The organism is Microbacterium sp. TPU 3598, from assembly GCF_002356155.1.
Classification (GTDB): domain Bacteria; phylum Actinomycetota; class Actinomycetes; order Actinomycetales; family Microbacteriaceae; genus Microbacterium; species Microbacterium maritypicum_A.
Map to the genome: position 1 here is coordinate 3,510,197 of NZ_AP017975.1, position 55,608 is coordinate 3,565,804.

Annotated in this window: 58 protein-coding genes and 1 pseudogene (2 of these 59 only partly in view); 15 read left to right on the forward strand and 44 right to left on the reverse strand. The window is 68.3% G+C overall.

All coding sequences use genetic code 11. The annotated features are described in order from the left end of the window. On the forward strand, positions 1–589 hold the 3' portion of the coding sequence (locus MST3598_RS16735) for a LacI family DNA-binding transcriptional regulator (protein WP_029259386.1). It extends 416 nt beyond the left edge of the window; only the last 589 of its 1,005 coding nucleotides appear in the window; its start codon lies beyond the left edge, outside the window; its stop codon occupies positions 587–589. A gap of 21 nt (positions 590–610) precedes the next feature. Here the strand turns inward: MST3598_RS16735 and MST3598_RS16740 are convergent, their stop codons facing one another. From MST3598_RS16740 to MST3598_RS16780, 9 genes are all read right to left on the reverse strand, one after another. After that, positions 611–814 (reverse strand): hypothetical protein, encoded by a 204-nt coding sequence (locus MST3598_RS16740; protein ID WP_029259387.1) that lies wholly within the window; start codon positions 812–814, stop codon positions 611–613. Between the two features lie 56 nt (positions 815–870). After that, a complete protein-coding gene (locus MST3598_RS16745) occupies positions 871–1,485 on the reverse strand; it encodes a hypothetical protein (protein WP_029259388.1) in 615 nt (204 codons plus the stop codon). Further along, positions 1,482–2,066, reverse strand: coding sequence for a DUF6286 domain-containing protein (locus tag MST3598_RS16750; protein ID WP_021201634.1), 585 nt, complete (start codon positions 2,064–2,066; stop codon positions 1,482–1,484). The genes MST3598_RS16745 and MST3598_RS16750 overlap by 4 nt, the downstream gene beginning before the upstream one ends. Beyond that, a complete protein-coding gene (locus tag MST3598_RS16755; RefSeq protein ID WP_021201633.1) occupies positions 2,063–2,455 on the reverse strand; it encodes a hypothetical protein in 393 nt (130 codons plus the stop codon). The genes MST3598_RS16750 and MST3598_RS16755 overlap by 4 nt, the downstream gene beginning before the upstream one ends. After that, positions 2,455–2,643, reverse strand: coding sequence for a DUF2273 domain-containing protein (locus MST3598_RS16760; RefSeq protein WP_017829702.1), 189 nt, complete (start codon positions 2,641–2,643; stop codon positions 2,455–2,457). Before MST3598_RS16760 ends, MST3598_RS16755 begins: the two co-directional genes overlap by 1 nt. Continuing rightward, positions 2,640–3,155: an Asp23/Gls24 family envelope stress response protein gene (locus MST3598_RS16765; RefSeq protein ID WP_029259389.1), complete on the reverse strand. Its 516-nt coding sequence runs from the start codon at positions 3,153–3,155 to the stop codon at positions 2,640–2,642. Before MST3598_RS16765 ends, MST3598_RS16760 begins: the two co-directional genes overlap by 4 nt. A 152-nt stretch (positions 3,156–3,307) precedes the next feature. Further along, a complete protein-coding gene (locus tag MST3598_RS16770) occupies positions 3,308–3,943 on the reverse strand; it encodes a DUF1684 domain-containing protein (RefSeq protein WP_029259390.1) in 636 nt (211 codons plus the stop codon). A gap of 9 nt (positions 3,944–3,952) precedes the next feature. Continuing rightward, complete coding sequence (locus MST3598_RS16775) at positions 3,953–4,771, reverse strand: sugar nucleotide-binding protein (protein ID WP_029259391.1); 819 nt, start codon at positions 4,769–4,771, stop codon at positions 3,953–3,955. A 9-nt stretch (positions 4,772–4,780) separates the two neighbouring features. Then, positions 4,781–5,242, reverse strand: coding sequence for a MarR family winged helix-turn-helix transcriptional regulator (locus MST3598_RS16780; RefSeq protein ID WP_021201629.1), 462 nt, complete (start codon positions 5,240–5,242; stop codon positions 4,781–4,783). A 115-nt stretch (positions 5,243–5,357) separates the two neighbouring features. Here MST3598_RS16780 and MST3598_RS16785 point away from each other — a divergent pair, with 115 nt between their 5' ends. After that, complete coding sequence (locus tag MST3598_RS16785) at positions 5,358–6,614, forward strand: MFS transporter (protein ID WP_051671058.1); 1,257 nt, start codon at positions 5,358–5,360, stop codon at positions 6,612–6,614. A 166-nt stretch (positions 6,615–6,780) separates the two neighbouring features. Here the strand turns inward: MST3598_RS16785 and MST3598_RS16790 are convergent, their stop codons facing one another. Together MST3598_RS16790 and MST3598_RS16795 are read right to left on the reverse strand one after the other, a co-directional pair. Continuing rightward, the gene (locus MST3598_RS16790) at positions 6,781–7,431 is read right to left on the reverse strand and encodes an MIP/aquaporin family protein (protein WP_029259393.1); all 651 of its coding nucleotides are present in this window, start codon (positions 7,429–7,431) and stop codon (positions 6,781–6,783) included. A gap of 149 nt (positions 7,432–7,580) precedes the next feature. Continuing rightward, the gene (locus MST3598_RS16795; RefSeq protein ID WP_051671062.1) at positions 7,581–9,194 is read right to left on the reverse strand and encodes an acyl-CoA dehydrogenase family protein; all 1,614 of its coding nucleotides are present in this window, start codon (positions 9,192–9,194) and stop codon (positions 7,581–7,583) included. Positions 9,195–9,295: 101 nt separating this feature from the next. On the opposite strand from MST3598_RS16795, the gene MST3598_RS16800 reads away from it, so the two are divergent. Beyond that, positions 9,296–10,681: an APC family permease gene (locus tag MST3598_RS16800; protein WP_029259395.1), complete on the forward strand. Its 1,386-nt coding sequence runs from the start codon at positions 9,296–9,298 to the stop codon at positions 10,679–10,681. Continuing rightward, positions 10,668–10,895, forward strand: coding sequence for a hypothetical protein (locus tag MST3598_RS16805; protein ID WP_021201624.1), 228 nt, complete (start codon positions 10,668–10,670; stop codon positions 10,893–10,895). The genes MST3598_RS16800 and MST3598_RS16805 overlap by 14 nt, the downstream gene beginning before the upstream one ends. A 14-nt stretch (positions 10,896–10,909) precedes the next feature. Here the strand turns inward: MST3598_RS16805 and corA are convergent, their stop codons facing one another. Then, entirely contained in the window at positions 10,910–11,926 is a 1,017-nt protein-coding gene (gene corA / locus MST3598_RS16810; protein ID WP_021201623.1) for a magnesium/cobalt transporter CorA, read from the reverse strand. A gap of 36 nt (positions 11,927–11,962) precedes the next feature. Beyond that, positions 11,963–13,255 carry a serine hydrolase domain-containing protein gene (locus tag MST3598_RS16815; protein WP_029259396.1) on the reverse strand — a complete coding sequence of 431 codons (1,293 nt, stop codon included), beginning with the start codon at positions 13,253–13,255 and terminating at the stop codon, positions 11,963–11,965. A 96-nt stretch (positions 13,256–13,351) separates the two neighbouring features. Here MST3598_RS16815 and MST3598_RS16820 point away from each other — a divergent pair, with 96 nt between their 5' ends. Both MST3598_RS16820 and MST3598_RS16825 read left to right on the forward strand, forming a co-directional pair. Continuing rightward, positions 13,352–13,666 carry a DUF2470 domain-containing protein gene (locus MST3598_RS16820; protein ID WP_021201621.1) on the forward strand — a complete coding sequence of 105 codons (315 nt, stop codon included), beginning with the start codon at positions 13,352–13,354 and terminating at the stop codon, positions 13,664–13,666. A 46-nt stretch (positions 13,667–13,712) separates the two neighbouring features. Continuing rightward, positions 13,713–14,360, forward strand: a complete 648-nt coding sequence (locus MST3598_RS16825) for a biliverdin-producing heme oxygenase (RefSeq protein WP_021201620.1) — start codon at positions 13,713–13,715, stop codon at positions 14,358–14,360. A 21-nt stretch (positions 14,361–14,381) separates the two neighbouring features. Here the strand turns inward: MST3598_RS16825 and MST3598_RS16830 are convergent, their stop codons facing one another. Next, the gene (locus MST3598_RS16830) at positions 14,382–15,776 is read right to left on the reverse strand and encodes an ATP-dependent DNA helicase (RefSeq protein ID WP_029259397.1); all 1,395 of its coding nucleotides are present in this window, start codon (positions 15,774–15,776) and stop codon (positions 14,382–14,384) included. Positions 15,777–15,889: 113 nt separating this feature from the next. On the opposite strand from MST3598_RS16830, the gene MST3598_RS16835 reads away from it, so the two are divergent. Next, positions 15,890–16,960 carry a hypothetical protein gene (locus MST3598_RS16835; protein WP_021201618.1) on the forward strand — a complete coding sequence of 357 codons (1,071 nt, stop codon included), beginning with the start codon at positions 15,890–15,892 and terminating at the stop codon, positions 16,958–16,960. A gap of 18 nt (positions 16,961–16,978) precedes the next feature. On the opposite strand, the gene MST3598_RS16840 is transcribed toward MST3598_RS16835, so the two are convergent. From MST3598_RS16840 to MST3598_RS16925, 18 genes are all read right to left on the reverse strand, one after another. Beyond that, positions 16,979–18,910 carry a cytochrome c oxidase assembly protein gene (locus MST3598_RS16840; protein ID WP_096359724.1) on the reverse strand — a complete coding sequence of 644 codons (1,932 nt, stop codon included), beginning with the start codon at positions 18,908–18,910 and terminating at the stop codon, positions 16,979–16,981. Between the two features lie 166 nt (positions 18,911–19,076). Then, positions 19,077–19,364, reverse strand: coding sequence for an HU family DNA-binding protein (locus MST3598_RS16845; protein WP_017203554.1), 288 nt, complete (start codon positions 19,362–19,364; stop codon positions 19,077–19,079). A gap of 390 nt (positions 19,365–19,754) precedes the next feature. Beyond that, on the reverse strand, positions 19,755–20,579 hold the full coding sequence (locus MST3598_RS16850) for an endonuclease domain-containing protein (RefSeq protein ID WP_029259399.1): 825 nt from the start codon (positions 20,577–20,579) through the stop codon (positions 19,755–19,757). Between the two features lie 355 nt (positions 20,580–20,934). After that, complete coding sequence (gene rpsN / locus MST3598_RS16855) at positions 20,935–21,240, reverse strand: 30S ribosomal protein S14 (protein WP_017829734.1); 306 nt, start codon at positions 21,238–21,240, stop codon at positions 20,935–20,937. 3 nt (positions 21,241–21,243) lie between these two features. Continuing rightward, the gene (gene rpmG, locus MST3598_RS16860) at positions 21,244–21,414 is read right to left on the reverse strand and encodes a 50S ribosomal protein L33 (RefSeq protein ID WP_017203558.1); all 171 of its coding nucleotides are present in this window, start codon (positions 21,412–21,414) and stop codon (positions 21,244–21,246) included. Beyond that, positions 21,414–21,650 (reverse strand): 50S ribosomal protein L28, encoded by a 237-nt coding sequence (gene rpmB, locus MST3598_RS16865; protein ID WP_017203559.1) that lies wholly within the window; start codon positions 21,648–21,650, stop codon positions 21,414–21,416. Before rpmB ends, rpmG begins: the two co-directional genes overlap by 1 nt. 139 nt (positions 21,651–21,789) lie before the next feature. After that, positions 21,790–22,578 carry a DNA-3-methyladenine glycosylase gene (locus MST3598_RS16870; RefSeq protein ID WP_051667794.1) on the reverse strand — a complete coding sequence of 263 codons (789 nt, stop codon included), beginning with the start codon at positions 22,576–22,578 and terminating at the stop codon, positions 21,790–21,792. Position 22,579: 1 nt separating this feature from the next. Continuing rightward, positions 22,580–24,484: a hypothetical protein gene (locus MST3598_RS16875; protein ID WP_231924892.1), complete on the reverse strand. Its 1,905-nt coding sequence runs from the start codon at positions 24,482–24,484 to the stop codon at positions 22,580–22,582. Beyond that, the gene (locus tag MST3598_RS16880; protein ID WP_231924893.1) at positions 24,474–25,355 is read right to left on the reverse strand and encodes a TIGR03943 family putative permease subunit; all 882 of its coding nucleotides are present in this window, start codon (positions 25,353–25,355) and stop codon (positions 24,474–24,476) included. The genes MST3598_RS16875 and MST3598_RS16880 overlap by 11 nt, the downstream gene beginning before the upstream one ends. Next, positions 25,348–26,388, reverse strand: a complete 1,041-nt coding sequence (locus MST3598_RS16885; RefSeq protein WP_021201612.1) for a permease — start codon at positions 26,386–26,388, stop codon at positions 25,348–25,350. Before MST3598_RS16885 ends, MST3598_RS16880 begins: the two co-directional genes overlap by 8 nt. Continuing rightward, the gene (locus MST3598_RS16890) at positions 26,385–26,801 is read right to left on the reverse strand and encodes a Fur family transcriptional regulator (RefSeq protein ID WP_021201611.1); all 417 of its coding nucleotides are present in this window, start codon (positions 26,799–26,801) and stop codon (positions 26,385–26,387) included. The genes MST3598_RS16885 and MST3598_RS16890 overlap by 4 nt, the downstream gene beginning before the upstream one ends. 46 nt (positions 26,802–26,847) lie before the next feature. Beyond that, positions 26,848–27,726, reverse strand: coding sequence for a metal ABC transporter permease (locus MST3598_RS16895; RefSeq protein WP_021201610.1), 879 nt, complete (start codon positions 27,724–27,726; stop codon positions 26,848–26,850). Next, positions 27,723–28,577 carry a metal ABC transporter ATP-binding protein gene (locus tag MST3598_RS16900; protein ID WP_029260631.1) on the reverse strand — a complete coding sequence of 285 codons (855 nt, stop codon included), beginning with the start codon at positions 28,575–28,577 and terminating at the stop codon, positions 27,723–27,725. Before MST3598_RS16900 ends, MST3598_RS16895 begins: the two co-directional genes overlap by 4 nt. Continuing rightward, a complete protein-coding gene (locus tag MST3598_RS16905) occupies positions 28,574–29,605 on the reverse strand; it encodes a metal ABC transporter solute-binding protein, Zn/Mn family (RefSeq protein ID WP_029260632.1) in 1,032 nt (343 codons plus the stop codon). Before MST3598_RS16905 ends, MST3598_RS16900 begins: the two co-directional genes overlap by 4 nt. A 183-nt stretch (positions 29,606–29,788) precedes the next feature. Beyond that, on the reverse strand, positions 29,789–31,477 hold the full coding sequence (locus MST3598_RS16910) for a glycoside hydrolase family 13 protein (protein ID WP_029260633.1): 1,689 nt from the start codon (positions 31,475–31,477) through the stop codon (positions 29,789–29,791). Positions 31,478–31,552: 75 nt separating this feature from the next. Then, positions 31,553–32,431, reverse strand: a complete 879-nt coding sequence (locus MST3598_RS16915; protein WP_021201606.1) for a carbohydrate ABC transporter permease — start codon at positions 32,429–32,431, stop codon at positions 31,553–31,555. Beyond that, positions 32,431–33,378 carry a carbohydrate ABC transporter permease gene (locus MST3598_RS16920; protein WP_172889164.1) on the reverse strand — a complete coding sequence of 316 codons (948 nt, stop codon included), beginning with the start codon at positions 33,376–33,378 and terminating at the stop codon, positions 32,431–32,433. The genes MST3598_RS16915 and MST3598_RS16920 overlap by 1 nt, the downstream gene beginning before the upstream one ends. Beyond that, positions 33,375–34,724: an ABC transporter substrate-binding protein gene (locus MST3598_RS16925; RefSeq protein WP_051671228.1), complete on the reverse strand. Its 1,350-nt coding sequence runs from the start codon at positions 34,722–34,724 to the stop codon at positions 33,375–33,377. The genes MST3598_RS16920 and MST3598_RS16925 overlap by 4 nt, the downstream gene beginning before the upstream one ends. Positions 34,725–34,824: 100 nt before the next feature. Here MST3598_RS16925 and MST3598_RS16930 point away from each other — a divergent pair, with 100 nt between their 5' ends. Further along, positions 34,825–36,039, forward strand: a complete 1,215-nt coding sequence (locus MST3598_RS16930; protein ID WP_029260636.1) for an ROK family protein — start codon at positions 34,825–34,827, stop codon at positions 36,037–36,039. Between the two features lie 74 nt (positions 36,040–36,113). Here MST3598_RS16930 and MST3598_RS16935 read toward each other — a convergent pair whose 3' ends face one another. The 4 genes from MST3598_RS16935 to MST3598_RS18445 form a co-directional block, all read right to left on the reverse strand. Beyond that, positions 36,114–36,743 carry an ArsR/SmtB family transcription factor gene (locus MST3598_RS16935; protein WP_081860209.1) on the reverse strand — a complete coding sequence of 210 codons (630 nt, stop codon included), beginning with the start codon at positions 36,741–36,743 and terminating at the stop codon, positions 36,114–36,116. Beyond that, on the reverse strand, positions 36,677–37,039 hold the full coding sequence (locus tag MST3598_RS16940) for a hypothetical protein (protein WP_136053561.1): 363 nt from the start codon (positions 37,037–37,039) through the stop codon (positions 36,677–36,679). The genes MST3598_RS16935 and MST3598_RS16940 overlap by 67 nt, the downstream gene beginning before the upstream one ends. A gap of 582 nt (positions 37,040–37,621) precedes the next feature. Next, the gene (locus MST3598_RS18440) at positions 37,622–37,780 is read right to left on the reverse strand and encodes a hypothetical protein (RefSeq protein WP_157749869.1); all 159 of its coding nucleotides are present in this window, start codon (positions 37,778–37,780) and stop codon (positions 37,622–37,624) included. Between the two features lie 109 nt (positions 37,781–37,889). Further along, positions 37,890–38,834: a hypothetical protein gene (locus MST3598_RS18445; RefSeq protein WP_136053563.1), complete on the reverse strand. Its 945-nt coding sequence runs from the start codon at positions 38,832–38,834 to the stop codon at positions 37,890–37,892. A 280-nt stretch (positions 38,835–39,114) separates the two neighbouring features. Between MST3598_RS18445 and MST3598_RS16955 the strand changes: the two genes are divergently transcribed. Further along, positions 39,115–40,305, forward strand: a complete 1,191-nt coding sequence (locus MST3598_RS16955; protein ID WP_029260641.1) for an AAA family ATPase — start codon at positions 39,115–39,117, stop codon at positions 40,303–40,305. A gap of 3 nt (positions 40,306–40,308) precedes the next feature. Beyond that, complete coding sequence (locus MST3598_RS16960; protein ID WP_029260642.1) at positions 40,309–42,786, forward strand: S8 family peptidase; 2,478 nt, start codon at positions 40,309–40,311, stop codon at positions 42,784–42,786. A gap of 270 nt (positions 42,787–43,056) precedes the next feature. On the opposite strand, the gene MST3598_RS16965 is transcribed toward MST3598_RS16960, so the two are convergent. From MST3598_RS16965 to MST3598_RS16980, 4 genes are all read right to left on the reverse strand, one after another. Further along, positions 43,057–44,403, reverse strand: a complete 1,347-nt coding sequence (locus MST3598_RS16965) for a dihydrolipoamide acetyltransferase family protein (protein WP_029260643.1) — start codon at positions 44,401–44,403, stop codon at positions 43,057–43,059. 28 nt (positions 44,404–44,431) lie between these two features. Further along, complete coding sequence (locus tag MST3598_RS16970; protein WP_029260644.1) at positions 44,432–45,397, reverse strand: alpha-ketoacid dehydrogenase subunit beta; 966 nt, start codon at positions 45,395–45,397, stop codon at positions 44,432–44,434. A gap of 11 nt (positions 45,398–45,408) precedes the next feature. After that, complete coding sequence (locus tag MST3598_RS16975) at positions 45,409–46,551, reverse strand: thiamine pyrophosphate-dependent dehydrogenase E1 component subunit alpha (RefSeq protein WP_029260645.1); 1,143 nt, start codon at positions 46,549–46,551, stop codon at positions 45,409–45,411. Between the two features lie 115 nt (positions 46,552–46,666). After that, positions 46,667–47,734 carry a histidinol-phosphate transaminase gene (locus MST3598_RS16980; RefSeq protein ID WP_029260646.1) on the reverse strand — a complete coding sequence of 356 codons (1,068 nt, stop codon included), beginning with the start codon at positions 47,732–47,734 and terminating at the stop codon, positions 46,667–46,669. 84 nt (positions 47,735–47,818) lie between these two features. Between MST3598_RS16980 and MST3598_RS18580 the strand changes: the two genes are divergently transcribed. Genes MST3598_RS18580 through MST3598_RS16990 form a run of 3 tightly spaced genes read left to right on the forward strand, consistent with a single transcriptional unit; the run spans position 47,819 to position 48,782 of the window. Beyond that, on the forward strand, positions 47,819–48,067 hold the full coding sequence (locus MST3598_RS18580) for a ribbon-helix-helix protein, CopG family (protein WP_231479801.1): 249 nt from the start codon (positions 47,819–47,821) through the stop codon (positions 48,065–48,067). Next, positions 48,064–48,345: a type II toxin-antitoxin system death-on-curing family toxin gene (locus tag MST3598_RS16985; protein ID WP_168436352.1), complete on the forward strand. Its 282-nt coding sequence runs from the start codon at positions 48,064–48,066 to the stop codon at positions 48,343–48,345. The genes MST3598_RS18580 and MST3598_RS16985 overlap by 4 nt, the downstream gene beginning before the upstream one ends. A gap of 35 nt (positions 48,346–48,380) precedes the next feature. Next, on the forward strand, positions 48,381–48,782 hold the full coding sequence (locus tag MST3598_RS16990; protein ID WP_021201595.1) for a phage holin family protein: 402 nt from the start codon (positions 48,381–48,383) through the stop codon (positions 48,780–48,782). 53 nt (positions 48,783–48,835) lie between these two features. On the opposite strand, the gene MST3598_RS16995 is transcribed toward MST3598_RS16990, so the two are convergent. After that, on the reverse strand, positions 48,836–50,155 hold the full coding sequence (locus MST3598_RS16995) for a hypothetical protein (protein WP_029260648.1): 1,320 nt from the start codon (positions 50,153–50,155) through the stop codon (positions 48,836–48,838). Positions 50,156–50,177: 22 nt separating this feature from the next. Next, positions 50,178–50,435 carry a hypothetical protein gene (locus MST3598_RS17000; protein ID WP_029260649.1) on the reverse strand — a complete coding sequence of 86 codons (258 nt, stop codon included), beginning with the start codon at positions 50,433–50,435 and terminating at the stop codon, positions 50,178–50,180. A gap of 208 nt (positions 50,436–50,643) precedes the next feature. Between MST3598_RS17000 and MST3598_RS17005 the strand changes: the two genes are divergently transcribed. Both MST3598_RS17005 and purB read left to right on the forward strand, forming a co-directional pair. Then, positions 50,644–51,093, forward strand: coding sequence for a low molecular weight protein-tyrosine-phosphatase (locus tag MST3598_RS17005; RefSeq protein ID WP_231479804.1), 450 nt, complete (start codon positions 50,644–50,646; stop codon positions 51,091–51,093). 23 nt (positions 51,094–51,116) lie between these two features. Further along, entirely contained in the window at positions 51,117–52,499 is a 1,383-nt protein-coding gene (gene purB / locus MST3598_RS17010; protein ID WP_046399053.1) for an adenylosuccinate lyase, read from the forward strand. Between the two features lie 76 nt (positions 52,500–52,575). On the opposite strand, the pseudogene MST3598_RS17015 reads toward purB, so the two are convergent. After that, a pseudogene (locus tag MST3598_RS17015) lies at positions 52,576–54,008 on the reverse strand (MFS transporter). A 91-nt stretch (positions 54,009–54,099) separates the two neighbouring features. After that, a protein-coding gene (locus MST3598_RS17020) for a glycosyl hydrolase family 95 catalytic domain-containing protein (RefSeq protein WP_051671229.1) crosses the window boundary here: on the reverse strand, positions 54,100–55,608 show its end. Its footprint extends 1,695 nt past the window's final position; only the last 1,509 of its 3,204 coding nucleotides appear in the window; the start codon falls outside the window, past its right edge; the stop codon is at positions 54,100–54,102.

A 55,608-nucleotide genomic window follows, 5' to 3' on the forward strand; every position in this document is an offset into this window, starting at 1 on the left:
GACGACCGTGGTGCTCGTCGACCGTGAGGTCGCCGATGAGAGCTTCTCCTCGGTCTCGGTCGACGACGTGGGCGGCGGCTACCTCGCCGTGCAGCACCTCGCTGCCCAGGGGCGGCGCCGCATCGCTTTCGTCGGCGGGCCGATGGGCATCCGCCAGGTGGTCGACCGTCTCGAGGGTGCCAGCAAGGCGGCGAACGAGGCGGAGGTCTCCCTCGAGGTCATCCTGACCGACTCGCTGAGCGTGCTCGCCGGCCGCGCCGCCGGAGAGACCCTCAGCGCGCGGGCTCCGGAGGACCGGCCCGACGCCATCTTCGCTGCGAACGACCTGCTCGCCATGGGGGTCCTGCAGGCGCTCATGATGCGGGGCAGCATCCGGGTGCCGGACGAGATCGCGCTCATCGGCTACGACGACATCGACTTCGCCGCCGCGGCCGTCGTCCCGCTCTCGTCGATCCGTCAGCCCGCGGAACTCATCGGATACACGGCCGTCGATCTGATGCTGCGAGAGGCCGGCGGGCGGTCCGAGCGCGAGCGGGTGGTGTTCCAGCCGGAGCTCGTCGTGCGGGATTCGACGGCCCGCCCGGTCTGACCGACGCCGACCAGCCGCACGTCAGCGGCGGAGGGCCTTGCGTGCCTTCTTCGACGCCTTCTCGGCGGCCTTCTTGCGCCGCTTCCGCGCCCGGGGGTCGTTCCACAACCGCACCAGCTGATGCCGGACCGACTCGCCTTTGTTGATCTGCACCGTCGCCGCTCGACTGCCGAGGATGTAGGCGACGAACGCGACGCCGACGATGAGGAGGATCTTGTTGCGCATGATGCCTGCTTTCTGCGGGAGTGGGGCGACCGGCGCGCTCAGGAGAGACGGTGTGCTCAGGAGAGACGGCGCTGGTCGTGCGCGAGCCGGGCCCGGAGGCTCGTGTGGATCGAGACGAACGTCGCGGTGTCGCGTCCGGTGAGGACAGCGAGGTTGGCGAGCAGACGGTCGACATGGTCGACGAGCTCCCGCGGGTCGGTGTTCTGACGCGGCGTCACGGAGACGTGCAGCACCGGGCTGCGACGCACATCGTTGGCCGTCACCTGCGCCGAGAGGACCTCGTCGCGCGTCGTGAGGGAGTTCTTCACCGCGTCCGAGACGAACGACTCGTTGACCGTCACACGCCCCAGCGGGTTCTGCGCTCCCGTCGAGCGGAGCACGGTCTTCGAACGCCGTCCGGCGATGCTCGTGAGCGCGAGGATCAGCAGCACGATCACGACCACGATCGCGACGACCGCGCCGATGCCGATCCACGACAGTGCTCCTCCCGCGATGGCGGTCGCGGCGATCGCCTGGTCCAGCCAGGACCGCGCATCCCTGCCGCCTGCTGTCCAGATGTCGGACAGCGTCGGCCAGCTCATGATGGCGATGCCGAGGGCGCCGAGCGCGAGGAACAGCAGCCCGATGATCAGGAGCAGGGTGCGATTCAACGCACGGTTGGTGTTGTTCACAGCTCGTCTTCCTTCTCGGTGGGGCGCTCGATGCGCACCCGCGTGCGAACCCTGTCGGTCAGCCGATACGACTGCAGCTCCGCCTCGGCGGCTGCCCGCACGTCGGATGCGTCAAGTGGCACGCCGATTCCCGGGCGCACGGTCACGTCGACGGTGCGGTGTCCGACACCGACGGTGATGCTGTCGCGCGTGAGACCCGTCTCCTCCGCGAGGTGCTGAGCCAACGCGCTGGCGATCACGCCGTTGTCGACGACCACCGCGCGTCCGCCGGCATCCAGCACGTGCTTGGACAGTCGCCCCGGCGTGATGGCCAGTACCACGAAGGTCAGCCCGATGAGGGCGAGCACCACACTGCCGGCGATCACGAGCCCGGCGGGCTGTGCGGTGGGCAACCCGATGAGCCAGCCTCCCGCCGCGGCGGGACCGACCAGGAGTGCGGGCTGCGCGGCGAGGCTCAGCACGATCTCGAGCCCGATGTACGCGAGGGCGAGGATGAGCAGGATGACCGCGACGAACATCGCGACGGTGCGCGGCGAGTGCGTCTCGCGTCGGATGACACGGCGCAGGACCGGGGTGCTCATTGCACTCGTCTCCTTTCCGGGATGGTGGCACCGGTGACGGTGAGATTGATGCGGATGACGTTGCGTCCGAGGATCGTGCTCAGGCTCTGCTGCAGCTGCTCCTGCAGATCCCGCGCACGTTCGAGGACGGGCACGGTCTGCGCGATCGCGGCCGTGTCGTCCAGTCGGGGAACGGGAAGAGGCGTGGCGATCCGCACGCTGATCCCCCGCGGGTGCTCGGCGACATCGACCTTCACGTCGCTGCGAGGCACCCCGATCAACGTCGCAGACGCCTTCTCGGTGACGGTGCGGTAGACGCGATCCTTCACCTCGACGCGTCCGCGGACGGCGGCCCCGCCGGCGGCGGCTCCCGAGGGAGCGCCGCCGGCGATGTGCTGGTCGGCGCGCATCAGGAGGTGCGCCGCCCGGTGAAGACGTCCGCGAGACCGCGGACGTCGAGCTTGCCGGACGCGATCCGACCCACGAGCGCGCCGATGCCCGCGAAGACGGCCATGAGGAGGAATCCCCAGAAGCCGAACAGCAGAGCGGCGAGAGCGAGGAGAGCGCCGATCAGGGCACCGACCGTTGTGGCACTCATGAGACTCGCGACTCTTCGCTCTCGTCGCTGTCGTCGCCGGGCACGTGCACGTCGTTGACCTCGACGTTGACCTCGACGACCTCGAGGCCGACCAGGCGGCTGATCGCGCCCGCGACAGCGGCACGGACGTTGTTCGCGACGTCCTGGATCGGCGCCGGGTACTCGACCACGATGGTCAGGTCGGCGGCGGCCTGCGTGTCGCCCACCTCGACCTTGACGCCCTGGGCGAGGTCGGTGGCGTTGATCACGTCGCGGATCGCACCGAAGGCACGTGCGCCGCCGCCGCCGAGCGCGTAGACGCCGGCGACCTCACGTGCGGCGATGCCGGCGACCTTGGCGACCACGCCGTCGGCGATGGTGGTCTTGCCCGCGGCATTGGCGTCCGTGGGGACGCGCGATGCGGAGAATCCGCTCGACCGGTCGACGCGCGATGCGCCGGTGGCGGCCTTCGGTGCGGCCTGGGCGAGCTCCTTCTCTGCCGGAGCGGGGGTGGTCTGGTCCTGGTGTGCCATGAGGTGTCCCATCTCGATCTGAAGACCGGTCGCGGGTCTCGTATGAGACTCCCGCCGGGAGCGAAACGCTCGCTCGGAGATAGGACGTGCGGAAGGGCCGAAACGTCACAAAGAAGTGCGGATCCCGCCCAGCGGCCTGCGGAAAGGGACGTTCAGGAGGACGGAGTTCCGTACATCTCGCCCACAGGGACCGGCACCGGGAGCACGTTGCCCGGCTGCGCGAGCGGGCAGGCCCACGCCGGGTCGTACGCGCACGAAGGGTTGTAGGCGAAGTTGAAGTCGAGCACGATCGTGCCGCCGTCCGCATCCGACCCCAGGTCGGCGCCCTTGATCGTGTCGATCAGGTAGCGCCCGCCGCCGTAGGTTCCGCCGGGACGACCGGCGAGCGCGTCGCGCAGCGGGATGAAGAGACCGCCGCCGTAGGACTTCAGCCGCCAGACGTCGAGCGACCCGGCGTCGGGGATCTCGACCCGACCGACGCGCTCGAACGGAACGATGCCGTCGGTGCCGGTCGCGAACTCGAAGCCTCCCTCATCGGCGGCGAGGACAGGCAGTTCGAATCGCCACTGCGGATCGTACGAGGCGATCGGGAGTCCTTCGAAGAGCGCCCGATCCTCCGACAGCAGCGGGGTGGCGGGATGGCGGAGCATCAGTTCGTCCCGTTCGATCCGCCAGAGCTCGTGCGCCTCTTCCGGGGAGTCGGCGATCCGAACGGCGTCGTACAGGGCGAAGACCCGACGCCGCCAGTCGACGACGTCGATGGCGGTGCGTGCGGCTGTGTTCGTCATGGCCCCAGGCTACGCGGCCGAGCCGGCGATCATCGCGACGTAACCCTCTCGATAGGTGGGGTAGTCGAGGCGGCCGAGCATGGACCGCAGGAGGGTGCCGTCATAGACGAACCCGCCAGGTTCCGCCGAGGCGCTATCCGGCGGCACCTCGACCCCCAGCTCGCGTGCGATGAACGTGACGACGTCGCCGAGCGGAGCAGGGCTCTCGTCCACGGCGTGCAGGAGTCGTGGCGGCTCCGGCATCCGCAGCAGCATCTCGAGCGTGCGGACGAGGTCGGTCTCGTGGATGCGGTTTGTACGTCGCGCATGTTCCACCGCCACCCCCGCGCGCACCGTGCGCAGAAGGTACTCGCGTCCGGGTCCGTAGATTCCCGCCGGCCGCACGATCGTCGCGTCGAAGATCTCGACCGCTGCCCGCTCCCCGTCGAGAAGCCCTCGCGAGCGCATGCTCGTGGGCCCTGGCTGATCCCGCTCGGTGATCGGCCGCGCGGACCCCGAACCGTCGAAGACCCCGGTCGACGACACGAACACCGTGCGCGCGGGGATCGCCGGCAGGGCGGCGGCGAGATGCGTCAGCGCGGTGCGATAGGCGGCGGGGGTGTCACCGGGTGGGAGCGTGACGAGCATGCGGTCGACCGCGGGAAGCCGCGCGGCGAGCGGCGCCGCCAGGTCGGCGCGGATCCCGATCGCACCCGCAGGAGGAGGACTGTCGCTTCGACGCAGCGCGTACACCTCGCCGTTTTCGAGGAACTGTGGCGCCAGGCGCGCGGCGATCTTGCCGGAGCCGACGAGGAGGGTGCGGGAGGAGGGCGCAGCGGAGCCGTGCATGCGTTTCGATCAGCCCGCGGCGAGCGCCGGCAGCGCGACGCCGTGCAGCGCGTCGACGACGGGGGCGAGTTCCGGCTGCGCCGCGGCGTCTTCGAGCACCTGCTCGAGGGCGGCGTCGTGGATGGGTCGAGCCCGCTCGTAGAGCTCACGCCCTGCGGGGGTGAGCTCGGTGTAGATGCCCCGACGATCGTCGGCGCAGAGGATCCGGGTGAGGAGTCCGCGGTCTTCCAGGCGGTTGACCAGGCGTGTCGTGGCGCTGGGACTCAGGGCCGCGGCTCGGGCGAGCTGCTGCATGCGCATATGCCATCCGTCTTGACGGTCGAGCGCATCCAGCACCGTGTACTCGACCACCGAGAGCGAGGCGGCGTCGGCCAGGCTGCGCTCGAGGGCCGTCTCGATCAGGCCGTGCAGGGCGGCGAGCGTCCGCCACCCCTGCGCGCGCACCTCGACCGCGTCGTCACCGATACCCATGGCCATCCTCCGAGATAGTTGCTTGCGCTGGATACTTGCGTGTGCAATCATTGTCTTTCGATGCGCAATATGCCGCGTCTGCAAGTATCCCCACCAATGTACCAGGAGAATCGTCATGCCTCTAGGACTGATCGCCCTCGCCATCGGGGCGTTCGGCATCGGACTCACCGAGTTCGTCATCATGGGCCTGCTGCCCGAGGTCGCCCACGACTTCGGCGTCACCGAGTCCGCCGCCGGCTGGCTCATCTCCGGCTACGCGCTGGCCGTCGTGGTCGGTGCCCTCGTACTCACCGCCGCGGCGACCCGGCTGCCCAAGAAGCCCGTGCTGCTCGGCCTCATCGTGCTGTTCATCATCGGGAACGGTCTCACCGCACTCGCCGACGACTACGGCATCGCCATGCTCGGCCGCATCATCGCCGCCCTCTGCCACGGCGCGTTCTTCGGCATCGGCTCCGTCGTCGCGGCCGGCCTCGTCGCCCCCGAGAAGAAGGCGGGCGCCATCGCCATCATGTTCACCGGCCTCACCGCCGCGAACGTCTTCGGCGTGCCGTTCGGCACCTTCCTCGGCCAGGAGCTGGGCTGGCGCTCGACGTTCTGGGCGATCTCCGGCATCGGCGTGCTGGCCTTCGTCGGCATCGCACTGCTGGTCCCCCGTCTCCCGCGTCCGACCGCACACGTCAGCCTGCGCAGCGAACTGTCCGCCTTCCGCTCCGGTCAGGTGTGGTTCTCGCTCATCGTCACGATCCTCGCGTTCGGCGGGATGTTCGGAGCCTTCACCTACATCGCCTACACGCTCACCGAGGTGAGCGGCTTCGCGACCTCGACCGTGCCGTGGCTGCTCGTGCTCTTCGGCGCCGGCCTCGTGCTCGGCAACTGGCTGGGCGGACGACTCGCCGACCGTGCGATCGACCGCACCCTGGTCATCTTCATCGCCGCCCTCGTGGTGGTGCTCGCCCTGTTCTCGGTCGCCGCGCCGTCGGGCATCGCCACGATCATCGCCCTGTTCCTGATGGGCGGGTTCGGGTTCGGCACGGTCCCCGGGCTGCAGAGCCGCGTCATGCAGTACGCCGGCGGAGCGCCCACCCTCGCCTCCGGCGCCAACATCGGCGCCTTCAACATCGGCAACGCGCTCGGTGCGTGGGCGGGCGGAATGGGCATCTCGGCAGGGCTCGGCTACACCTCGCCGATCTGGATGGGAGCGATCCTCACCGGCATCGCGCTCGTCGTGATGGTCGTGGCGGCGGCCCGTGCCCGTAGCGCTCTGTCTCGTGATGCACTGTCGCGCGATGCACTGTCTCGTGATGCAGTGTCGCGCGATGCGGTGTCGTCGGGCACGGGTCCGACCGCCGTCGCCTCGGTCCCGGCCGGCTGACCCGACACTCGGTCACCCGTCGGACGGATTCACGGATGCAGGACGATTCGACACTCTTCTTGTCGACCTCCGTGCGTTCTCCCGACATGTGCACCCGGCGACGATCGCCGCACGCAGAAGCGCCGCACCCTCCGACGAGGATGCGGCGCTTCGTTCCCGCAGCGGGTTACTCCGCGGCGGCGATCTTCTTGGCGTCGTCCGTGTTGAGCACGCGGAACAGGATCGCGGCGATCACGGCGCCGACGACCGGGGCGACGATGTACAGCCACAGCGAGCTCCACGCGAAGTGACCGCTGACCGAGAGGCCGAGCGCGACGGCCGGGTTGAAGCCGCCGCCCGAGATCGATCCGACCGTGGCCGCACCGACGAAGACGGTCGCACCGATCGCGAGACCGTAGAACGAGTTGCCCGCGGTGTCCTTCGACGTGGCGGTGTTGAGCACGACCCACACCAGGATCAGCGTGAAGAGGGCCTCGACGAGGAACGCCGGCCCGACCTCGATGATCATGGCCTTCTCGCCGGCGGGCCACACGGCGAGCGCGACGAGCGCGGCCACGGCACCACCGACGAACTGGGCGATGAGGTAGGCGATGAAGTCGACGACGCTGAGGCCGCCGCGCAGGAACACACCGACCGAGACGGCCGGGTTCAGGTGTGCACCCGAGATGTGACCCGTCGAGTACACGAGCACCATCAGGGTGAAGCCGATCGCGAGCGGGGTCAGCGGGCTGCCGCTGTTGACCGCCGCGATGATCGCGAGGACGAAGAGGAAGGTGGCGATCGCTTCTGCGAGCGCCTTGCGTGCCGTACCAGTCATGAGAGAGCCCTTTGTCTTGGGGATTCGTGGGAGAGGAGGCTCGTTTGGCCGCTCACTCCGGTCGACGCACCCCTCTTGCGGCACTGACGCTATCGCTGCGCCGACCGGAATATCGGGAGCCGCGCGGGCTTTCTGTGAATTCGCTGAACCTACGCGCGAGCGGCGATCGCGGCGCTGTCCACGCCTCGGGGCAGCGCACCGAACAGGCCGGAACCCTCGTCGATGCGGGCGGCGATGAACCCGTCGGCGACCGCGGCGGGTGCCGTGCGCAGCAGCTGGGCCGCCGACAGGGTGAGCGCGAGGGCTTCGACGAGCCTGCGCGCCGAGGCGTCCGGCATCGGATCCGCCGCCATCTCTGCCACCAGACGCCTCGTGCGGTCCAGATGGGCGTCGAACCGGGAGTCCACACCCCGCACCGCCGACACCTCGGCGTCGAAGGCCTCGAGCGATTCGGGTTCTCGGGCGAGCGCCCGCAGCACGTCGAGCGCGATCACGTTGCCCGAGCCCTCCCAGATCGCCATCACCGGCTGCTCGCGGTACCGCATCTCGAGGGGCCAGTCCGTCGTGATGCCGTTGCCCCCGAGGCACTCCAGCGCCTCGGCGGCGTGGCCGGGCGCGCGCTTGCACACCCAGTACTTCATGACCGCCGTCGCCAGCCGGCGGAACGCCCGATCCTGTGCCGAGGCGTCATCGTCGTACGCACGGGCGAGCCGCATCGCGACCGCCGTCCCCGCCTCGACCTCGAGCTGCAGGTCGGCGATCACGGCCGTCATCGCGGGCTGATCGATGAGGGTGCGCCCGAACGCCGACCGATGCCGCACATGCCAGGCGGCCTCGGCGACCCCCTGGCGCATGCCGGCCAGCGAGCCGAGCATCGAGTCGAGCCGCGTGCGGGTGACCATCTCGATGATGGTGCGCACGCCGCGCCCCTCCTCCCCCACGAGGGTCGCCTCGGCCTGCTCGTACTCCACCTCGCTCGAGGCGTTCGACCGGTTGCCCAGCTTGTCCTTGAGCCTCTGGAAACGGAGCCGATTGCGCGTGCCGTCGTCGAGCAGCCGCGGCAGCAGGAAGCATGACAGCCCACCCGGCGCCTGCGCGAGCACCAGGAAGGCGTCCGACATCGGTGCGGAGCAGAACCACTTGTGGCCGGTCAGCGCATAGCGCCCGTCGCCCTGCGGCACGGCGGACGTGGTGTTCGCCCGCACATCGGACCCGCCCTGCTTCTCGGTCATGGCCATGCCGAACAGGGCGCCGGGCTTTCCGAGGCGCAGGCCGGGCTCGTACGAACGCGACAGCAGCCGGGGCATCCACTCCTCCGCGAGGCGCGGATGCGCGGCGATCACGGGAACGGCCGAATGCGTCATCGACACCGGACAGGCATGACCGGGCTCGACCTGCGCGTAGAGCATGAACGTGGCGGCGCGAGCGGCGCCGGCCCCCGGACGGGGGTCCGCGAATGCGGCGGTGTGCGCCCCGTCGGCGACGGCTGCGCCGATGACCCGGTGATAGGCGGGGTCGTACTCGACCTCGTCGATGCGCTCGCCCCAGCGGTCGTGCGTGCGCAGCACGGGCTCGTTCCGGTTCGCCCGCCGGGCGTCGTCTTGGAAGCCCGCCGACCCGACGCGACGACCGATGCCCCGCAACGCCTCGTCCGCCCACTCCGCGCCGTGCAGCCGCACCGCCTCGGTCAGCGCGATGTTCGCCCCGTACTCGTCGATATCGACGCGCGGCGGGGCCTGATTGAAGACGCTGTGTGTGCTCACGATGCCCCGATGGAATCACGGATACCGATCTCGGGGCAATGGCGGGGGCGAGCGATGTCAACCCCATGGCCGCTCTTCGCCCTTCCCCGTACCGTTCGAGGATGACCACGGAGACCGCGCCCGCCGCCGAGACCTCGACCCGGCTGCGGAGGGCGATCACCGGTCCCCTCCTGTTCGCGTTCATCCTCGGGGACGTGCTGGGCGCAGGCATCTACGCCCTGATGGGGGTGCTCTCCGAGAAGGTGGGCGGGATGCTGTGGGCGCCTCTGCTCCTGGCGCTGCTGCTCGCCATGCTCACGGCGGGTTCCTATGCGGAACTCGTCACGAAGTATCCGCGCGCCGGAGGAGCCGCCGTCTTCGCGGAGCGCGCATTCCACAGTCCGCTGGTGTCGTTCCTGGTGGGATTCAGCATGCTCGCCGCAGGAGTCACGAGTGCGGCCGGCCTCGCCATCGCGTTCGCGGGCGACTACCTGGGCACGTTCCTGGATCTGCCGACGATCCCGGTCGCGATCGCCTTCCTCGCCCTGGTCGGCCTCCTGAACGCCCGCGGCATCCGCGAATCCATGGGCGCGAACCTCGTGATGACCGCGATCGAGCTGAGCGGCCTGGTCATCGTGATCGCCGTGGTCGCGGTCTTCGTGGGCGGCGGAGGCGGCGACGTCTCCCGTGTCGCGGAGGCGCCGGAAGGGACGAGCGTCGCCGTCGCAGTGCTGTCCGGTGCCGTCATCGCCTACTACTCGTTCGTCGGGTTCGAGACGTCTGCGAACATGATCGAAGAGGTGAAGGATCCGCGCCGGACGTACCCTCGTGCCCTCTTCGGCGCCCTGTTCACGGCCGGAGCGGTCTACGTGCTCGTCGGTCTGGCGAGCTCGATCGCCCTCCCACCTGCAGAACTGCAGGAGTCGAGCGGTCCCCTGCTCGCCGTGGTCGAAGCCACCGGCGTCAGCATCCCCTCCTGGCTGTTCAGCCTCATCGCGCTCGTCGCGGTCGCCAACGGCGCACTGCTGACGATGATCATGGTCAGCCGTCTCACCTACGGCATGGCCGAGCAGGGCCTGCTGCCCGCCGCCCTCGGCCGCGTGCTCCCGAAGCGGAAGACCCCCTGGGTCGCGATCCTCACCACCACCCTCGTGGCGATGGGGCTGACGCTCGTCGGCGATCTGGCGACGCTCGCCGAGACGGTGGTCCTGCTCCTCCTCGTCGTCTTCCTCAGCGTCAACGTGTCCGTGCTGGTACTGCGTCGCGACCGCGTCGACAACGATCACTTCCGCGTGTGGACCTTCGTCCCCGTGCTCGGCATCGGTTCCTGCCTGCTGCTGCTCACCCAGCAGCGACCGGCCGTCTGGCTGTTCGGCGCGATACTGCTCGCCGTCGGAGGCGTGCTGTACGTGCTGGCGCGCTGGGGCAGGAAGCATTCGGAGAAGAAGAACGCCCGCCCCGACGGCGAGCCCGTCCACGACCAGAAGGAGAATCATGAGCACGCCTGAGCACACGTCCGCCGACGAGATGACGAGCGCGGAGAAGCGGCACGATCAGCTGACGTCCGCACCGGACGCCACCGAGGCCGACGCCGCACCCCGCGTCGAGGTCAGTGAGCACGACGGCAACACCCGCATCGACATCGCGCCGGGGGCACCGGTGCGTCCGGGGCCCGGTCCCGGAATGCCCGAGGCCGATTCCGAGGCCGATTCCGAGGACTGACGCGCGGCCCGGCTCTAGAGCCAGCCCTTGCGCTTGAAGGCCGCGTAGAGCCCGAAGCCCAGCGCGATCATCATCCCGACCGCCATCGGGTAACCGAGAAGCCAGTGCAGCTCGGGCATGTGATCGAAGTTCATGCCGTAGATCGTGCCGACGAGCGTCGGGGCGAACAGGATCGCCGCCCATCCCGAGATCTTCTTGACCTCGTCGTTCTGACGGATGCTGAGCTCCGTCATCCGCCGCATCTCCTCGTTCTGGCGACGCGCGACGATCGTCGACTCGACGGTGAGCGCGTTGTCGAGGACGGTGCGGAACGTCGTGGCGCGGTCACTGACGCGCAGGGTGTGATCCAGCACGTCGCGGAGATACCGCTGCAGCTCTTCGGTCACCTGGTACTTGTCCGACCCGCGCAGCAGGGCCTCCAGCATGCCCGACAGCGGCTGCGTGGCCCGCTGGAAGTCGATGACCTCCCGCCCCAGGTCGTAGATGCGCTGGGTGGCGTCGGTGTTCTCCTCGAACAGCTGGCTCTCGATCTCGTCGATGTCGTTCTCGAGCCCGGCGAGGACGGGCGTGTACTCGTCGACGACCTCATCGAGGATCGCGTACATCACGGCCTCGGGACCACGGGCGAGGAGGGCGGGGTCGGCCTCCAGCCGTCGGCGGACGCGCGCGAGGTCCGGTGACTCCGCATGCCTGATCGTCACGACGAAGTCGGGGCCGACGAGCACGTGCACCTCGCCGAACTCGACCTCCTCGACGTCGTCGAGATAACGCGCCGGCCTCAGCACCATGAACAGCACCTCGCCGTAGCGTTCGAGCTTGGCGCGCTGGTGACCGGAGAGGGCGTCCTCCACGACGAGCGCATGGATGCCGAACTCGTCCGCGACCGCGCGGATCTCCTCCTCGCTCGGCCGATAGAGCCCGATCCACCCCATGCCGCCGCGCTCCCGCATGCGCTCGAAGGTCTCGCTGAGGGTCACCGGATTCTCGGTGCGGACGCCATCCACGTAGATCGCATTGTCGATGATCGCCATCGTCGCCCCTTCGCGTTCCTGTCGGTCAGAGCGGGATCACTGCGCGGCGGGCGGGGCCACGCAGGGGATCGCGGTATCGGCGATCGCCTGGTGGTACTGCTCGGCCGTGAACGGAAGGCCGAACTCGGGCGCGGTCTGCCCCGCAGCGGCCGGCGCTTTCGAGGCGATGGCGGCGAGTTCCCACGAGAGCTGCTGGGCGAACTGCGCCCCGGCCGTCGAGTCGTTGAGCACGACGGCCACGGTGAACCCGGTGGCAGGGTCGGAGTACGCCGCCGTGGCGTATCCGGGCGTCCAGCCGTGCTGACCGATCATCGATCCCACGAGGTAGGCACCGCCCGTGGCCTGGAACCAGGACTCGGCTCCGTCGGCAGCCGGGAGCGGCTCACCGAAGCGGTCCGGCTTCTCCTTGGTGCGCAGCGCCTGCTGCGCCTCCGCCTGTGCGTAGCGCCCCAGGTCGGTGATGGTCGACACGACACCGGAGTCGGTGAAGCCCGAGCTGGACGACAGCTTCGTGATGTCGACGGGGGCGGCGCAGTCGAACCCGCCTTCGACGGCGTTGAGGAAATGACCGTTCAGTACCGCTCCGGTTCCCGGCGGCGCAGGGGTCGGGCTCGGCAGCGAAGTGTCCGGGAGCCCGAGGGGCTCGGTGACGTATTCGGCGATCAGCTCGGAGGCGGTCATCCCCGAGGCGCGTTCGAGGGCCAGCCCCAGCAGGAGGTAGCCGGCATCCGAGTCGCGGAAGGTGGTGTGGGGGGCGACGCGGTCACGCGCCAGGCCGAAACCGGCCAGCTCCAGAGGAGACCAGACCCGGTCGGGGGTGTTCAGCCACGCCGACTTGACGGTTCCCTCGGAGGATCCCGCCCCACTGGTGCCGTTGCACAGGTCGAGGAGGGTGATGCCCTCGTCTCGCATGTCGGCGACACCCGAGACGTAGTCCGCGACGTTCGCATCGAGTTCGACCACATCGCGGTCGGCGAGGGCATAGAGCACGTCGCACGTCATCAGACGGGTCACATCGGCGATGCGGAAGGACATGTCGGTCGACACCTCGGCTCCGCCCTCGCGGTCCTGCGTGCCGATGCCGGCCACCCAGCTCCCGCTCCACGGCGCCCAGACACCGACGATCGCGCCCGACGCACCCGACGCGACGAGGGCGTTGTCGACGGCGGCCTGCATCGCGGCGACCGTGTCATCGGGGAGCGCCCCGTCGACCTGAGCGGGGGGCGTGTACGAGAAGGACTCCTCGGAAGAGCATCCGGTGAGAACGAGAGCGAGCACGGCCGCCGTGGCCGTTGCGGCGCGCCACCGGCGCGACGAGAGAAGCTGCATGGAAAGAACCCCCGAAGACGTGTCTCCCGAGTCTAGAGCGCCGATGCTGAAAGTCGGCCCCGGAGCAGACGTCGAGCCCCGCATAAGGTTGTCGTCATGCCCCACACCTTCGATGCCGACGTGATCACCGCCGTCCTCCGCCACATGAACGGCGACCACACCGATGACAACATCCTCATCGCCCGGGCGTTCGCGGAGCCGTCGGATGCGGAGATCACCGCATCGATCATGACCGGCTTCGACGGGGACGGCGGGCTGTGGGAGATCACGCGCGACGGCGCCGTCACCGAGTTGCGCGTGCCGTGGCCCGGCGGCCCGATCGACGACCGCCCCTCGGTGCGCCGTGAGGTCGTGGCGCTGTACGACGCCGCCTGCGCCCGGCTCGGCGTCGAACCTCGCCCGCACGCCTGACGGATCCGGCTTCCCTCCGGGGTTAGGTAACCCTTACACTGGCCTCATGCCCGAGATCCTCTCCTTCTCCGCCGCCCTGCGCGAGCGTTCGTCCGGATCGCACTCCCGCAGCGAGACCGCCGGCTTCATGTCCGACCTCCTGAAGGGCGAGGGATCGCGCGAGGACTACATCTCCCTCGTCGCACAGCACTACTTCATCTACGAGGCCCTCGAGGGCGCCGGCGAGCGCATGCGCCAGGATCCGGTCGCCTCGGTCTTCATCACCGACAAGCTCACGCGCCTGCCCGCGCTCGAAGCCGACCTCGAGTTCCTGCTCGGTGCCGACTGGCGTGAGCGGATCGTCGCGCTGCCCACCACGCAGCGTTACGTCGACCGCATCCGTCAGGTGGGCGCCACGTGGGCCGGCGGTTTCGTCGCCCACCACTACACCCGCTACCTCGGCGACCTCTCCGGAGGCATCTTCATCGGACGCGTGATGGCACGCCGCTTCGGCTTCGAGACCAACGGCATCGGCTTCTACCTGTTCGACGACATCGCCGATCCGGCCGCCTTCAAGGACGTGTACCGCGAGCAGCTCGACGCCGCTCCCTGGGACGATGCCGAGCGCGAGCGCGTGATCGACGAGGTGCTCCTCGCCTACCGTTTCAACACCGAGCTGTTCGAAGACCTCGACCGCGCGCGCGCCGCTGCCTGAGTCTGCACCCGAGCCGGGGGCTCAGCCCTTCGGCAGCTCCGGGGTCGACGCCGCGAGCCAGGCGTCACGCATGAATCGACGCACGTCTTCGTCCACCCGGATGTCACGGGGTCGCAGCGCGCGCGACAGGTAGAGGCCGTCGAGCGAGGTCAGCCGACTGAGAGCGACGTAGGTCTGCCCGGGCGCGAACGCCCCGGAGCCGAGGTCGATGATCGCCCGCTCGTAGGTCTTGCCCTGCGACTTGTGGATCGTGACCGCCCACGCCAAGCGCAACGGGAACTGGGTGAACTCCGCGACCACGTCACGGGAGAGCTTCTTGGTGTTCTGGTCGTACGCGTATCGGAACCGTTCCCACACGGCCGGTTCGACGTCGACCTCCTCGCCGTCGATGTCGACACGCACAGCGCTGCCGAGGATGCGTACGACCGTCCCGATGGTGCCGTTGACCCACCGCGGCGGCTCCCCCGACATCGCGGTGTCGTTGCGCAGGAACATGACCTGCGCTCCGACCTTCAGCTTCAGCTCCGACTCGGCGGGGAGCGCGGCCTCGCCCCGCCCGAAGTCTCCGCTCACCTCGGCACGTGCGGTCTGCTCCTTGCCCGGCAATGCGGCCAGGTGACGACTGTTGATGCTGTTCACGATGTCGTTGCGGGTCGCGAGCGTGATCATCGGCACCTCCCCCGGCTCCGGGGCCGGTGGGGTCCGCGCTCCCTGGGCGTTCAGCACCCCGGCGATCTCGGCGGTGACCCGTCCGTAGCGCACGGCGTTCAGCATGGCCTTGAACCCGTCGTCGGACTGGCGGTGGATCTGCACGAGTTCGCGCACGTGCAGTTCGGCCCGCGAGTCGACCGCGAAGAGTCCGCCCTGATCGGACTCGCCGGTACCGCCGCCGGTCCCTGCCCACACCTTCGCATCGAAGAACCAGAACGAGCGGTAGTGGTCCTGCACGTAGCGGGCCTCATCGCCGCGGGGCGGCACGGGCGCCAGCTGGTAGGGGTCTCCGAACATGACGACCTGCACGCCGCCGAACGGCTCGCCCCTGCGCCCCCGCGCCTGGCGAAGGGAGCGGTCGATCGCATCCATCAGATCCGCGTTGACCATCGAGATCTCATCGATCACGAGCGTCTCGATGGCGTTCAGGATGCGACGGGTCGCGTCGTTCTGATCGATGTCGGCGTCCCCGATCAGACCGATCGGCAGGCGGAACAGCGAGTGGATCGTCTGCCCCTCGACGTTGAGCGCCGCCACGCCCGTGGGCGCGCAGATGGCGATCTGCTTCTTCGTGTTCCACGCGAAATGCTGCAGGAGGGTCGACTTGCCGGTCCCGGCTCGACCGGTGATGAAGACGTGCTCGCCGGTGTCCTCGATGAGGCGGAACAGCTCTTGCTGCTCCTCGGACAGGGCGGGAAGGGACACGGTTCTCACAGGGGCAGCGGGCGGACAGGGCGCTCGTCCATGCTACGGCCCGGCATCCGCGCACGCCCGCCGACGCTCGGCGTCCCCCCAGGACGCCCTCCTAGACTGACGCCATGGACCGGGCACGTGCGAGCGCGCCCCGGCGCGCGCGCCTGGGGGTCGACCTGGCGATGCTCGCTGTCGTCGGCATGATGCTCGTCGCCGCACTCGGAGCCGGTGGCGTCACGCTGTATCAGCAGTTCTACGGGCCGTCGGCGTTCGTGGTCCGCTACCTCGACCTGCTCTCCTCCGGTCGCGCCGCTGACGCGCTGCGTGTTCCCGGGGTCGCGATCGACCGCGAGACACTCGATGCCGCGGGCATCGACCCCGCGGCATCCGAGGCGATGCTCCGCCGCGCCGCGCTCGCGCCTCTGACCGACGTGACGGTGACGTCGGAGAAGCCCGCAGACGGCGGCACCGCCGTCACCGTCAGCTACCAGGCGAGCGGCCACCCCGGGACCAGTACGTTCCTGATCGAACAGGACGGATGGGCGGGAGTCACCCCCCATTGGCGTTTCACGACGAGCCCCCTGGCCGTCGTGGATCTCACGGTTCGCGGTGCGGACAAGTTCGCCGTGAACGGGTTCGAGGTCGATCGGCGTCAGGTGTCGATCGACGGCGCCGATGCCGTCCCCCTCGACCCGCTGCCGCTGCTGGTGTTCACCCCCGGATTGTATGCGATCACGGTGGACACCCCCATATCGACGGCCTCCGGCCACGGAGTGCTCGCCGACACCCCCCTCGCCGTCACGCCGCTCGATGTGCAGACCGAGCCGACCGACGAGTTCATCGACGTGGTGCAGGAGCGCGTCGAGGCTTTCCTCACCGAGTGCACGACGCAGGAGGTGCTGCAGCCGACGGCCTGCCCGTTCGGCCTGCGGGTCACGAACCGCCTCGCCTCGGCTCCGAAGTGGTCGATCGCGACCCAGCCACGGGTCACGGTCACCCCCGACGGCGGGCAGTGGCAGATCCCGACGACGGATGCGGTCGCTCACGTCGACGTCGACATCAAGTCGCTGTTCGACGGCAAGACCCAGCCGCTGTCGGAAGACGTCCCCTTCCAGCTCACGGGAACGATCGCGATCCTTCCCGACGGCACCGCGTCGATCAGGATCGGCTCCCCCGGAGAGCAGCCCGTCGGCTGACGCCCGAGCGAGCCGGCCTCAGCGGCCTGCGCGCTGCTCCCGCTCGTCGCGCTCGGCGAGGGCAGCCAGCTTGGCGTTGTACTCCTCGAGCTCGGCGTCTCCCGTGCGATCGGCGTGCCGGTCCGCGCGGCGCTGCAGCTTGGTGTCGCTGCGACTCCACTGGATCGCGACCGTGATCGCGAGGATGAGCGTGGGGATCTCGCCGATCGACCAGGCGATGCCGCCACCCACGTACTGATCCTGCAGCGGGTCCACGCCCCAGTCACGGCCCATCGATCCGAACCAGTCGGCCACCATGAGCCCCTCCTGCATCATGATCGCGATGCCGAAGAAGGCGTGCATCGCCATCACCGCGATCAGGGTGATCAGACGACCGGGGTAGGGCAGACGGTAGGGCACCGGGTCGGCGCCGATCAGGCTCATCACGAAGAGGTAGCCCGAGATCAGGAAGTGGATGATCATCCACTCATGGCCGAGGTGCTCGTACATGGACCAGCGCACGAGGTCGGTGAAGTAGAACGCCCAGAGCGACAGGATGAAGATCGCCGCCGCCACGAACGGGTGCGTCACGACGCGGGCGAAGGGCGAGTGCACGGCCCACATGATCCACTCGCGACCGCCTCGGGTCCCGTCGTCGCGTTTGTGGATCGCACGCAGGGCGAGGGTGATGGGGGCACCGGACACCATCAGCAGCGGGATCGCCATCGACAGCATCATGTGGCCCATCATGTGGATGCTGAAGAGGTATTCCTGGTAGGCGTTGAGCGGCCCGCTGGTCACCCAGACGAGCATCAGCATGCCGAGCACCCAGAACACGGTGCGATGGATCGGCCAGCGGTCGCCGCGCAGTCGCAGCCGCCGCACTCCTGCCAGATAGAGGAACAGTCCGAAGCCGGCGGCGACGAGCCAGAGCACGTCGAAGTCCCAGGCAGTGAACCAGCGCTCTATCGTCAGTTCCGGCGGCAGCGTCGAGCCGGTGAGGATCTGCGCGGGGGTCTGGGCGAACGCGGCGACCTCCCCGGTGGGGGGAGGTGTGCGTGCGAGTGCGGCGGCAGCACCCGAGGCGAGACCCATCAGCGCGACCTCGCACAGCACGAGGAGCCAGAACCAGCCGGCCGCGCGCTGACCGGAGAGCTTGGGGATCAGGCGGGCGCGGTACCAGGCCCCCAGCAGCCCCATTCCTCCCAGGAGCGCGACCTTGGCCAGCACGATCCAGCCGTAGGGCGTCGCCCACAGCGCATCCCAGCTGCCGACGGCGACGATGGACCGGGTGACGCCCGACACGGAGACCACGGCGAAAGCGGCGATCGCGAGCGACGAGTAGCGCCCGACGAGTTGCGCGGTGTCGACATCGGCTCGTCCGCGCAGCAGGACCAGGAGCAGGAGACCGCCGAGCCAGACGGCGGCGCCGATCGTGTGCAACAGGATCGAGTTGACGGCCATGTTGTGCCCGGCGAGGTCGCCGGCATGGCCCTGAGTCGCGAGCGGGAGGAAGGATGCGGCGGCGAGGAGGGCCGTGATCAGTGTGGGTGTCCACGAACGCCACGCGAACGCCAGCACCGTGATGATCGCACCGAAGATGGTGGTGATGAGCCAGGACTGCCCCAGCGGCAGCTCCAGCAGGAATCGACCGAGCTGCGTGCCGAACTCGCGTTCGATGCTGAGCTTCGGGTTGAAGGCGGCCATGAAGGCGAGAAAGCCGGCGAGACCCGCGGAAACCGTGAACACGGCCGCTCCCACCGAGGCGATGTTCAGGGCGGCATCGAATGATCGGTCCCCCGCGCGCAGTCCGAACAGCGCGAGCACGAGCGAGCCGAGCATGACCGCGCCCGAGATGTTCATGACGAGCTTGGCGATCGGCGTGCCCCAGAGCACGAACGGCCCCGGATCCTGCAGGAGCGGCGGCTTGGCGCCTCCGCCGACGAGCAGCGCCAGCACGAGGGCTGCCATCGCGGCGAGCAGGAGGATGACGATTCCCGCGATTCGATACGCCGAAATCCGACTCGTCGACTCGCTGCGGGAACTCACCCCTCCAGCCTAGGCGCGACCGGCGGTGAGAAAGCACGAAGGCCGCTCCCGTCGGAACGGGAGCGGCCTTCGAAGAGGTGCGGTCGAATTACTTGACGGCAGCCTTGAGCTTGGAACCAGCGGTCACCTTGACGCGCTTGCCGGCCGGGATCTTGATCTCGGCGCCGGTCTGCGGGTTGCGGCCCGTGCGAGCAGCGGTGTCGACCTGCTCGAAGGAGATCCAGCCCGGGATGGAGACCTTGCTGCCCTTGGCAACAGCGTCGGAGACCGTGGCGAACAGCGAGTCGAGGACACCGGAGACGGTGGCCTGGCTCTGGCCCGTGGCGCTTGCGATGCTCGCGACGAGCTCGGTCTTGGTGATGGACTTGTCAGCCATGTCATCCTCCAGCGACGAGATCCCGTCGCATCGTTGTGGGTATCGGAGCGGGTGCTCCTGGTCTAGCGACCGCCTCGAATGTACCAACCACCACCCTCATTTCCGCGTCATTTCGCGGGTTTTGGGCAATTACTGGGCGTGTCGCGTCACTTTTGTCACTCCAGTCACAGAAACCAAGGCCCTCAACGGGGCCGGTGCGCCTTGATCACGGCGCTGGACGTGCGCGCGAAAGTCGGCGCGACGCGGTCCTCCCCGTCCCCCACACCCCCACCCCCCACACCTCCACACCCCGTGTGGGGAGGAGTTCTCGCCGATGGGCGGAGGATGTTCCCGAGAGGCTCCGCCCGACGGGGAGTTCTCCGCCCGTCGCGGAGTGCAGAGGTGCGGGGATCAGCGCGCAAGATGGAGGCGCTGAGCGATCGCAGCCAGGATCAGGCTCTGCACGTCCGCCCAGTGGTTCATGAGCTGGTCGTAGCCGATGCGGATCACGTGATAGCCGCGGAGCATCAGCTCGGCGTCGTGCGCGATATCGCTCGTGCGTTGGGTTCCGACATGATGCTGACCGTCGATCTGCACGACGAGTCGTTCGCCGATCAAGAAGTCCACTCGGTGCCCGATGATCCAGACCTGCGGCGTGATCGGCAGGTCCAGCCATGCCATCCGCGTGCGGAAGATGGTCTCCGTCCCCGCGTCGGCGAAGGGACGGGCGTCGCCCAGGAGCCGCCTCGCCGCCGGCGGCAGGGGTGCCCGTTCGAGCACGTCGTGGTCCACGGCCCCTGCCCGCATCGCGGACTCCCAGGTCGCGAGCGCATCTTCATATGGCTGACAGCGCGCCACGAGCACGAGCGCGTTCTCGATCGAGTCCTCGAGCAGATCCGGATCTCGAGGGAAGATCGGCCGGCTCCAGTGCACGACCCCACGAGCATCCTTCGCGTGACCGGACTTCGGGGGTGCCGCCAGGTGCGGTCGCGATACGGCCGTCACCCACAGATCCTTCCGCGCGGCAACGGTGACGCAACTGAGCACGACTCCTCGCTTCGCCGCCGCGACGAGCATCGGGTCCGCACCGGGGAGTCCCACCCACCCCCGGCACACCGAGACCACCGCCCCTGCGCGCACCGCTTGCCGCAGCGCGTGCTCGGTGACCCCCGCTCGGCGCATAGTGACGACCCGCGCGATCCCGTTCCTGGCTGTGAGGGCGCGCACGACATCCATGCCTCGAGCCTGCCGCGCCTCGACGGCCCCGCAGCGCCACAGATCCGCCCTCTGTTGACTCCTTAGCAGTGGCTACTCGCTGTGCAGGGGCAGTCTTCGGGCGGACTTCCTCGTGATGGGCGGCGAACCCCATCACCGAAGTCCGCCTATCAGCGAGAAGTCCGCCCTTCGCGTGGCGCTTCAGGAGACAGGAGACAGGAGACAGGAGACAGAGACAGAGACAGGAGACAGGAGACAGGAGACAGGAGACAGGAGACAGAGACAGGAGACGCAGGCGCGGAGCGAACGTGAGGGTGGGGACGCGAAAGGGGCGAGGATCCGAAGATCCTCGCCCCTTTCGGCTGTCTGCTGAGACTTACCAGCTCGACTTGGTCACGCCGGGCAGCTCGCCACGATGCGCCATGTCACGGAAGCGGACACGCGAGATGCCGAACTTCGTGAGGACACCGCGGGGGCGGCCGTCGATGACGTCGCGCGAACGCACGCGAGCCGGCGACGCGTTGCGCGGCAGCTTCTGCAGGCCGACGCGAGCGGCCTCGCGGGCCTCGTCGGTGGCGTTCGGGTCGACCAGGGTCTTCTTCAGCTCGGCGCGACGCTCGGCGTAACGCTCGACGATGACCTTGCGCTGCTCGTTGCGAGCGATCTTGCTCTTCTTAGCCATTGATCAACGCTCCTCTCGGAATTCGACGTGCTGACGGATGACCGGGTCGTACTTCTTGAGCACGAGGCGGTCGGGGGTGTTGCGGCGGTTCTTCTTGGTCACGTACGTGTATCCCGTACCTGCCGTCGAACGCAGCTTGATGATCGGACGTACGTCCTGAGCCTTCTTGGCCATTAGAGCTTCACACCCTTCGCCTGGAGGTCCTTGACCACGTTCTCGATGCCACGGACGTCGATCACCTTGATGCCCTTGGCGGACACGTTGAGCGTGATCTTACGACCGAGCGAGGGAACGAAATACGTCTTCTTCTGCACGTTCGGGTCGAAGCGGCGCTTCGTCCGGCGGTGCGAGTGCGAGACATTGTGTCCGAAGCCGGGAACAGCTCCGGTCACCTGGCACACTGCTGCCATGATGTGACTCCTTCTATACCGTGAGGCCGGACGGCCCCACCCAAGATCCCTTGTCTGCACGCAACCACGACCCGCCGATCTCTCGGCCGCAGAAGGGGAAGCACGCGAACTGCGCACAGGAGTGTGCGCAGACAAAGAGTCAGTTTAGCACGGGCGCCGACGCGGTCGATCCCGGCTCCCCCGAAGCGAGTTCGGCAGCAGCCTCGGCCGCGCCCCTGCCCCATCGGAACGGCGACACCGTCGGGTCCGCGTCGATCCAGAAGCGCCACGGGAAAGCCGCGGTCCCGGCGACGCCGGCGACACCGACGCGCGGACCGCTGGCCACGTCGTCCCGCTGCGGACCCAGCCACAGCTCGGCTCGTGCTCCGCGACGCTCCCCACCCGTGATCGCGTCGATCCCGTCGTGCATGGGATGCCGCAATCCCACTGCCTGTCCGAGACGACCCGGCCCGCGGGCGAGGTCCCGCAGCGTCGTGCGCCGAAGGGGAAGCGCGACGCCACGTCGGAGGGCCGCCGCCTCCGTGCCGCTCACGATCTCGCCCGCCCGGAGCAGCACGCCGTCGCCCTGCCCTTCAGGGCCGCACACGACGTTCACGCACGAGTGGATGCCGTGGCTCAAGTACACGTACAGGTGGCCCGGCTCGCCCCACATCGTGGAGTTGCGGGCCGTGCGCCCCATGCGCGCATGAGAACCCGGATCGGGGATCTCGCCCGTGCCCTGCCCGTGGTATGCCTCGACCTCCGTGATGCGCAACCGCACCTCGACGGGAACGGAGTCGCTCCCGATCGTGACGACCGTGCGCAGCTCGCCTCCGAGCAGGCGCGGTGCGACGTCGACCGCAGAGGCGCTCAGGTCTGCACGGACGGCACGGCGCAGGCTTTCGTGCGGCAGGTCGACGCCGCGGAGGAGGTCGGAACCGTCCGTCATCTCAGAAGCGCGGAGCCGTCTGGCACCACGAGGCGTCGAAGCCGGTGAGGGCGACGATCTCCTTGCCGGAAGCCATGTCGATCAGGTGGGTCTCGACGTTCTCGGGCAGCGGCAGCAGCATCCCGTCGTAGGCGTTGTTCGCCAGGTCGGGAGCGACGACGACGGCGGCGTACTGGCCGCTCGGCGACGCGCAGGCCTGCAGGATCGAGTCCGTGGATCCGACCTCGACCAGCGGGGTCGCCGCGCCGTCGTCGTTGACGCGCACGACCACCTGTCCGATCGGCAGCCCCTCGTCGTCGCGAGCGATCACGTGGCGCAACGTGCCACCGGGATACGGCGTGATCGAGCTCGCCGTCCCGTAGTCGGGATCGGATGCCGCGAGCGGCTGCTCCGACCCGTCTGCGAGGTTGAGTTCGACCACGGCCCCGTCGAGCCGTTCGACGATCGCCGTGTAGGTGCCGCGGGAGATCCCCTGGATGGTGGCCGCGAGGCCGAGGGACTGCACACCCGTGTCGGTCGAACGGTCGACGAGCGAGAGGGCTCCGTCGAAGTCGATGAACAGCACGGCTGCGCTGTCGGGCACGAACTGCCAGACGAAGACGCTCGCCTCGGCGCCGGCGACCTCGATGATCTGCGGGTCGTCATCGCCGCTCAGCGACTGGGTGACCAGCACGCTCGCACGCCCCTCGGTGTCGCTGAGCTCCTTGTCGGAGTAGCTGTAGCCGACGAGGCCGCCGCGTTCGGAGACCTGGATCGCGCCCACGTATCCCTCACCGGGAAGAGTGAGCTCGCGCTGGTTCTTGCCGTCGCGGTCCATCACGAGCAGGCGGGACCCGTCGTCCTCCTCGACCGACACCACGAGCTGCGTGGAGGTCGCGCGGAAGTCGTTGATCTTGTCGTGCTCGAAGACCGGGACGGCCTTCTCGCCGCTGAGGTCGGTGAGGAAGATCTTGTCCTTGCCCGCGACATCGCGACGCAGCAGGAAGATGTTCGACGGCGGCGTCGTGAAGCTCGTGGTCAGCGTCGTCTTCGGGCCACCGCCGGCACCGACCACATCGGCGACACGGACCGTGTACTCGGTCGAGTCGTCGAGCGGGACCGTGAATCGCACGCCCACGCCGCGCCCCGAGGCATCCACCGTGAAGGGCACCTCCGGCTCGACCGTGACCTGCGCCGGGTCGATGTCGGCGAGTGCCTGGTTCGCAGTGAGGATCACGCGGCTGCCGGACGATTCGATCGCCTGTGCCGCATCGACCTGCACATCGCTGATGCGCGGGCCCTGAAGGAGGCTGGCGATGCCCAACCCCGTCCCGACGACGACGAGCACCCCGAGGACCGCGGCAACCGTGAGCACGAACCGGCGTCGGCTCCCCGGCGGGGGCGGGACCCGGCGCTCGGCGGCGGCGCGGGGGATCGGCGGCGCATACGGGTCCGCTGTCGCGTCCTGTGCCGCCGCACCGGCCGCTGCACCGGCCACCGCGCTCTCGACGACGGGTTCCGGTGCGGCGCCGACGAACACGGGTTCGGTCGCGAGGGGGACGGGCGGAAGAGCGGTCGCCTCCGCATCCTCGCGCGCCGCAGCCTCGAAGGCGGCCATCTTGCGGGCGGCGGCCTCCTGCTCCGCGACCTCACGGTCACCTGCCTCACGGACCGCGGCTTCACGAGCAGCGGCTTCACGCGCAGCCGCCTCGCGCGCAGCCGCTTCGTCTGCACCGGCAGGTTGCTGATCGCCCGGCCGATCGGCCGGGGTGGGCTGGTCGGCGGGCGGTGCGACATGGTCGGCAGACGCCACCGCGCGGTCGATCCGCTCGGCCTCCGCCGCTTCGGCAGCTTCTCGCGCTGCACGCATCTCCGCGCGGGTGCGCGGGACGGCGGGCACCTCTGGGCGCTCGTCGTCAGTACTCATAGGGGTCTCCCGGCTCATCGATCGCGACGACATCGGTCGGCTCGATGCGGAGCTTGCCGTCGGCATCCGCGCGCACGGTGCCGGTGATCTCGACCCATTGGCCGGTCGCGTACTCGTCGGGCTTCACATCGACGGGCAGAACGGCGGTCTGCGCATCGATCACGCAATGCGTGATGACCAGACGGGTCAGGTTCACACCGTCGTCTCCCGACGCGCCCGGCGTCACGAAGCCCGTGAGCTTCACCGCGGCGCCGTCGTAGGCGGCCGTGTTCGTCGCCGCCGTGAAGACACTCGCCCAGTCGCCGACGCCGAACGTCGACGTGTCGGCCACGCCGAGAGCGACCGAGTCCGCGCCGGCGAACAATGCGCTCTGCTCTCCCGCGCGCGACATCGCGAGCTCGACCGACAGGGAGGCCGGCGGCAGGACGAGACCCGCCACGACGACACCCGAGGCGATGACTCCGCCGGCGACGGCCGCGACTCCGGCGAGCGCGCGGCGAGAGGAGGCCGGGGCACCATCGTGATCAGCACCGTCGTGATCCGCACCGTCGTGATCCGCACCGTCGTGATCCGCACCGTCGTGATCACCGTGGACTGCGGGAGCGGGCACAGGCCCGTGGTCGTGGCCGTGGTCGCTCTCCTCCCCCAACGGGAGGGTGCACGACCAGATCGCTCCGGCCAGAGTCACGACCGCGGCGGTGCAGGCGAACCACACCGACTCCGGGCTGATGTAGAGGTTGAGACGCCCCGTGAGACCGAGGCCGAGGGTGACGACCGAGATGACGGTCGCGAGCCCCACACCCAGCCAGCGGGTGCCGAGTGCACGTATGCGGGTGGCGGTCTGCTCGGACCGCGCCGTCTGCTCAGACAAGGACGTTCACCCCGATACCGATCGCGAAAGCCGAGGCGAGCACGATGCCGACGATCCCGACGAGCGTGCGCGCGGTGAACGTGGTGCGCATGAGCGCCAGCATCTTGATGTCGACGAGTGGACCGACGAGCAGGAAGGCGACGAGGGCGCCGGACGAGAACGTCGAGGCGAACGAGAGCGCGAAGAACGCATCGACGTTCGAGCAGATGGCCACCGTCATCGCGAGCGCCATCATGGCGACGATCGACAGCACCGGGTTCGACCCGATCGCGAGCAGCCACTCGCGCGGGATCAGTACCTGCACGGCCCCGGCGAGCGCCGAGCCGATCACGAGTGCAGGCATGACGGCGCGCAGCTCGATCAGGAACTGGGTGAGACTGCGGCGCACCGGCGTGCCCGGTTCGTGGGTGACCAGCTCGCAGGTGTCGACGAAGCGCTGGGTGAGCATGCCGTCCGGGTCGGGGTGGCGGCTGTAGATCCAGCCGATGAGGTTCGCGATGAGGTAGCCGCCCACGAGCCGGGCGACGAGGATCCCACCGTCCCAGCCGAAAGCGGCGTGCGTGGTGAGGATCACGATCGGGTTCACGATCGGCGCGGCGATGAGGAACGTCATCGCTTCGGCCGGCGCGAGGCCGCGCATCATGAGGCCACGGGCGAAGGGCACGTTGCCGCACTCGCACACCGGGATCAGCATGCCCAACAGCGACAGCACCGCACGGCGGGCCCACGCGCGCTTCGGCAGCCAGCGGTGGATCGCATCGGCCGGGAGCCACACCTGCACGACGATCGAGAGCAGCACGCCGAGGATGACGAACGGCAGGGCTTCGATGAGCACACTCAGCGCGAGGGTGAGACCGTCCTGCGCGCGGGTGGGCAGCGAGGCGGGGAACAGCGTCGGCAGGAAGGCATCGATCAGGAAGAGCGCGGCGATGATGGCAGCGCCCAGGCCGACGCCGATCCATGCCGATCGCGGCGAGGGCGCCGGGCGATGGGAGTGGCCGTGACGGGTCGCCGTTGCTGCCGAGGAGCTCACGCGGACGCGGCCCTCTCGGCGTCGCGCTTGTTCGCACACGGGGTGCACAGCCCGAAGATGTCGACCACGTGGGCGGCCTCGGTGAAGCCGTGCAGTGCCGCGGTGCGGTGCGCCCACTGCTCGACGTCCTTGGCCTCGATCTCGACGGTCAGACCGCAGGATCGGCAGATGAGGTGGTGATGGTGGCCCTGCGTGGTGCAGGCGCGGTACAGCGCCTCGCCCTCGGGACTCTGCAGCGAGTCGGCGTCTCCGGAGGCGGCGAGTCCGGCCAGCGCACGGTAGACGGTGGCGAGGCCGATGCCGGTGTTGTCGTCGCGCAGCGCGGCGTGCAGGCTCTGCGCGCTCACGAATCCGCGCGCGTCGGCGAGTGCTTCGCGCACACGTTCGCGCTGCCAGGTGTTCCGCTGAGCCATACGAAGAGTCTAGGCCGCGGGGGTTGGCGAGGGCTGGGAGAGGATTTCAGGCACGCACACGGCGCACTCGGGCCCGCGCCTTCTGCACGATCCAGCACACCACGTAGATCGTGAACGACAGGGTCGTGATGTACGGGCTCACCGGGAGCGTGCCGGCGAGGGCCAGCAGGATGCCGCCGACCGCGGACACGAAGCCGAACAGCGCGGCCAGCAACGGCACGGCGATGGGGCCTGCGGTGACGCGCATCGCGGCGGCCGCGGGGGTGACCAGCAGCGCCATCACCAGGAGGGCCCCGATGATGTGCACGCTCACCGCGACGATCAGGCCGAGCAGCACCATGAACAGCAGGCTGACGGCACGGGTCGGCACGCCGCGGGCCGCGGCCGATTCCGGGTCGAGCGAGTCGAACCGCAGCGGGTTCCACATCACCAGCAGACCGATCAGCACGACCATGCTGATGCCGATCAGCCAGCCGAGGTCGGGGCTCGAGACCGAAACGATCTGGCCGGTGAGCAGGCTGAAGCGGTTGGCGCTGCGGCCGTCGTAGAGCGAGAGGAACAGGATGCCGAGGCCCAGGCCGAACGGCATGAGCACACCCACGATGGAGTTGCGGTCCCTGGCCTTGGCCCCGAGGACCCCGATCAGGATGGCGGCGACGAGCGCTCCGCCGAGAGACCCGGCTACGACGCTGCCGCCGAAGAGCAGGGCGGCAGCCGCTCCCGCGAATGACAGCTCGCTCACGCCGTGCACCGCGAAAGCCAGGTCGCGCTGCATCACGAAGACGCCGATGAGTCCGCCGACGATGCCGAGCACCGCGCCGGCGATGATCGAGTTCGCGAGCAGGGTGACGAGCTCGCCGTAGTCCTGGAACGAGAAGACGTCGCTCCAATCGACCAGCGGCACCATGCCCAGTGCGACGCTCATGCCGCTCCTCCGTGCTCGTGGTGTCCGTGGTCGTGGTGTCCGTGCTCGTGGTCGTGGTGGGGCTCGGCGTCCGGCACGCCCACGACCACCAGCCGGTCGCCCGCGCGGAGCACGAACACCGGAGTGCCGTAGAGGTCGGTGAGCACGCGCGTCTGCAGCACCTCGTCGGGGGTTCCGAGCAGGAACCGTCCGCCGGCGATGTAGAGGATGCGGTCGACCCGGCCGAGGATCGGGTTGATGTCATGGGTGACGAACAACACCGCCGCCTCGCGCTCACGGCGCTGACGATCGATGATGTCGGTCACGGCGACCTGGTTCGCGAGGTCGAGGTTCGACAGCGGCTCGTCGCACAGCAGCAGAGCCGGCTCGTCGGCGAGGGCCTGACCGACCCGCAACCGCTGCTGCTCGCCGCCCGAGAGCAGTCCGACCCGGCGATCGGCGAAGTGCGAGGCGCCGACCGCCTCGAGCAGGTGGTCGACCTTGGCGCGGTCGCCACGGTGCGGGATCGGGAAGCCGAAGCGGCTCCCCTGCACGCCGAGGGCGACGAGGTCGCGGGCTCGCATGCTCGTGTCGGGGGCGAGCGAGCGCTGCTGCGGGATGTACCCGATACGGGAGTTACCGCGGTGCACGGGCTCACCCGCGACGCGGATCGTGCCCGAAGACAGCGGTTGCAGGCCCAGGATGCTCCGCAGCAGGGTGGTCTTGCCCGACCCGGAGGGGCCGAGCACCGCGATGAACTCCCCCGGCTCGACCGTGAGGTCGAGGCCCGACCAGAGTTCGCGATCACCGCGCTGCAGCGACGCGTCGGAGATCTCGAGGACCGGATTCCCGCGCTGTGCGGCGCCGCTCACGACTTGACGGCGGCGGCGAGGCTCTGGATCGCGTCACTCATCCACTCAGAGTACGACGATCCGTCCTCGAGCAGCTCCGTGAAGGCGACGACGGGGATGCCGGCGTCCTTCGCCGCGGTTTCGACGCGCTGGGTCTCGGACCCGCCGGTCTGCGCGTTGGTCAGCAGTGCCGTCACCTGACCGCTGTCGATCACGTCGAGCGCCTGCAGCAGCACGGCCGGGGCGACGTCGGTGCCTTCTTCGACCGACTCGGCGAATCCGTCGGGGGTGACATCGGTGAATCCGGCGGCGGCGGCGAGGTAGCCGGGCAGCGGCTCGGTGATGAAGACGTCGACGTCGGGCGCCTCCGTCTTGAGAGTCGCCAGCTCGGTCTCGAAGCCTTCGAGGTCGGCGGTGAGGGTGGCCGCGTTCGCGGCGAACTCCTTCGCACCGTCGGGGTCGAGCTCGGTCAGCTCGTCGGCGATGGCCTCGACGACGTGGATCATGGTGTGCGGGTCGAACCAGACGTGCTCGTTGAAGCCCTCGATGTGGTCGTGGCCCTCGTGCCCGGCCTCGTCGTCGGCGTGATCGTGCACCTCGTCCTCGGGCGCGTCGCTCTCCTCGGGGGCAGCGCTCGCCGACTCGTCGGCGTGGTCGTGGCCCGCCTCGTCGTGACCCTCGTTCCCGGGGAAGTCGTGCGAGTACTCGACGGCTGTGACCACATGCGGGTCCTTCGCGTCCTGCAGCAGCGTGTCGATGAAGGCGTCGTAGCCGCCGCCGTTCTCGATCACAAGGTCGGCCTTCTGCACCGTGAGCCGGTCGCGGGCGCTCGCCTCGTAGGAGTGCGGGTCCTGCGAGGCGGAGGTGATGATCGACTGCACGTCGACGCGATCGCCGCCGATCGTCGCGGCGATGTCGCCGTAGACGTTGGTGCTCGCGACGACCGTGATGGTGCCGTCGTCGCCCTCCCCCGCCGAGGGGGTGGAGCATCCGGCCAGCGTGAGAGCGGCGACGGATGCGAGGGCGAGGGCGACGACGGGCTTCTTCATGCCTTCACTCTAAACGCTAATGAGAACCATTATCAAATCCTTCGCCCTGCCTGCCTGCCCGCCCCGCTGCCTGCCTGCCCGCCCGCCCGCCAAAACGGAGACGATTCGACGTTCACGCGGGGTGTCGGTGATCAACACCCCGCGCGCGACGCGAATCGTCTCTGTTTTCGCAGCTGCGGGAGCTCAGGCGCGCAGCTCGGCCGGCGCGATCCAGACCGTGGCCTCGCCGGGAAGGGTCGAGCCCTCGAGCGGAGCACTCGCGAGTACGACGTCGGCGGCATCCGCACCGAGCTCGACAGGCGCGGCGCCGAAGTTCGACACCACCTGCCAGCCGTTCGGGCGGGCGAAGCGCAGCACATCGTCGCGGCCGGTCTCGATCCACCCCAGGGTCTCGCCGGTCTGCAGCAGGTGCCGCAGGCGCAGAGCCTCCCGGTACAGCGAGAGCGTCGACGACGGGTCCGCCGCCTCGACGTCGACCGCATACTGCGCGAACCACTCCGGCTGCGGAAGGTGCGCGCCTGCGGCCCCGAATCCGTACGAGGACCCCGCAGCAGTCCACGGCAGCGGCACGCGGCATCCGTCCCGACCGAGGCCGTCGAACTCGGCACCACGGAAGAAGCCCGGATCCTGACGCTGCTCCGGCGTGATCTGCGCGACCTCGTGGAGACCGAGCTCCTCCCCCTGATAGAGATAGGTGCTGCCAGGCAGGCCGAGCAGCAGCAGGGTGGCCGCGTGCGCCCGGCGGAGCCCGCCCTCACGGTCCAGTGCATCCGCCGGACCACCGGCCTTCACCCACTCGGTGCCCTGCTTGACCGGACGGCCGTTCAGTGCCGGGAGCCCATAGCGGGTGGCATGGCGGGTGACGTCATGGTTCGACAGCACCCAGGTGGTCGACGATCCGGTCGCCGCCGCCTGCTGCAGGTTGTCGGCGATGATGCTGCGGAACTGCGTGGCGTCGAAGTCGGCGACCAGCAGATCGAAGTTGAACGCCTGCCCGAGCCCCTCGGCCGACGCGTACTTCGCCCGGCGCTCCGGCGTCTCCACCCAGGCCTCGGCGACGGCGGTGCGCGGCGGGTCGTACTCGTCGAACACCGCACGCCACTCGGCGTAGATCTCGTGCACGTCGTCGCGGTCGACCATCGGGTGCGTGCCCGAGGTGCGGTCCATCGCGTCGAGCTCGGCACGCGAGGGCAGCGGTTCGCTGAGGTCCTTCGTGAGCATGTGGGCGACGTCGATGCGGAATCCGTCGACACCGCGGTCCGACCAGAAGCGCAGCGTCTTCAGGAAGTCGGCGCGCACCTCGGGGTGGTCCCAGTTCAGGTCGGGCTGCTCCACGGCGAAGTTGTGCAGATACCACTGCCCGTCTTCCACGCGCTCCCAGGCACTGCCGCCGAACACCGAATCCCAGTCGGTCGGCGGCTCGGAGCCGTCGGGTCCGGTGCCCTCGCGGAAGATGTACCGGTCGCGCGCCGCCGAGCCGCGCCCCGCAGCGAGCGCCTCCTGGAACCACTCGTGCTGGTCGGACGAGTGGTTCGGGACGATGTCGACGATCACGCGGATGCCGCGGGAGTGCAGCGCCTCGACCATGTCGTCGAAGTCGGCGAGGGTGCCCAGCCGCGGGTCGACGTCACGGTAGTCGGCGACGTCGTATCCGCCGTCGGCGAGCGCGGACGGATAGAACGGGCTGAGCCAGACCGCATCGATGCCGAGGCCCTGCAGATAGTCGGCCCGGGAGACGATGCCGGGGATGTCACCGATGCCGTCGCCGTTCGCGTCGGCGAAGCTGCGCGGGTAGATCTGGTAGACGGCGGCCTGACGCCACCACGCGGCGTCTTCGGCGGTGCGGGTCTCGGCGAGAAGCGCGTCGGTCATGAGGGGAGGACTCCTTCTGTGTTTCCGGTGGTTCGGTGGCTTCGAGCGGTTCGGGCGGTTCGAGCGGTGCGGCGGTCAGCCCTTGACGGCGCCCTGGGTGACGCCCTCCATGACCCACCGCTGCGTGAACAGGTAGGCCACGATCGCGGGCGCCATCGCCATGAGGTACGAGGCGAAGGCGACGTTGTAGTTGTTGCTGAACTGGTTCTGGAACAGGTTCTGCCGCACCGGCAGCGTCTGCAGCGCCGGATCGGCGATGATGAGCGACGGCATCATGAAGTCGTTCCAGGCGTAGAGGAAGGCGAAGATGCCGACCGTCGCACTCATCGGGGCGAGCAGCGGGAAGATGAGCTTCCAGAACGTCTGCCAGGTCGTGGCTCCGTCGATGCGCGCGCTCTCCTCGAGCTCGATCGGTATCGAGCGCAGGAACGCGGTGAACAGCAGCACGCTGAAGCTCAACTGGAACATGGTCGCGAGGATGATCACGCCGAACGGGTTGTCGAGCCCGACGCGTCCGGTGAGCTGGATCTGCGGCAGGGCCACGACCGGGAACGGGATGAACATCGCCGCGAGCAGGTAGAAGAACGAGTAGCGGAACAGCCGACGGTCCCAGTTGCGCACGATGGCGTAGGAGGCGAAGGCCGCCAGCACGATCGTCGCGATCACGGTGCCGGCGGTGACCAGCAGCGAGATGCCCGCACCGACGGGGAACTTCGTCAGCGTCCACGCCTCGACGAAACCGTCGACGCTGAACGGGGCCGGCAGCGAGAAGGCATTGCCGTCGACCGCCTGACCCGTGGTCTTGAGCGCCATCGAGATAGTCACGTACAGCGGCAGGAGCACGGTCACGGCGCACAGGATCAGGATGATCGTGCCCGACCAGTTGACGCGCTCCATGCGCACGCGCGGCTTCTTGCCCGAGGTGGGGACAGTGGTGAGTGTCTGCGTCGACATCAGAGTGCGTTCCTTCCGCGCGTCAGCGACAGCTGGAGGAGGGAGATGAGCACGGCGACGATGAAGAAGATGGTCGCGTTGGCCATCTGATAGGCGTAGTCGCCGCCGTTGAAGCCCGCGATGATCGTCATCGCGACGCTGCGGGTGGAGGTTCCGGGGCCTCCGTTGGTGAGGCCGACGATGATGTCGTAGGCGTTCAGGAACCCCTTGAATCCGAGGATCACGTTGATCACCACATAGCCCGCGACGAGCGGGAGCGTGATGCGGGTGAGCTGCTGCGCCTTGCTGGCGCCATCGATGCTCGCCGCCTCGTACACCTCGCCGGGAACCGAGAGAAGGCCGGCGATGTAGATCAGCAGGGTGCCGGGCACGGCCTGCCAGGCGGTGACGATGACGATGGCGATCCAGGCGAGGTCGGGGTTGGCGAGCAGGCTCGTCTCGAGCCACGGGATGCCGGCCGCCGCGCCAGCCGCGGGGATCGAGTTCGAGAACAGGAAGTTGAAGACGTAGGCGATGATGATGCCCGAGATCACCATCGGGATCACGAAGATCGTGCGCAGGCCCGTCTTGAAGCGGATGCGCGAGGTGAGCCCGACCGCCAGCAGGAACGCGACCACGTTGACGACGATCACCGTGGCGATCGAGAACCCGAAGGTGAACAGGTAGCTCTGCAGGATCGACGGATCGCTGAACAGCGCGATGTAGTTCGTCAGTCCGTTGAAGCTCCACTCCCCGATGCCGATCGAGTCGGTGAAGCTGAAGAAGATGCCGATGACTCCCGGAACCGTGATCGCGAGCGTGAAGAGCACCAGCGTCGGCAGCAGGAACAGGTAGTAGATCGGCTCGACGCGACGCGTGTGCCGCCGGAGCTTCCGGTCGCCGCCGGTGACGATGAGGGTCGTGCTGTCACCGGGCGCGGTGGGCGTGGTGGGCGTGGTGGTGCTCATGGCGCGGACTCCTCTGTCTCGCCGGAAGCGGATGGGGCGCCGGAAGCGGACGCGGCGTCCTTCGTCGACGGGATCGGCGCGCGGAAGGCGATGCGGGCCCAGTCCGCGTCCATCGTGCGCAGGATGGAGGTCGGAGAGGCGCCGAGCACCATCGCCTGCGCGTAGTTCATGATCGGAAGCGTCTTGGGCACGAGCACCGACGGGCCCTGGTAGATCTGCCCGTTGTCGTAGTACTCGACCATCCCCTCGATGCGGGGGTCGTCGGGGGCGGGAGCACCCTTCGTCGGGGTGAAGCCGAGCTGCGAGGCGTTGTACTCCTCGATGTTCTGCGGCTCGTAGAGGAACTCGAGGAAGTCGCGGGCGGCCTCCTGATGGCGAGAACCCTCGGGGATCATCGCGGCCAGGTCCATGTTGACGCGCACGCCGAGGTCGGCCGGGTCGTCGGTCATCGGCAGCGGGAAGGTGCCCAGCTGCAGGTCGGGTGCGGTCTTCGCGATCTCGCTGAAGGCCCACGGGCCCTGCAGGTACATCGCGGCCTCGCCCTTGCCGAAAGCGAGGTTGCCGTCGCCGTAGCCGCGGCTCGGCGCATCCGCGTTGGTGTAGTCGTTCGCGAGCTGCATCATCTTGTCCATCGGCTCGGCGAAGTCCTTCGAGAACGAGACCGCGGAGTCGGGACCGACGTCCGCGCCCTCATCGGCGAGGGCATCGAAGAAATCGATCACGTCCACCGAGCCGCCCGCGGTGTAGTCGTACCACCCCTGGCCCACGGTCCAGTCGTCCTTGAACGTGCCGTAGAACGGATCGATGCCGGCGGCCTCGAGCTGGTCGCACACCGCGAGCAGCTCGTCCCAGGTCTGCGGGACCTCGAGGCCCTGCGCCTGGAAGATCTCCTTGTTGTAGATGACGGACGCGGCCATCACCGAGTACGGGAGGGCGCTGGTGCGGCCCTCACAGGACCCGTACTGGTCCATCAGCGGCTGCAGGTCGTCGCGGATGCCCGCGGCGGCGTCGGTGCCTGCGAGATCGGTGAGCGCGCAGCGCTGCACGAACCGGGCGATCTCGTAGTTGTAGTTGGCGAGCATGATGTCGGGCGGGTTGCCCCGCACGAAACTCGCCGAGACGACATCGACGCCCGAGGTGTCGATCTCGACCTTCACGTCGCTCTGCGAGGAGTTGTACTCGGCGACGAGGGCGGTCATGAACTCGATCGCCTCGCGCTTGCTGAAGGTGAAGCGGATGGTCTCCGCTCCCGTGTCGGCGGCGCAACCCGCGAGGGCCGTGCCGACCAGGGTGACCCCCAGGGCCGCGGCCGCCGCTCGCACCGCGCGTGTTCGTCTCTCAGACACCGTCGTCCTTCCGTCATATAAATTCCTGCACTAAATCTAGTGAGCGAATTTACTCTATCGAACGGTACTCTCTCATTGGAGGACAGGGAGGTCAAGGGCCATGACAGAAGTCTCCGCAGATCTGGGAACCGGACGCGCGAGCGTCGGTGCCGTCCTCGACTTCGCCTGGACCGCCGGCGAGTTCACCGCGACCGAGGCGATGGCCGGCACCTCCCTGACCCGTTCCACCGCGATCGACGCCATCGACACGCTGGTCGGGGCCGAGGTGCTGCGCGAGCTGCCGAACGCCCGCGCCGCGGGCACCTACCGCTCCGGCCGCCCCTCGCGTCGCTTCGCCCTCGCCCCCGATCTCGGGGTCGTGATCGGTGTCGACGCGGGAGACACCCACCTCGCCGTGACTGTGGCCGACCCCCTCGATCGGACCCTCGTGCATCACCGCGTGGAGTTCGAGCCGGGGCAGTCGGCCGCCGAGCGGCGCACGACGATCCTCGACCGACTGGCCGACGCGCTCGCCGAGGCCGAGGTGACACGCGACCAGGTGCTCGCGCTGTGCGTTGGCGTCGCGGCGCCCGTGAACCGCGACGGCATCTCCCCACCTCACCCCGACGGCTTCTGGGAGCGCACCAACCCCGGGCTCGCCGACGCCCTGCGCGACTGGGCCCCGGTCGTGCAGATCAAGAACGACGCGCAACTCGCCGCCATCGCCGAGGGCGCAGAGGGCGCGGCGATCGGATGCCGCGACTACGTGGCGCTGCTCGCGAGCGAACGGTTCGGCGGCGGCGTGGTGGTCGACGGCCATGTGCTGCACGGTGCGCACGGCGGTGTCGGCGAGGGCGTCGTCTTCGACCACATCGTGGGTGTGGGTTCGGCGTTCGGGCTCCGCTACTCGGTGCAGGATCAGGTGCTCGCGGCCGTGGATTCCGGGGAGATCGCCGCGGACAGCGCGGTGGGTCGCCTCGTCGAGGCCGACCGCATCGACCCCCGTCTGGTCCTGACCCTCGCGGCCTCAGGCGATCCGGACGCCGTGCTGGTCACCTCGCGCGTCGGGGCCACCGTCGCCCGCATCGTCGGCGTGCTCGGCAGCATGTACGACCCGGCGCGCGTCATCGTGTGCGGAGCGGTCGCCGAGAGCATCGAGCCCGTGCTGACCGCAGCCCGTCGCATCCTCCCCGAAGAGCTGCACCTGCCGGCGCCGGAGATCCTCGCGTCGACGCTCGGGGCCGAAGTCGTGTCACGGGGAGCCGTGGCGACCGCCCGGAAGGCGGCGAGGGAGCGTGCCGTTCCCCTCCTCGCGGAGCAGCGCCTCACCGCCTGACGCTCGCGCGCCCGAGCGGCCTGCTTCCGCACGAGTGACCGTACGCTCGCGCGACGCGCGGGTGCCGGAAGCCATCAGGTCGACAGCGTCCGCGGGATACCGAAGAGGGTGTGGAACGCCTCCGCGCCGGCGGGAGAGATCGTCACCGCGCGCGAGGTCGGCTGAGGGCGGATCCAGCCACGGTCGTGCGCGGCGCGGAGGAGGACGGCGCCGAGATGGCCGGAGAGATGCGGGCGCCGTTCGGTCCAATCGAGGCAGGTTCTGACGAGAGGACGACGGGATGCCGGGACCAGCGCGGCCGGCCCCGCGATGCTCTCGAGCAGGTCGCGGCCCGTCGCCGTCACGGCCAGCTCCTCCGAGAGGTGTCCCTGTTCGATGAGAGCGTCGGCGAGCGCGACCCCCAACCGGCCGGCGAGATGGTCGTAGCAGGTGCGGGCCAGGATCAAGTCGTCTCGCACCGTCGCCGCACGAAGGCTCGTGATGGGAGCCGCCTTCCCGGCGTACGCCGTCGCTGCCTCGATGATGTGCGCGGCGTCCGGTGACGCAAGGGTGACATAGGAGTGCCGCCCTTGTCGACGCAGCTCGATCAGCTGGGCGTCGAGGAGCGTCGTCAGATGCTCCGATGCCGTCGACCTCGTCACTCCAGCAGCACGTGCGAGCTCTCCGGCCGTCCATGCCCGACCGTCGAGCAGTGCCAGACACATCTGCACCCGTGTCGGGCTGCTGAGCGCGGCACCCAGCTGGGACACGGAGCGGCGATCGCCTCCACGGTGTGCACGAGGTCGGCGGAGGGGAGGTTGATGACGAGATCCCCGATACGCTCGATGTTCGCGGCCGCCTGCCCTTCGGCCCCCAACCCGAGCATGTACCGGTCGCCCAGCGCCCACGCCGACGAGATCGGGCTGATGTTCGAGGATCCGTCAGGGTTGACGGTGGCGATCAGCGCGACGGGAGTCCCGAAGTACAACACCGGTAGGTCGACGCTCCGCGTGGTTCTCAACTCTCTATTGTCACCAGTCGACGCTTCGGGCCTCACCGAAGTGTGGTTACCATCAGTTATGGGTCGTCCTCTAACCTGAACCGGATCTGCGGTAGTTGGTCTCGGCAAGCACTGGGGTCTCGGATGGGGCTCGACTGGCGGGATCGTCAAACTATGTGATCCGGTGTAGCACGCCCCGGGGCACTAGGGTTGGCGTCCGGCGACGAGCGAGCGCCCCTCACGTTCCTTCGTCGCGGGCACTCTGACTCGTCGGCCTCGCCCATGACCTCGGTCATCGCTTCGTCCAGCAGTTCGCGCTTGCGTTCGAGGTCCGCGACGCGAGCGAGAAGCAGCCAGCTACAGCCGGGGTCCGGCAGCCGCTGGCGCCGCGAAAAGGCAGAACTCGACGCCGCGAGGAGTTGTGCTCTTCTGGCCGCCGATCACCTCGTCGCGCGACCGATACCTCGGGGTAGTCGTCGACGAGACCATGATCGCCCCCGGGCGGTGAGGGCCGAGATCGCTCGCTGGCCCCGACCCGCTAGGCCGCTGCGGAAACGAAAACGCGCCCTCCCCGCTATGGAGAAGGCGCGTCGTGTGGAAGCGTCAGGATCGAGCTGCGCTAGCGATGAGCAGTCGGTTGTACTCCTGCTGCTCACGCTTGATGTCCCGAGCGACGTCAGTGACGCTGCGGTTCAGTCGAGCTTCGCGCACCTGCTGGCGCGCGCGCGCTTGTTCTTCGGTAAGTCGAATGTTCTGTGCCATATCGTCTCCCCTTCTTTTCTTCAGTGTAACCACGGTTGCTTGTTACGCGCTGTACATGTTCGTTGCACTGCTGTTCCCGTCATTGCCGTACATAACAACACGGATCTTCTTATGCGTGTTCCGCTTCTTGATAGAACACGGCGAGTGCCGACGCGATGACTTCAAGCGCGTAGCCGTCCTCCGGGTCCAGTTGGCGGATATCTGTAGTGTCGACGGAGATCATGCCGTAGATGGCGTTGTCGCCGGTGATGATGGGTGCGGATACGTAGCTGACGTAGTTCCGCCCCACGAGTTGCGTGCTGTAGGTGGCGATGCCGCCAAGGAGATCGTCGAGAACCTTGGCGCCGCGCCCCCCGTCTTCGAGGTTGAACTCCGTTGCCGGGTCAGGGCGCCCCGCTTGGTAGACGACCTCGAGCTGTCCCGGCGTTTCGCCGAAGGCGTGCAGCACCACACGAGTGCTCAGCGCGGTTTTCAGCTGGCTCTTCTCCTCGTCGCGGTACACATTGTTCTGCAGGTAGTCCACGGTGTCTACGAGGACGACCTCGCGCGCGCCGATGCGCTCATCCGCCGTCAGGTGACTGAACTCTCCAAGGTGGGGAAGTAGAACGAGCGAGGCGTACTCCATGACCTTGCGCTCGCGGGCATCCTGTCGACGCGTGCGGTTACCGCGGGTCTTCACCCATTGGGCAGCTGCGGCAACCGGGATACAGCCGACTCCCGCGATTACTGCACCAATGATGATGGCAGTGACGGAGCCTGTGTTCCCCCCGACGATCCAACTTCCGACGAGCGTTCCGATCCAGGGTGCGACGGCCGCGAACGGTGAGGTATGGCAGAACTCGCCGGCTTTCAGGAGTGCTGCGCGGGTGAACGCTCGCGCTGCACGCCAGAGGGAACGAGCGTCGTCGCTCTTCCGCTTGACCTTCGTGGCCCTTTTCTGGGTGTTGCTCTTCGGGACGCCAGGAACGAGCGAGCCCGCGCCTTTGTCCACGTAAGACAGCTCGGCAGCAGCAGGTGCCGGCTCGGCGCCGGGACCCGGCGGGGTGGAGCTCATCTCGTTCCGTTCGTCAGTGCAAGCGGAGCGGGAGCCCCCCTAGTCATCATGGCGGACTCTCAGACAGCCCCCGGACCACCTCACGCCTCGGCAAGAAGTCCGTCAGGATCTGGTCGGAGCTGCAAGAGCTTCGCGTGCTCCCATCGTCATGCTTGGAGACAAGAGCCGTCGTTGACCACGGCCTTCGCTAGTCCGAAAATATGTCCTCAGAGTCCCTGCTCATCATAAGACTGTCCACCAGCGACCGAAGAATGTCTGTCGTTACCCTTAGGCTGTCCACATGGAGCACTTCCCGATTGTCACATCCCTTGTTCGCGTAGCACTGGGAGACGATGCCGAGCGACTGAAGCACCAGGTTCAGCGTCTCATCGAGGCTCTTCGGGCCGAAGGCAACGAACGTCAGGCAACTGCTCTGGTCAAGTTGCTTAACACCAACGCCCGCAGCACCGAGCTCTCCCCTAGCCGGCTCACGCCCAGCGCACCTTCAGCCGTCGGCCTCGAAAGGCTGACGCCCCGCACCCCAGTCCCCGTCGACAAGGACTCGTCCGCACCGCTGGCGACCATCCTCATGCCGGAGGACATCACCGTTACCCTCCCGGTCTTCCCGCGCACTCTTCAGGCCAATGTCGATGCGCTTCTCATGGAGTGGATCAACTCCGACAGGATATGGGAGGCGGGCCTGTCCCCCTCCCCCTCTCTGCTGGTTTACGGCGCTCCGGGCACGGGAAAGACCACACTCGCCCTGTGGCTCGCGCAGCAACTAGGGCGCCCGGTCGTTCTCGCACGGCTTGACGGCCTCATCAGCTCCTACCTCGGCACCACCGCACGGAACGTCGGTGCGCTCTTCGCGTTCGCGAACCGGTACGACTGCGTTCTGGTCCTGGACGAGTTCGATGCCATCGCGAAGGTGCGCGACGACCCCAATGAGGTCGGCGAGATCAAGCGGGTGGTCAACGCGCTCCTTCAAAACATGGACGCGCGCGTCGGCCGCGGAGTCACCATCGGGCTGACCAACCATGAAGGCCTCCTCGACCCAGCCATCTGGCGTCGGTTCGAGGTGCAGCTCGCGGTACCGCTTCCGGAATATGACCAGCGCGTGGAGATCGCGCTGGAGTCACTGGACGGGGTCAACGCAGACCAGCACAACCGCAATGCCGAAGCCCATTTACTCTCCTGGGCCGCGGAGGGACTGTCCGGTGCGGAGCTTCGCACCCTCACTACGAAGTATCGCAAGCGTCGCCTGTTCCGCACGGAGGAGAACACCACGCCGGTGCGCACCGTTGCGCAGGTCGCCGAGTCCACGTCGGTACACATCGACCGCGGGGTGCTCGACCTGCTCCACGAGGACGAGACGACACAGGTACGCCACCTGATCAACCGCCCGTTCAGCAACAGCGACCTCGCGTACCTTTTCGGCTTGAGCACGAAGACGATCCAACGACGAATGACTGACCCTGTCCACGAGGAGTAAGCGATGCCCAACGAGCCCGTCCAGCTGGTCCTGAACTCAGAGCGGATGCGCGACAAGCGCGAGACCGGAACCCCGAATGGGAACGGCAAGGACTTCTTCGCCACCGACAACGCGGGTTTCTCCGCGCACCGGAAAGCACTGGTGGCTGCTGCCAGCGCGATTCGCGACGCCCTTCAGCTCGATGACACGTACGGCGGGCTCGGGTACGTCAAAGTCACGATGCACGAGGACGCCATTGCGAAGTCCCACCGCCCTCAGAAGGTTCTGTTCCGGAGTATCTGGTCGCCGCACGTCGCGACCGACGGTGTCGGCGAACCGATCTTCGCAGTCACTCCTGAGTCTCTGACTGCCGTCATCGCGGAGATGAGCAAGAGCGAAGCCGTTGTCACGAAGCAGAGAGTCGATCCGGATACCGGTGTAGTCGCGCTTCGCCCGTCGCGTCAAAGATGCGAAGTGTCGGCCATTGCGTCCATTACCCTCTGGACCGAGACCGACCGCCGGAACTTCAGTGCCGTAGAGGCCTCCTCGTGGCTCGCGCAGCCAGGAACAGGCGGAGGCTACATCGTGAGCTGCTTCCCCCTGGCGTCGGCGGCGAAGAACCCGAAACTCGCGGAACGGACTCGTGCTGCAGCGAGCCGCCTCGAAGAACTGCAGGCGATGCCCGAAGTTGCGGCCCGGGCCATCGAGGGCGGATCTGACCGAGGCCGGATGTACGCGATACAGATGATGGACCCTCGTGCGCTCGAAGCCGGGGGCACCGCCGAGATGCTGGACGACCCAACCGCACATCAGGTACTCCTCGAAGAACTGGGCCGGAATCCCGTCGTTCGCTCAATCAGTCTGCCGCCCGTCATCGCCAGCCAATCCACCGAGTCGCGAACGCTTGAGACGGAAGCACCCGATGATGTCCTCCTTGCCCCAGAGGGCACCCCGCCGGCGCAGGTTGGAGTCATCGACGGTGGAGTGGGCGACGCACTACTCCCCTGGGTCGAGAATCAGTGGGGACTTCTCGCAGGCCAGGACAAGAACACCGACCACGGCACCTTCATCTCCGGGCTTTTGGTCGCCGAAGGGACCATGAACCCGGCGCTCAAGCTATCGCCCGACCTCGGCTGCCGCATCTATGACATCGACGTACTGCCCGCCGACCCCGGCGGTACTGGTAAGCCCTTCGAGGCGTACTATCCGCAAGGCGTTCCGCAATTCCTCGATGAGGTCGATCAGGCCGTCGAGTCCTACAGTCAGGACAGTGGTGTCCGGGTGTTCAACCTCAGCATCAACGTCGACTCACCTCAAGGTGCTGACTCGTACGGGTACATGGCCCGACGCCTAGATGAGATGGCGGAAAAGTACGACGTCATCTTCGTCATCTCCGCAGGCAACCTGCGCCCCGGGTATACCCGCACGGAGTGGCATCCGAAGGTCGACCTCGCTCTCGCGTCTCTTTCAGCCGACACTCGTGGGATCCTCGCTGAGCCCGGCGAGAGTCTCCATAACGTCTCGGTGAGCGCCCTCAACCCACCTGGGCTCGACGGACAGGTGCCGTACGCTCTCGCGCGTTATAGCCGCCGAGGTCCGGGGCTTCGCGGCGCAACGAAGCCCGACTTCGCGCATGTCGGCGGGTCTGGGACACCGCTCACGGACGGCGGTCATGGACTTACTTCCGTCAACGGGGCCGGGTTCCTGGTTACCGACTGCGGTACGAGCTTCGCGGCACCGCTCGTCGCTCGCCGCCTCGCGGACCTTGACGCGCTCATCGAGGGCGATGTTTCCCGGGAGACCTTGCTCGCCCTGATGGTGCATTTCGCGCACACCCCCGACGTGTTCGCGCAGAAAAAGATGCTCCCGCATACGCGAGACCTCATTGGTTTCGGCGTCCCCACGACCGCGGAGCGGATGCTACAACGCTCGGATTCGGAGATCACCATCGTGGTCAGTGCAGTTATCCGGCCAGACGAGGACAACTGGTTCACCTTCTCTTGGCCTGATGCGCTGGTGACGGCTGAGGGAGGCTGCGCAGGTGAAGCGCGTCTGACCATCGTCGCGAAGCCGCCCATCGCACACGAACATGGTGACGAGCGTGTCCGCGCCAACATTCACGCGCGTCTGATGCAGAGCGATGGCGCGGGCGGATGGTCCGGGCAGACCAAGCCTGTGAACGCGCTGCCGCCGAAAGGCAAGATGCACCCGACGGAGCGCGAGCTTCTGCAGGAGTCGATGAAGTGGCAGATGGTGAAGTCGTTCGAGACCGGCAGGATGCGCGGACGCGGATCGAGCTCGGAGTGGAAGCTCCGCATCGACTATCTCGAACGAGCGAATGAAAAGCTGCCGGTGGACGGAGTCGACTACTCCGCGGTCCTCACCATCAGCGATCCGAAGGGCCAGGCACCCGTGTTCGCCCAGATGCGTCAGCACTTGAACTCCATCGGCGTGCAGACCGGTGACCTGCGAACCAGCATCCGTACGCGGACCACCACCTGAGCTCAAGACAGCAGGTTTTCGTGGACATGCAGGTGCTGGCCAGTTAGAGCGAAACGACGAGCGGCTTCGCCTACGGGGTTGGGAGATGGCGCGTACGCGTGTTGTGAAGAGAGGATGGTAGGTGTCGCCGGCGCTTCCTTAGGTGCCCTCTCGCAGCCTCCAAACCCACGATCCCTGTGGACACAGGGATCAACTACGTCGAACCAGCTCGCCTTTGTTTGAGTGGTCCAACTTCGAGTGAAGAAGAAGCACCTTCAGGGACGTCCGATATCAGTCCACGAGCAGCGCGGGCTCCTCGAGCACGGAGGCGACGTCGGCGATGAAGCGGCTCATGCCGTCGCCGTCGATCACGCGGTGGTCGAACGACCCTGCGACCGTGGTCACCCAACGAGGACGCACCTCGCCGTCGACGACCCACGGCTTCTGACTGATGGTGCCCATCGCCACGATGCCCGCCTCGCCGGGGTTGATGATCGGCGTGCCGGCATCCATCCCGAACACACCGATGTTCGTGATCGTGATCGTGCCGCCCTGCTGATCGGCCGGTGGAGTCTTGCCCTCGCGCGCCGTGAGCGTGAGACGGTTCAGCGCCCGCGCCAGGTCCTTCATGCCGAGGTCCTGCGCGTCCTTGATGTTCGGCACCAGCAGGCCGCGCGGGGTGGCGGCGGCGATCCCGAGGTTCACGTAGTGGCGCACGGCGATCTCCGCACCGGCTTCGGTCTCTATCCAGGCCGCGTTCACCATCGGCGTGCGACGGGCGGCCCAGATCACGGCGCGAGCCATGATCAGCAGCGGCGAGACGCGGATATCGGCGTAGTCGGGCGAGGCCTTCAGACGCTTCACGAGCTCCATCGTGCGGCTGGCGTCGATCTCCTTCCACACCGTCACATGCGGGGCCGAGTATGCGCTCTGCACCATCGCCGAAGACGTGGCCTTGCGCACACCCTTGACCGGGATCGACTCGGTGCGGTCGTCGCCGGCGGCCGAAGGCTGGGTCGGAGTGAGTCCGCGTGCGAGCCCTGCCGGTGCAGCCTGCGGTGCGGGCACGGTCTCCTCGCGCACGGCTCCCCACTCGGGAGTCTCGATGTTGCGGAAGACGCTCGCCTGCGACGCGTGCTTCATGACGTCGTCTCGGGTGACCTCGCCGTCGGCGCCGGTCGCTGCGACCGTGGTGAGGTCGACGCCGAGGTCGCGCGCGAGCTTGCGGATCGGCGGCTTCGCGATCACGCCCACCGACGAGCGCACCAGACGCTCGGCCGGGCGCTTGCGACGCGAAGTGGCGCCGCCTCCCGTGCCGTAGCCGACCAGCACCGATCCGCCGCCCTCTTCTGCGGCGGGAGCCACGGCAACGGGAGCGGCCGTTGCACCCGCAGCAGGCTCGGTCACGAAGGTGATGATGGGCGTGCCGACCTCGACCGTCGTTCCCTCCTCGACCAGCAGCTCGCCCACCACACCCGCGTGCGGCGACGGCAGCTCGACGAGCGACTTGGCCGTCTCGATCTCGCAGAGCACGTCGTTGATCGCGACCGTGTCGCCGGGGGCGACCTTCCAGGCCACGATCTCGGCCTCGGTCAGGCCTTCCCCGACGTCGGGGAGGGTGAAGTTCTGCGTGCTCATGACGAGTCCTTTCGGCCGAGCGGGGATGTCAGTAGGCGAGTGAGCGATCGACGGCCTCGAGGATGCGGTCGGCATCCGGGAGGTACGCGCCTTCGAGCTTCGCGGGCGGGAACGGGGTGTCGTAGCCGGAGACGCGCAGCACTGGAGCCTCGAGTGCGTAGAACGCCCGCTCCATGACGGTCGCCGCGATCTCACCGCCGATGCTTCCGAACCCCTGGGCCTCCTGCGCGTAGACCATGCGCCCGGTCTTGCGCACCGAGTCGAGGATGGGCTCGTAGTCGACCGGCGACAGCGAGCGCACGTCGACGACCTCGCAGCTCGTGCCCTCGGCTTCGGCGAGCGCCGCGGCCTGCAGGAGCGTGGTGACCATCGCGCCGTGTCCGACGAGGGTCACGTCACTGCCCGTGCGCACGACCCGCGAGGAGTGCAGCGGAACGGCGGAGGCGTCGAGCTCGACCTCGCCCTTCTGCCAGTAGCGGCTCTTCGGCTCCATGAAGATCACCGGGTCGTTCGAGGCGATCGCCTCCTGGATCATCCAGTACGCGTCGTTCGGCGTCGACGGCGAGACCACGCGCAGGCCCGGGGTGTGCGCGAAGTACGCCTCAGGGCTCTCCTGGTGGTGTTCGACCGCGCCGATGTGCCCGCCGTAGGGAATCCGGATCACGATCGGCATGCTGATGGCGCCCTCGTGCCGGTTGGTGAGCTTCGCGAGCTGGGTGGTGATCTGGTCGAACGCGGGGAACACGAAGCCGTCGAACTGGATCTCGATGACCGGACGGAAACCGACCATCGCCATGCCGATCGCGGTCCCGACGATGCCCGACTCGGCCAGCGGAGTGTCGAGCACCCGGCGGTCGCCGAAGTCGCGCTGCAAGTGCTCCGTCACACGGAAGACGCCGCCGAGCTTGCCGATGTCCTCGCCCATGAGCAGGACCTTCGGATCGTTCTCCATCGCCTTGCGCATACCCGCGTTCAACGCCTTGCTGAGCGGCATCGTCTCGAGAGTCACCGGGCTCCTCCTTCGAGCGACGCGTCTTCGAACGACGCCTCGTACTGCGCGCGCCAGGCCTTCTGCTGGTCGATCAGCGGATGCGGCTCGCTGTACACGTGGTCGAACATCTTGTCGGCACTCGGTGGCCCGAGCTCGACCGTGCGGGCGCGCAGATCCTCTGCAGCATCGGCCGCTTCGGCCTCGACATCGGCGAACAGCTGCCCCGACGCTCCGCGCGCTTCGAGGAACGCGCGCATCCGGACGATGGGGTCGCGACCGGCCCAGTACTGCTCCTCGTCGCTGCCGCGGTACTTCGTCGGGTCGTCGCTGGTGGTGTGCGCGCCGAGCCGGTAGGTGACGGCCTCGATCGCCTGCGGACCTTTGCCGGCACGGGCCTCGTCGAGAGCCGTGCGCGAGACCGCATAGCTGGCGAGCACGTCGTTGCCGTCGACCCGGACGCTCGGGATGCCGTAGCCCGCGCTGCGCTGCACCAGCGGCACACGCGACTGCGTGGAGACGGGCACGGAGATCGCCCAGTGGTTGTTCTGGAGGAAGAAGACGGTCGGCGCCTGGTAGCTCGCGGCGAAGACCATCGCCTCGTGCACGTCTCCCTGGCTGGACGCACCGTCGCCGTAGTAGACGATGACCGCTTCGTCGCGGTCCGGGTCGCCTGTACCGGTGCGGCCGTCGAACGCGAGACCCATCCCGTAGCCGGCCGCGTGCAGCACCTGCGACCCGAGCACGAGGGTGTACAGCCGGGTGTTGCCGTTCTTGGGGTCGGTGGGGTCCCACCCGCCGTGCGAGACACCACGCATCAGCTTGATGATGTCGACCGGGTCGACGCCGCGGATGCGGGTCACCGCGTGCTCGCGGTACGAAGGGAAGATCGTGTCCTGCGCACGGGCCGCACGACCGGAGCCGACCTGCGCCGCCTCCTGCCCCCGGCTCGGCGGCCACAGCGCGAGCTGCCCCTGCCTCTGCAGGTTCGTCGCCTGGGTGTCGATCGCGCGGATGACGACCATGTCCCGGTAGAACTGCTCGAGTTCGGCGTCGCCGATCGCTTCGATCAGGGGAAGGTACCGTTCTGCGGCGGCCGACGGGGCGTACCGTCCGGTCTCGTCCAGAACGCTCACAAGGGGTGTCTCGGAGGTGGTCACGCTCTCACGCTACCCGCGCCCGCATGCGTCGTCACGCATACCTAGGACGCCCTTGTAACTGCCCGGAACCCGGAGAAAACCGCGGAAAACCGCCCCGGGCCGGTGCGGCGACGGCTCAGCGGACCGAAGCGGCCACCTCGAGCACGCGGGCGATGGAGCCCTCCTCGCCCACCGAGATGCGGATGCCGTCCCCCGAGAACGGCCGGACGATGAGGTCGTTCTCGACGAAGGCCGCAGCGACCTCGTCGGTGCGCTCTCCTGCGGGCAGCCAGACGAAGTTGGACTGGGAGTCGGGGACGTCCCAGCCCTGTGCGCGGAGGCCCTCGACCAGGCGGGCGCGTCGCTCGACGATCACGGCGACACGCTCCAGCAGCTCGGGCTCGGCGTCGAGGCTCGCGATCGCGGCGTTCTCGGCGGCGGACGTGACCGAGAGGGGGATGCCGGTGGTGCGCGCGGCGTCGAGCACCTTCTCGTGGCCGATCGCGTAGCCGACGCGGAGGCCGGCGAGGCCGTAGGCCTTCGAGAAGGTGCGCAGCACCACGACGTTCGGGTGCTGCTCGAACACGCGCTCGGCGAGACCGTCGACCGCGTCGGGCGCCGTGACGAACTCGGCGTACGCCTCGTCGAGGATGATCAGGACATCGTTCGGGACGCGCTCGACGAAGGCGGTGAACTCGGCCGACGTGATGATCGGACCGGTCGGGTTGTTGGGCGTGCACAGGATGATCGCGCGCGTGCGATCGTTCACGGCGTCCGCCATCGCGTCGAGATCGTGACGGGAATCGGCGGTGAGCGGAACCTGCACCCCGGTCGCGCCCGCCACGAGCGGCAGGCTCGGGTAGGCCTCGAAGGAACGCCAGGCGTAGATGACCTCATCGCCGACCGATGCGGTCGCGAGGATCAGCTGGTGCAGGATCGACACGCTGCCGGAAGCGACGTGCACCTGGTCGGGCTCGACCCCGTAACGGGCTCCGAGACGCGCGCGCAGGCGGCCGGCGGTGGCATCCGGGTAGCGGTTGATCGGCGTCGTGCTCTGCAGGGCTTCGAGCACCGAGGGCAGCGGATCGAAGGGGTTCTCGTTGCTCGACAGCTTGAACGCATCGGGCCCTGCCTGCTTGCCCTGACGATACGGCGCGAGAGCGGCGATGGCGGGACGGATGCGGGGCAGGATCGGCTCGGTCACGAGGTCGAGTCTACGAGGGCAGCAGGCTCTTCCCCGGCGGCTTCTCCCCTGTCGACGACCGATTCGCGGTCGTACCATTCCGGTATGGCGATGACGGTGCGACTTCCGGAAGAACTCGATGCTCAGCTCGAGGCGATCGCGCGCGCCCGGCACACCTCGAAGCACGCGGTGATCATCGAGGCGGCGACGCGCTTCGCGAACAGCGAGTCGAAGACGGATCGCGTGCTCTCCATCGCGGACGAGATCACCGAGCGCTACCAGGCCCTCGCCCTGATCGCGAAGCTCGGCCTGCACGTCCGCGACGAAGGACTGCTCTTCTCCGCGCTCGCTTGACCATCCGCAGGGATGTTCGGCGCCGACGCGTACCCGACGTTCGAAGCGAAGGCCGCCGCGCTGACAGTTCGGTAGCTCAGAACCACGCGCTGTTCGATGGTAACGAGCGCATCTCGCTCTGCCTCACCTTCATCTTCATCCGACTCAACGGCTACGAGCCGACGTTCACGAACGACGAGGCATTCGACTTCGTCCTCGACGTCGCACAGAGTCGGTTGGACTTGAAGCAGATCGCGCAGGTCATTGCCGCCCATATCCGGGAAGACACGGCGCGCTGACATCTCGCGGGCGTCCGTGGGACACTGGTCGGACTATGCGCTTCATCATCCGCGTCGTCGTCAACGCCTTCGCCCTCTGGGTCGTCACGCTCATCCCCGCCCTGCAGGTCGTGATCACCGCCTTCCCACCCGGCGAGACGCTGCAGCTGGTGCTGACCCTGCTCGCGGTGGCCGCGATCTTCGCCCTCGTGAACACGATCATCGGCACCGTGGTGAAGATCGTCGCGTTCCCGCTCTACATCATCACGTTCGGGCTGATCGGGTTCCTGATCAACGGCTTCCTGCTGTGGCTGACGGCCTGGATCACGAGTGGCTTCGGCTGGGGCCTGACGGTCGGCGACTTCTGGTGGGGCGTGGTGGCCGCGCTCATCATCTCGATCATCAACGGCATCTTCGGCTTCATCCTGCGCCCGCAGAGCAAGAGCCGCCGCGACTGAGAAAGCGCGCTCCTCCCGCGGATCGAAAAGCAGCCGACTGATCTCGAAGTCGGTCATCCCCCCTTTCGCTCGGCGTGGTACTCGGTCCGCTCGACCTCGACCGCCTGGCCGAGCTCGTCCCAGTACTCGTCGAGAGCCTCGGCGCGGGGATCGTCCGAGGCATCCACCATCTCCGCCGTCTCGATGTAGGTCTCGAGATGGTGGGTCTGCAACTGCAGATCCTGGAATCCGTCGTGCGGGTCCCCTTCGCGAGACGCCGTGAAGCTGTCGGGGGATCCCGTGCCCGCCGCGGAGCCCCCGGCGGCGAGCGCCGAGACGACGTCGTCGGTGTGGCGGAGCTGGATCAGGGTCTGATCCTCTCCGAGCGTCGGTTCGGTCGGGCTCCCCGCGGTCAGCTGCATCGACACCTCGAAGTCGCTCTCCATCGCGAGACGGGCGGCGATCATCCCGCCCTGCGAATGCGCGACCACGTCGACCTGGTCGCCCGGCTTCGCCCCCGCCGCGCCCAACGCGTCGACCGTGGCCTGATACGACGCCGATGCGCGGCCCTGATAGAGCTCGATGTTCGACTTCATGTCCCACGGCTCGGACTTCCCCGACCGCCACGGCAGGGACTCCTGAGTCCCGGCGACGTAGGCCACATACCGGGTCGCCCCACCGACCATCGTGTATTTCTCGACCGCGACCTGCGAGGCCGCTCCCGGTATGCGACGGAATGCCGCAGCGAGGCCGGCAGGCGCATTCGGAGCCGACGTCTTCACGGGCATCACCTGCACGGGATCGGCCTTCCCCGCCAGCGTCATCCCCGGCCGGACCGTGCCGAGCCCGGATGCGACGCCCACCATCGCCCCGGCGAGGAACAGCGGCGGGAGCGCCCCCGCCAGGTCGTACTGCTCGCCCAGTCCCTCGAATCGCCGCTCCTTCCAGCCGGCCACCAGCCACTCGGCCATGGTCCCGATCCGTTCGTCATCGGCGACGAGCCGGTCGGCGCGCGCCTGCACGGCGCTCGCCGCCGCGGCATCGGTGAGGGCGAGCGCCTCCGCCTGCGCGCGCAGCTCGACCACCTCGAACGCGTCAGCCATCACCAGGGTTCCCGTGCAGGCGTTCTCGATCTCGACGCACAGTTCATCGATCCGCTCGACACTCCGTTGCAGTGCACCGACATCGACTCCCGAACCGGTCTCCGGCGCCGAGGAGATGAGCGCGTGTGCCCGGCGGACCGCGGCGCGTGCGTGTTCGTACTCCGACACCACCGATCGCATCCGTGCCCCGAGATCGCGCAGCTGCTCGGTGTCGACGGCGATCGCCCCGCCGTGATCGATGCTCAATCCCCCGCCATCCGCCGACGGTTCCCTGCCTGCGACCATGCTCATTCCGCCGCCCTCATTCCGCCGCTCATACCGCCCCGCCGAGTTCCCATCTCCGCACCGTGAGGTGTCCGATCTCGACTCCGGTGTCGTCGCGCAGCCGTTCGAGCAACGCGTTCAGCGCGCGGAACCCCTCGGACTGCCAGTCGGAGCGATCGGTGAGCGCGACCAGAGTCGCCCCGGATTCTTCGAGCGTGGAGATCGCCTCTCCGATCTCCTGGGAGGCGAGAAGCAGGTCGCCGAGGTGCGCGGAGCCGACATCGAGGATGTTGACGAACGAGTACATGGCCCCAGCTTCCGGGATCACGGGCTTCTCGCCCTGCCCGATCGCCGCGAACGGTGGAGAGATGGATGCCCGGTCAGGGTGTGCAGAGGATCGCGCGAGGCGGTGCGCGCTGTGCAGGAGGCCCGCGGCCGGGCAGAATGTAGGTGTGACATCCCCGGATCCCTTCCGCGTGATCTTCGTCTGCACGGGGAACATCTGCCGCTCTCCCATGGCCGAGGTCGTCTTCCGCGACCTCGCCGAGCGGCAGGGACTCGGCCCGCGCATCGTCTCGCGCAGCGCCGGAACAGGCGACTGGCATCTCGGCGAGCGCGCCGACCACCGCACGATCGATTCCCTGGCCCGTCGCGGTTACGACGGCTCCCAGCACCGCGCCCGCCAGTTCACCGCCGCGGCCTTCGCGGACAACGACCTCGTCGTGGCCCTCGATCGCACGCACGAGCGCATCCTGCGGGAATGGGCGCACGACGAGGACGAGGAGGGGAAGGTCACCCTGCTGCTCGCCTTCGACCCGAACGCCACGACCCATGACGTGCCCGACCCCTACTACGCGGGCGCGGAGATGTTCGATTCCGTGCTCGGTATGATTGAGGCGGCGACTCGGGGCCTGTTCCGCCAGCTCGAACCCGCTCTGCGTCTCCCCCGCACGCCCCGCATCTGAGGGGCCCGATCAGGAGGACTCCCCTGACTTTCCAGCCTTCGCTCCCGCCGCAGCCCCTGAGCCCGCTCGACGGTCGCTACCGCGGCGCCGTCACCGGTCTCGCCGACTTCCTGTCCGAGGCCGGCCTGAACCGGGCGCGCGTCGAGGTCGAGGTCGAGTGGCTGATCGCCCTCACCGACCGCTCGCTGTTCGAGACCTCGCCGCTGCCGGAGTCGGACAAGGAGCGCTTGCGCGCCCTCTACCGCGACTTCGGTCAGGCCGAGATCGACTGGCTCGCCGAGAAGGAAGCCGTCACCCAGCACGACGTGAAGGCGATCGAGTACCTCGTGCGCGATCGACTCTCGACGCTCGGACTCGACGGCATCGCCGAACTCACGCACTTCGCGGCCACGAGTGAAGACATCAACTCCGCCTCCTACGCCCTCACCGTGAAGCGCGCTGTCGAGGAGGTCTGGCTCCCGGCCCTCGACACCGTGATCGCGAAGCTCCGCGAGCTCGCCGTCGAGCACGCCGACGCCGCGATGCTCTCGCGCACGCACGGCCAGCCCGCGACGCCCTCGACGATGGGCAAGGAGCTCGCGGTGTTCGCCTGGCGCCTCGAGCGGGTGCGCGGTCAGATCGCCGCCTCCGACTACCTGGCCAAGTTCTCCGGCGCGACCGGCACCTGGTCTGCGCACCTGGCCGCAGACCCCGACGCCGACTGGCCGACCATCGCCCGCGAGTACATCGAGGGCCTGGGGCTCGGCTTCAACATCCTCACTACCCAGATCGAGTCGCACGACTGGCAGGTCGAGCTGTACGACCGCGTGCGTCACGCCGGCGGCATCCTGCACAACCTCGCCACCGACATCTGGACCTACATCTCGCTCGGCTACTTCGCGCAGATCCCGGTCGCCGGGGCCACCGGTTCGTCGACGATGCCGCACAAGATCAACCCGATCCGCTTCGAGAACGCCGAGGCGAACCTCGAGATCTCGGGCGCCCTGCTCGCATCGCTCGGCCAGACGCTGGTCACCAGCCGCCTGCAGCGCGACCTGACCGACTCGACCACGCAGCGCAACATCGGCGTGGCTTTCGGGCACTCGCTGCTCGCGCTCGACAACCTGCGCCGCGGCCTGAACGCGATCTCGCTGTCGCGCGACGTGCTGCTCGCCGACCTCGACGTGAACTGGGAGGTGCTGGCCGAGGCCATCCAGACCGTCATCCGCGCCGAGGTCGTCGCCGGCCGCTCCACGATCACCGACCCGTACGCACTCCTCAAGGAGCTGACGCGCGGCCACAGGGTGGGCGCGGCCGACCTCGCCGAGTTCGTACAGGGTCTCGAGATCGGCGACGCCGCCAAGCAGCGCCTGCTCGCGCTGACCCCGGCGACGTACACGGGTATCGCAGAGAAGCTCGCGCAGTAGCCGCGAGGCTGAGCCCGACTCCTCACCCAGTCGCCGTCACGATCGACGAGTGCACGCGGGCAGGAAGGCACGCGGGCTAGGGGGCTGAGTCTCCGGAGTGCTCCTCGACACTGTCCTTCGGCATGAAGGCGGCGGCGAGCAGGGTGAGCACCGCGGTCACGGCGACCGCGACGAACACCCACACCGACGCATGGATGATCGTGCCGGGATCGTCGGGACCGATGCCCTGCGCGATCACGGCATTGGAGATCGCCCCGAACACGGCCACGCCGACGGCGCTCCCGGCCGAACGCGCGAACGCGTTCATACCCGTCACCGCCCCGCGCTCGCCCCAGCCGACCGAGGCCTGCGCGGCGATCAGCGTCGGCGCCGCACTCCATCCGAGCCCGAAGCCGAAGAGGAACGCGATGCCGGCGATCACGAACGGATTCGGCCACGAGGCGACGGAGGCCAGGGCGATGGCGGCGACCGTCGTGATGCTCATGCCGATCAACGTGGTGCGGCGGAAGCCGATGCGCAGGTACAGGCGTCCCGCGTTCGCGGCGGCGAGCGGCCAGCCGAGGGTCAGAGCGGCGACCGCGAGACCGGAGAGCAACGGGGCGATGCCGGTGGACCCTTCGAGGTAGGCCGGAGCGAAGCTGGTGACACCGAGCATCAGTGCGCCGACACCGAGCGACACGATCGTGGTGGTGAGGATGAGCCGTCGACCCGCGAGGCGCAGGTCGACGATCGGCTCTGCGACGCGGCGCTCGACGAACCCGAAGGCGATCAGCGCGATCACTCCCAGACCGAAGCAGAGGGCGCTCTGCACCGACAGCCACGCCCAGGCGTTCCCGCCCTCGAGCATGCCGAGGATGAGCGCGGTCAGCCCGATCGTGAGCAGCACCGCTCCCCCGTAATCGATGCTGTGCTTCTGGGTCTGCTTCTGCTCCTTGTAGTTGCGCAGCAGCATCCATCCGGCGATCAGACAGAGCGGGATGTTGATCCAGAAGATCCACCGCCAGGCGTCGAACTGCGCGAAGATCCCCCGAGCGCCGGGCCGACGACCGACGAGATCGCCCAGACGCTCGCGACGTATCCCTGCACCTTGGCACGTTCGGCGACGGTGTAGATGTCGCCGACGATGGTCATCGACATCGGTGCCACGGCACCGGCGCCGATGCCCTGGATGATGCGGAACACGATCAGCGCCGGCATGCTCCACGCGAATCCGCAGAGGATGGAGCCGAGCAGGAACAGGGCGATGCCGAGCAGGATGATCGGCTTGCGTCCGACGGTGTCCGCGAAGCGGGAGTAGATGGGGACGCTCACGGCCTGTGCCAGGAGGTACACCGAGAACAGCCACGGGAACTGCTGGTAACTGCCGAGATCGCGGACGATGCTGGGCACGGCGGTCGCGAGGATCGTGGCGTCGATCGCGATCAGGCCGGTGGCCAGCATGAGCGCACCGAGAATGGGGCCCCGCTCCGACCGGAGTCCGATGGAGGCGCGGTCGACGGAGGCAGTCACTACAGGGACAAGCCGATCAACCGCAGCGGTATTCCGGATTCATGCGGGATGGCGGCACCGACGTCGCCCTCCGACGTCGGTGCCGCCGGGGTCAGTGCGCCGGGCCGAGGTCGCGCATGGGCTTGCCGTTCTTCGGGTTGCCCGGCTTCACCTTGCGACGTTCTCCGTTCACGACCACGATCACGTTGCTCATGTTCGGTGCCCGATCGGCGACGACGTCGTAGGCGACGACCTTCCCGTCCCGCCACGTGCAGTCCACGCGGTATCCGCCCCGTGCGCGGAGCCCGGCGAACGATCCGCTCACCGCCCAGTCCGCGGGGACGGCGGGCAGCAGCCGGATGACGTCGCCATGACTCTGCACGAGCATCTCCGCGATCGCGCCGACGATGCCGTAGTTGCCGTCGAGCTGGAACGGCGGGTGGTTCGCCCACAGGTTCTGCAGGATGTTGTACGTGAGCAGGCCGCGGACCATGATGCCTGCCCGCTCGGCGTCGCCCAGGCGCGCGAAGAGTCCCGCGCGCCACGGCCAGGTCCAGGAACGGCGACTGTCGCCCGAGACTGTGGCAGCGGTGAACGGCACGCCCTCCTTCTCTCCGCAACGCGCCTTGAGTGAGACCAGTGCCGCCGCCGAGAGCTCCGGAGTATCCGGGGTGATCTGGCGTCCCGGGTACACGGCGAACAGGTGCGAGGTGTGCCGATGGATGTCGTTCGGGTCGTCGCGGTCGGTCTGCCACTCCTGGAGCTGCCCCCAGCGGCCGATCTTGTTCGGAGCCAGGCGCTGCTGCATGTCGGCGATCGTCCCCTGGTACTTCTTGTCGACGCCGAGGGCCTTCGCGCATTCGAGGTAGTTCTGGAAGAGGTCCCAGATGATCTGCTGATCGTGCATCACCCCGTCTTCGCGCGGGCCGTGCTCGGGAGACCAGCCCATCGGCGCGACCAGGGTGCCGTCGGGGAGCTCTTTGAGCTGGTCCTCCCAGAACTGGCAGATCTCCTTGATCAGCGGGTAGGCCAGATCGCGCAGGTACTTCTTGTCCTGCGTGAACGCCCAGTGCTCGTAGAGGTGCTGCGCATACCAGGCGCTGGCGATCGTGTTCCACTCCCACGCGTTGCCGCCGAAGATGCTCTGCGAGGTGCGGGCGGTCCACCCGCGCACGTCGGCGCCGAACGCGTTCCGCGTGGCGATTCTGCTGGGCACGGCCACCTCACGGATGAAGGTCGCGAGGGCCTCGTGCGACTCCGGGAGGTCAGCGGTCTCGGCCCCCCAGTAGTTCATCTGGATGTTGATGTTCGTGTGGTAGTCGCTGGCCCACGCCGGCTGATTGCTGTTGTTCCACAGTCCCTGGAGGTTGGCGGGCAGCCCGCCGGGCTTCGACGAGCTGAGCAGCAGATAGCGCCCGTAGGCGTAGAGCGTCTGCTCCAGCGTCGGGTCGGCCTCGCCCGTGCCGTAGCGGAGCAGTCGACGGTCGGTGGGCATCGCCATCACGGCGCCCTCGGTGACCCCCCATTCGACCTTCGCGCGCTGCATGAGTTCGGAGACCTGCGCGGTGTGCGCCGAGCGGAGGCTCTTCCACGAACGGGAGGCCGCCGTGTTCAGGGCCTT

Bases quoted from the DNA above. Each gene is read 5' to 3' on its own strand.
- MST3598_RS16955 (WP_029260641.1), top strand. From the start codon at position 39,115: ATGGAGCACTTCCCGATTGTCACATCCCTTGTTCGCGTAGCACTGGGA.
- MST3598_RS16890 (WP_021201611.1), bottom strand. From the start codon at position 26,801: ATGGCTCAGCGGAACACCTGGCAGCGCGAACGTGTGCGCGAAGCACTC.
- MST3598_RS16970 (WP_029260644.1), bottom strand. From the start codon at position 45,397: ATGCCGCTCAGCAAGGCGTTGAACGCGGGTATGCGCAAGGCGATGGAG.
- MST3598_RS16965 (WP_029260643.1), bottom strand. From the start codon at position 44,403: ATGAGCACGCAGAACTTCACCCTCCCCGACGTCGGGGAAGGCCTGACC.
- MST3598_RS18580 (WP_231479801.1), top strand. From the start codon at position 47,819: ATGGCGATGACGGTGCGACTTCCGGAAGAACTCGATGCTCAGCTCGAG.
- MST3598_RS16895 (WP_021201610.1), bottom strand. From the start codon at position 27,726: ATGAGCGTCGCACTGGGCATGGTGCCGCTGGTCGATTGGAGCGACGTC.
- MST3598_RS16935 (WP_081860209.1), bottom strand. From the start codon at position 36,743: ATGTGTCTGGCACTGCTCGACGGTCGGGCATGGACGGCCGGAGAGCTC.
- MST3598_RS16920 (WP_172889164.1), bottom strand. From the start codon at position 33,378: ATGAGCACCACCACGCCCACCACGCCCACCGCGCCCGGTGACAGCACG.
- MST3598_RS16790 (WP_029259393.1), bottom strand. From the start codon at position 7,431: ATGACTGGTACGGCACGCAAGGCGCTCGCAGAAGCGATCGCCACCTTC.
- corA (WP_021201623.1), bottom strand. From the start codon at position 11,926: ATGGCGATCATCGACAATGCGATCTACGTGGATGGCGTCCGCACCGAG.
- MST3598_RS17005 (WP_231479804.1), top strand. From the start codon at position 50,644: ATGGCCGAGGTCGTCTTCCGCGACCTCGCCGAGCGGCAGGGACTCGGC.
- MST3598_RS16840 (WP_096359724.1), bottom strand. From the start codon at position 18,910: ATGGCAGCCCTCGTGCTGGCGCTGCTCGTCGGCGGAGGCGCCAAGCCG.
- MST3598_RS16960 (WP_029260642.1), top strand. From the start codon at position 40,309: ATGCCCAACGAGCCCGTCCAGCTGGTCCTGAACTCAGAGCGGATGCGC.
- MST3598_RS16760 (WP_017829702.1), bottom strand. From the start codon at position 2,643: ATGAGTGCCACAACGGTCGGTGCCCTGATCGGCGCTCTCCTCGCTCTC.
- rpsN (WP_017829734.1), bottom strand. From the start codon at position 21,240: ATGGCTAAGAAGAGCAAGATCGCTCGCAACGAGCAGCGCAAGGTCATC.
- MST3598_RS16800 (WP_029259395.1), top strand. From the start codon at position 9,296: ATGACCACGGAGACCGCGCCCGCCGCCGAGACCTCGACCCGGCTGCGG.
- MST3598_RS16910 (WP_029260633.1), bottom strand. From the start codon at position 31,477: ATGACCGACGCGCTTCTCGCCGAGACCCGCACCGCCGAAGACGCCGCG.
- rpmB (WP_017203559.1), bottom strand. From the start codon at position 21,650: ATGGCAGCAGTGTGCCAGGTGACCGGAGCTGTTCCCGGCTTCGGACAC.
- MST3598_RS18445 (WP_136053563.1), bottom strand. From the start codon at position 38,834: ATGAGCTCCACCCCGCCGGGTCCCGGCGCCGAGCCGGCACCTGCTGCT.
- MST3598_RS16930 (WP_029260636.1), top strand. From the start codon at position 34,825: ATGACAGAAGTCTCCGCAGATCTGGGAACCGGACGCGCGAGCGTCGGT.
- MST3598_RS16875 (WP_231924892.1), bottom strand. From the start codon at position 24,484: ATGAGTACTGACGACGAGCGCCCAGAGGTGCCCGCCGTCCCGCGCACC.
- MST3598_RS16815 (WP_029259396.1), bottom strand. From the start codon at position 13,255: ATGCAGCTTCTCTCGTCGCGCCGGTGGCGCGCCGCAACGGCCACGGCG.
- MST3598_RS16750 (WP_021201634.1), bottom strand. From the start codon at position 2,066: ATGAGCACCCCGGTCCTGCGCCGTGTCATCCGACGCGAGACGCACTCG.
- MST3598_RS18440 (WP_157749869.1), bottom strand. From the start codon at position 37,780: ATGGCACAGAACATTCGACTTACCGAAGAACAAGCGCGCGCGCGCCAG.
- MST3598_RS16835 (WP_021201618.1), top strand. From the start codon at position 15,890: ATGGACCGGGCACGTGCGAGCGCGCCCCGGCGCGCGCGCCTGGGGGTC.
- MST3598_RS16820 (WP_021201621.1), top strand. From the start codon at position 13,352: ATGCCCCACACCTTCGATGCCGACGTGATCACCGCCGTCCTCCGCCAC.
- MST3598_RS16990 (WP_021201595.1), top strand. From the start codon at position 48,381: ATGCGCTTCATCATCCGCGTCGTCGTCAACGCCTTCGCCCTCTGGGTC.
- MST3598_RS16765 (WP_029259389.1), bottom strand. From the start codon at position 3,155: ATGGCACACCAGGACCAGACCACCCCCGCTCCGGCAGAGAAGGAGCTC.
- MST3598_RS16870 (WP_051667794.1), bottom strand. From the start codon at position 22,578: ATGACGGACGGTTCCGACCTCCTCCGCGGCGTCGACCTGCCGCACGAA.
- MST3598_RS16905 (WP_029260632.1), bottom strand. From the start codon at position 29,605: ATGAAGAAGCCCGTCGTCGCCCTCGCCCTCGCATCCGTCGCCGCTCTC.
- MST3598_RS16740 (WP_029259387.1), bottom strand. From the start codon at position 814: ATGCGCAACAAGATCCTCCTCATCGTCGGCGTCGCGTTCGTCGCCTAC.
- MST3598_RS16770 (WP_029259390.1), bottom strand. From the start codon at position 3,943: ATGACGAACACAGCCGCACGCACCGCCATCGACGTCGTCGACTGGCGG.
- MST3598_RS16805 (WP_021201624.1), top strand. From the start codon at position 10,668: ATGAGCACGCCTGAGCACACGTCCGCCGACGAGATGACGAGCGCGGAG.
- MST3598_RS16825 (WP_021201620.1), top strand. From the start codon at position 13,713: ATGCCCGAGATCCTCTCCTTCTCCGCCGCCCTGCGCGAGCGTTCGTCC.
- MST3598_RS16850 (WP_029259399.1), bottom strand. From the start codon at position 20,579: ATGGATGTCGTGCGCGCCCTCACAGCCAGGAACGGGATCGCGCGGGTC.
- MST3598_RS16780 (WP_021201629.1), bottom strand. From the start codon at position 5,242: ATGGGTATCGGTGACGACGCGGTCGAGGTGCGCGCGCAGGGGTGGCGG.
- rpmG (WP_017203558.1), bottom strand. From the start codon at position 21,414: ATGGCCAAGAAGGCTCAGGACGTACGTCCGATCATCAAGCTGCGTTCG.
- MST3598_RS17000 (WP_029260649.1), bottom strand. From the start codon at position 50,435: ATGTACTCGTTCGTCAACATCCTCGATGTCGGCTCCGCGCACCTCGGC.
- MST3598_RS16995 (WP_029260648.1), bottom strand. From the start codon at position 50,155: ATGAGCATGGTCGCAGGCAGGGAACCGTCGGCGGATGGCGGGGGATTG.
- MST3598_RS16915 (WP_021201606.1), bottom strand. From the start codon at position 32,431: ATGTCGACGCAGACACTCACCACTGTCCCCACCTCGGGCAAGAAGCCG.
- MST3598_RS16785 (WP_051671058.1), top strand. From the start codon at position 5,358: ATGCCTCTAGGACTGATCGCCCTCGCCATCGGGGCGTTCGGCATCGGA.
- MST3598_RS16755 (WP_021201633.1), bottom strand. From the start codon at position 2,455: ATGCGCGCCGACCAGCACATCGCCGGCGGCGCTCCCTCGGGAGCCGCC.
- MST3598_RS16775 (WP_029259391.1), bottom strand. From the start codon at position 4,771: ATGCACGGCTCCGCTGCGCCCTCCTCCCGCACCCTCCTCGTCGGCTCC.
- MST3598_RS16845 (WP_017203554.1), bottom strand. From the start codon at position 19,364: ATGGCTGACAAGTCCATCACCAAGACCGAGCTCGTCGCGAGCATCGCA.